Here is a 57,671-nt window from a genome sequence, read left to right as displayed (position 1 = left end):
TCGAAATCACGCGGCGCGCGGGCCACGGCAAAGAGTGCGTAGTCCATCAGCAAATGGCGGAGTTCGATATCGGGATACTCGTCACGCCCGATCCGCTCCACCGTTTCACGCCAAAGCTTACCGCTCTCCATCACGTTGGACTTGTCCAGGGATGTTACATGCCCCCGTCGCCCGCGCGCGGCCTCGAAGGCACATCGGGCGATGCGTTCGATTTCCTGAGTGCGGTATTCGCTGATTTCAAAGGCCCGGACCTGGCCGTCACTCAGCACTTCGCGCCCGCGCGGTTCACCATAGTAGATGCCGCCCGAGTTTTCCCGCACGACCAATAGATCGGCCCCGTCCACGACCTCATGCCGATAGGGCGTCCGCGGCAGGAGCGCCGACCAGGCCCGCGCCGGGCGCAGGGCGTTGTAGACATCCAGCTCGATCCGCAGCCGGGTCAGGCCGTCGGTTTCCGTGATCGGCCCGTCGATCCTGATGCCGTCCCATTCCGGCCCGCCCACTGCCCCGACCAGGATGGCATCCGCAGCCCGCGCCTTGGCGACAACCGCATCCGTACAGAAGGTGCCATGCACATCCCAGGACGCGCCGCCAAGAAGATCTTCGTCTACCTCGACCGCCACACCGAATTGATCAGCGACTTGACGCAGCACGGCCAGCCCGCTCACCACAACCTCAGGACCAATATGGTCACCGCCCAGCGCCAGCACCTTGAATGGGGCACTCATCCCGCCATCCCCTGCTGCAGCACCAGATGCATGGCATCAGGGTCCAGCTCCCGTTGCAGAAGGCGCATAGTGGAATGGAAATCGTCCAGATCGACCGAAGATGTCAGTACGGCACGTGGAGGCGTTTCCGGCGTGAACCCGGTCCGCCCATGCAACAGCCGCTGATTGTCAAAGAGCAGCCCTTCGCCTGCTTTCAGGTCCAATGTCAGCCGCAAGTCGTCATCGTAGAGCAACGAAAACAGGCGCTTTAGGGCACGATAGGCAGGCCCCACCTGATCGGCAGGCACATCCAGCGGCGAAATCTGCCGTTCGTTCATCCGCACACCGCAGACCTCACCCCGGTCATCCAGCCGAATGATCGGCAGCCGGGATTTGTACCAGCGCATGTTGCCATGGCTGTTGTCACCGGGATCGAAGCGCTGGCAGGTCACCGGCATGTTGCACAGCAGGTCGAAATCGTCGGGCCACTGCTCTTTCAGGCGCCGGACGGCTTCGAACCCGTCCACCAGGGTCGAGGCACCCCCGTTCGAGCTGGGCCGCAGAACCTGAAATACGGTGATGCCGATCGCGGCATAGCGGTAGGGCTCGTCCACATGCGGGTCCAGCGGGCCAGTGGTGTCACCCACATTGGTCACAGTCTTCTTCTTTTCCAGTGTGTAGGTGCCGTAATGTGTCTGTCGCTGCGCCCCGACCAGCTGGATCATCCGCTGGCTCTCGGCCTTGTCGGTGGGCGCATTGACGATCTTGCAGAACCCGTAGTCCCGCACCCTTTCAAGAATTTTCAACCGGGCCGCCGGGTCCGCCTCAGCCTCGGTTAGCGATCCAACCGGAATACCTGCGCCAAGCGTTCCGTCCCACAGGACAGGCCGCACACGCCTGCGGGCACGCTCAACATCGGAGTAGCAGTGATTGCGCAGCCAGCGCGCCGCGTATTCGGACCGGTGTCCGTCCGGCCAGATGACCTGAACGCTGTTGCCATCCACATACGCACTCTGAATGGAGACCCCTTCGTCGATATGATGCAGGCGGATGCCACGTACACCGGTCTCTGGCGTGCCACAGTCCGGGCACCAGCATTGGTGCCTCAGCCAGATGGGATGAAACCGGCTTTCGTGGCCGTCCGCCCATCGTACGATCAAAAGGTCATTTTCGGTGGCGACAGACCGGATGTTGTGACGTGTGGATGGCATTGGGCAGTTCCTCGCGGGTTTCCTGCCCGCAGTAAGGTCCCCTTCGAATATATTTGACAAATTCCAATTCAACACATGATGCTTGAGCCAGGCTCATCCATGGAGTGTACATGCTGTCCGACCCCAAAGACCCCTCCTATCTGGGTGCCCTGGTCTATTTTCATCATGCCGCCGAAAGTCTGAGCTTTTCCCGCGCGGCTCAGGCCCTGAACGTGACGCCGTCCGCAGTCAGTCACCGTATTACCGCGCTTGAAAACGCCCTTGGAAAGCGCTTGTTCGAACGGCGCGTGCGCGAAGTCCGGCTCACCCAGGACGGCGCCGAACTGGCGCGCGCCACAGCAGTGATCTGGAATGAACTCAAAGAGATCACCGGGCACTTGACTGCCCAGGAGGTTCTGCGGGTGTCGGTCGGGCCTTATCTGTCGTCACAGTGGCTGCTGCCACGGATCGCCGCGTTCGAAGCGCAGCACCCCGGCCTGCGGCTGGATTTGATCCATGTGATCGGCCAACCGGATACCCGTCTGGCGGAAGTCTCGATCATCTGGGCCGAACTGGATGGCACAGTGGGCAACAACGCAGCACTGCTGTTTGACACCAAAGCCGTTCCGGTCGCCGCACCCGGGGTGCAGATTGGCGACAACTTCTGGGAAGAAACACTACCACCAATTCATTACCGTGATCGTTCGACCTGGCGCCATTGGCTTTCCACCATCGGGGCTCCGGCAGGTTTTGCGGAACGCGGCGAAGTCCTGGAAGAACCCCATATGGTTCTGGAAGCCGCGGCATACAGACGGGGCATTGCGATCGGCTTTCTACCCTTCATCGGCAAGTTCTTTGACCAGCGGCGGCTTGTGCACGTGGGAACGCATTCGATCCGCTCTAATCGAGGCTACTTTCTGCAAGTGAATGCAGGTGCCAAGCCAAAGGCCAGACTGTTTGCGAGCTGGGTCGAAGAACAGGCGAAAGACCTGAGGATCCGCGCTGCAGCAGAAGCATGATCACGTTGCGGAAGTCCGGACTTCCGTAAGCGCCCCGCAGCACTATGGGAACACACCGCAAACCGATGGGGTGTTCGCAGTGCGCGGGGGATCCTTACAAGCGATCAGAAGTCCAGGTTCTCAACCGACAGGGCATTCTGTTGGATGAACTCGCGGCGCGGTTCAACCACGTCGCCCATCAGCTTGGTAAAGATGTCGTCAGCCTGGCCCAGGTCGTCCACCTTGACCTGCAAAAGCGTGCGGGCCTCGTGGTCCAGGGTGGTTTCCCACAGCTGGTCCGGGTTCATCTCGCCCAGCCCCTTGTAGCGTTGCAGGGTCAGACCCTTTTCGCCCTCGGCCAGGATCGCGCTCAGCAGATCGACGGGACCATGCACGATCACCTCACGCTCCTTGCGCGACAGACGGGCGGGATCGGCGTAAATATCGCGGGTCTCCATCGAAACCTCGGACAAGCGCCGCGCCTCGCCGGAGCGCAACACGGCGCCGTCCAGCGTGCGGATCTCTTCGACCCCACGCAGGATGCGCGACAGGCGAATACCGTGGTCCTGGGTGATCCGCCCGGCCCAGCCGCGTTCATATTCCACCGCGACCTGGTCCAGACGGTTGGCCACATCATTGGCCACGGCTTGCAGGTCCGCATCCGCCTTGCCCGGATCGAAAGCGCCCGCCAAGGCGGCCTGCTCCAGGATGTTGCGCGGGTAATGGGTCGGGAAAGCGTCCAGGATGCGCTTGAAGTTGCGCGCGGCCTCGACCACACGGGCCAGGTCGGCGCCCGCGATTTCCTCGCCACCCGCCAGACGCAGCACGGTGCCTTCGATGCCCTGGGCGACCAGGTAATCCTCCAGCGCGGTTTGGTCCTTTACATAAACCTCGGACTTGCCGCGGCTGACTTTGTACAGTGGCGGCTGCGCGATATAGAGATAGCCACCCTCGATCAGCTCCGGCATCTGGCGGAAGAAGAAGGTCAGCAGCAGCGTGCGGATGTGGGCGCCGTCGACGTCCGCATCGGTCATGATGATGACCTTGTGATAGCGCAGTTTCGAGATGTCGAACTCGTCGCGCCCGATACCGGTGCCCAGTGCGGTGATCAGCGTGCCGATCTCCTGACTCGACAGCATGCGGTCGAACCGTGCGCGTTCCACGTTCAGGATCTTGCCGCGCAGGGGCAACACCGCCTGGTCGTGACGCGAACGCCCCTGTTTGGCGGAACCACCGGCCGAGTCACCCTCGACCAGGAACAATTCGCGCTTGGCCGGGTCCTTCTCCTGGCAATCCGCCAGTTTCCCGGGCAGCGAGGCGACATCCAGCGTCGATTTCTTGCGCGTCATTTCCCGCGCCTTGCGGGCAGCCTCACGGGCCAGGGCGGCCTCGATGATCTTGCCGACAATCAGCTTGGCCAGCTGCGGGTTCTCGTCGAACCACTCCTGCAGCTTCTCGTTCATCAGCCCTTCGACCGCCGGGCGCACTTCGGACGACACCAGCTTGTCCTTGGTCTGCGAGCTGAATTTCGGGTCCGGCACTTTCACCGACAGAACGCAGGTCAGCCCCTCGCGTGCATCATCCCCGGTGAAGGAGACCTTCTCCTTCTTCGCCAGGCCAGAGCTGTTGGCATAGAGGTTGATCGTACGCGTCAGCGCGCCGCGAAAGCCGGCCAGGTGGGTGCCGCCATCGCGCTGCGGGATGTTGTTGGTAAAGGGCAGCACCGTTTCGTGATAGCTGTCGTTCCACCACATCGCGACCTCGACGGTGATGCCATCCTTTTCGCCGGTAATGAAGATCGGCTCGTCCACCATCGGGGTCTTGTGCCGGTCCAGGTATTTGACGAACTCCTTCACGCCCCCGTCGTAATGCAGGTCGGTGCTGAGCTTTTCGGCCGGGCGTTCATCTTCGAGGATGATGCGCACACCCGAGTTCAGGAAGGCCAGTTCACGCAGGCGGTTTTCCAGCGTCTTGAATTGGTATTCGAGGTTCGAGAAAGTCTCGGTCGAGGCCAGGAACCGCACTTCGGTCCCGGTGCGATCACCGCAGTCGCCGACCACTTTCAGGTGCTCGACCGTCTCGCCATGGGCAAACTTGGCGTAATGCTCCTTACCATCGCGCCAGATGCGCAGCTCCAGCCAGACGGACAGCGCGTTCACGACCGACACGCCCACGCCGTGCAGACCGCCCGACACCTTGTAGGAATTCGAGTCGAACTTCCCGCCCGCGTGCAGTTGGGTCATGATGACCTCGGCCGCAGACACGCCTTCCTCGGGGTGAATATCCACCGGAATGCCGCGCCCGTTGTCGCTGACGGAGACGGACGAATCCGCATGGATCGTCACCGTCACCGCGTCCGCGTGACCGGCCAGCGCCTCGTCGATGCCGTTATCCACCACCTCATAGACCATGTGATGCAGGCCCGAGCCGTCATCGGTATCACCGATATACATGCCCGGGCGCTTGCGCACCGCTTCCAAACCTTTGAGAACCTTGATGGAATCGGCGCCGTATTCGGCGCCTTTCTGTGCGTCATCCGCCATTCGGGAAGTCCTGTTCTGCCTTCCGGTTTTTATATTGGTTCCAGGGGGGGATGTCACGCAGATGCGGCAAGTTTCTGCGTTACAGGAAAGGGATCGCCAGACCCACGGCGATCAACAGCCCACCGGCGGTCAGGTTCATGCGCTTGACGGCCTTGGGGGAGGCCAACACCCGGCGCACCCGGTCAACGAACCAGGCCAGGCCCAGGTTGCCCACCAGCGGCACGGTGAAGGAGGCCGTGGCGATGGCCGCAATGTCCGGCACCGTCAGTCGCGAAAGGTCAAAGAACCCCGGCAGCACGCCCATGTAGAACAGGATCGCCTTGGGATTTCCCAGGATCACGATCAGCCCGGCGACAAAGCCCGCCCACATGCCGGGACGGGTCAGGCGGCTGTCACGCTCCAGACTGTCGCCCGCGTGGCGCAGGATGGTGATGCCGAGGTACAGGAAGAAGGCACAGGCAACCCAGCGCAGAACCTCCATCGCGCCGCCCCAGGTGGTGGTGACCCAACCCACGCCCAGCACCGCCAGCACTGACCAGAGTACGTCGCCAATCGCCACCCCCATGGTGACCGGCCAGGCCTGGCGAAACCCGCCCGCCAATGCCCGCGCCACCAGCGCCACCCAGACCGGGCCGGGGGTCAGGAAGAGGATGAACAGGCCCGCGATGTAGAAGCCGAGTTCAACTGCGGTGATGGTCACGTCAACAGACCGTCTTCATCCATCTCCCAGAACGGGTTCATGGCATATTCCCACAGGTGGCCATCCGGGTCGGCGATATAGCCGGAATAGCCGCCCCAGAAGACCTTTTCGGGCCGGGCCACCTCGGTCGCGCCGGCGGCAAGCGCCTTGTCGAAGGCGGCGTCCACATCCGCCTCGGTCGGGAAACATTGCGCAAGCGTCATCGCGCCGGTCTTCAGATCCTCGACCTTGCGCCGCGTGTCCTTTGCCAGGCCTTCGAGCGTGTAGAAACCGAACTTCATGCCGTTCATGTCGTAGAAGGCGACCTCGTCCAGCACGTTGGACGGCTCCCACCCCAACGCTTCATAGAAGGCCCGGGCGCGGTCCAGATCCTTGACCCCCAGGGTGATCAACGTGACGCGGTTGGCTTTCATGGGTCTGCCCTTTCAATATGCGAGGTGCCGTCCACCTCGCTCACTTCGAAATACATCGCCCGGTCGCCCAGCGCCTCGAACAGTTCCGGGCCGGTGCCGGTCATGAAGGCCTGCGCGCCCAGAGCGCAGATTTCGTCATAGAGCGCCGCGCGGCGTCCCGCGTCAAGATGGGCGGCAACCTCATCAAGCAACAGGATCGGCGGGGCGCCAAACTCATGCGCCAAGGCGCGGCCGTTCGCCAGGATCAAGCTGACCAGCAGCGCCTTTTGCTCGCCGGTCGAGCAATCCCGCGCGGCCACGCCCTTGGCGGCATAGGTGGCGCCCATGTCGGCACGGTGAGGCCCCACCAGGGTTCGGCCCGCCATTAGGTCGCGCGGACGGCTGTCGGCAAAGGCGTCAGCCAGGTCGTCCGGTTCATGGGGCAGGTCAAACTCATCGGCGTGAAACAGGGTCAGGTCGGCCACCGGAAAGGCGGTTTCAGCCTCCGCCTGGGCCGAGGTCAGCTGACCCAGCGCGGCCAACCGCCCCGCATGGATGCGGGCCCCGGCCTGGGCCATCTGCACTTCCAAAGCATGATACCAATGGGCGTCACGCTGCCCGTCCTTCAGCAGCCGGTTGCGTTCCCGCATCGCCTTTTCATAGGTCAGGACGGCATCCGCATGGGCGGGCTCGAAACTCATCGTCATGCGGTCAAGGAACCGCCGCCGCCCCTCGGCGCTTTCGGTCCAGAGCCGGTCCATCGCGGGCACCAGCCAAAGCACCCGGGCGATGCGCCCCAAGGCCACCTGCGGGGCGGGCTTGTCGTCGATCTTAACCTGCCGCGCCGCGCCTGCGTCGGACCAGGTTTCGACCTCGTGCAGTTGGTGCAGACTTTGCAACACCGCGCGGACCTTCCAGCCCAGCGCCTCGGGCTTGCGGGACATCTCGTCCGGTTTGGCGCCGCGCAGGCCCCGGCCAGGCGACAGCAGGCTGATCGCCTCCAGCACATTGGTCTTGCCCGCGCCGTTGCGCCCATGGATCGCCACCGGGCGCCCATCCAAGGACAGGCGCGCCGCCTTGTGGCTGCGGAAATGGCTGAGGGTCAGATCCTGGACGGCAAGCGCGGTCACACGCGCATCGGCATGACGACGTAGACGGCAGAGGTATCGCCGCCTTCGCGCATCAGGGTCGGGTCGCCCGAGTTGTTGAACAGGAAGACCGCGTTTTCACGGTCGACCTGGCTGGCGATCTCCAGCAGGTACTTGGCGTTGAAGCCGATCTCCAGCCGCTCGTCGCCATAGGCCACAGCCAGCTCTTCCTCGGCGGCGCCCGCGTCGGGGGCGTTCACCGACAGGACCAGACGGTCTTCGTCCAGCGACAGTTTCACGGCGCGCGAGCGTTCCGACGACACGGTCGCCACACGGTCCACGGCCTGGGCGAACTCGGTCGCGTCCACTTCCATCTTGCGCGTGTTGCCCACCGGAATGACGCGGGTGTAGTCGGGGAATGTCCCGTCGATGACCTTGGAGGTCAGGGTGATCTCGGGCGTGGCGAAACGCACCTTGGTTTCGGACACGGACACGGCGATGGTGGTGTCATCATCGTCCAGCAGCTTGCGCAGCTCGCCCACGGTCTTGCGGGGCACGATCACGCCGGGCAGGTCCTCGGCACCCATCGGCAGGTCGGCGTCGATCCGGGCCAGGCGGTGGCCATCGGTCGCCACGCAGCGCAGCACCTTGCCGTCTTCGCCGTCCGACACGTGCATGTAGACACCGTTCAGGTAATACCGGGTTTCTTCGGTCGAGATGGCGAATTTCGACTTGTCGAACAGACGGCGCAGCACCGGCGCGGGGGCCGAGAAATTGGCCGAGTAATCCGACGAGGCCATGACCGGGAAATCTTCCTTGGGCAGGGTGGCGAGCGAGAAGTTGGAACGCCCGGCCTCGACCGTCAGGCGGCCTGCGGCACCATCGTCGGTCAGCTGCACCAGCGCCCCGTCGGGCAGCTTGCGCACAATTTCGTGCAAGGTGACGGCGGACACGGTGGTGGCACCGGCACGTTCGACCATCGCATTGGTCTTGTCCACCACCTCGATATCCAGATCGGTGGCGCGGAAGGACACGGTATCGCCATCGGCTTCGATCAGCACGTTGGCCAGGATCGGGATCGTGTTGCGACGCTCGACAACCGATTGCGCTTGCCCGACAGCCTTCAGCAGCGTGCCGCGTTCGATACTGATCTTCATGTCCCACTCCTGACGACGACCGGGGCGGAGAAAACGTTTCCCCGCCCGGCTATTGGTTTTGTTGGAATGTCCAATGGTTTGACGGGGCCGTCAAGGCCCCGCAGGGTCGCGCGCGCGTTAAGCTTCGAGAGAGCGGCGCAAAAGCTCCAGATCTTCGGCGATCTGGTTGTCCGTGGCCTTCAGCTCGTCGATCCGCTTGACCCCGTGCATGACCGTGGTGTGGTCACGCCCGCCGAAGCGACGCCCGATCTCAGGCAGCGAGCGCGAGGTCATGTGTTTGGCCAGATACATCGCCACCTGACGCGGTCGCGCAATGGTGCGCACGCGCTTCGGGCCGATCATGTCGGACAGGCGGATGTTGTAATGTTCGCTGACCTTGCGCTGGATTTCTTCAACAGTGACCTTGCGGTCCGAGGCGCGCAGGATGTCGGCTAGACAGTCCTGGGTCAGCTCCAGCGTGATCTCACGACCCACCAGCGAGGCGAAGGCAAAGAGACGCATCAGCGCGCCTTCCAGCACCCGCACGTTGGTCGAGATGCGATGGGCAAGAAACTCCAACACGCCCTCGGCGATGACCAGGTCCTTGTACTGCTCGCGGTACTGTTTGACCTTGGTCTGCAGCACGCCCAGGCGCAGTTCGTAATCGGTCGGGTGCAGGTCGACGACCAGGCCACATTGCAGGCGGCTCTTGATGCGGTCTTCCAGGTCCTTGATTTCGCCCGGCGCGCGGTCGGCCGAAATGATGATCTGCTTGTTCTGATCCACCAGCGCGTTGAACGTGTGGAAGAACTCTTCTTGCGTGGAATCCTTGCCGGCAATGAACTGCACGTCGTCCACCATCAGCACGTCGACCGAGCGGAACAGCGATTTGAAATCCATCATCTGCTTGTCGCGCAGAGCCTGCACGAAACGGTACATGAACTGTTCGGCCGACAGATACACAACCTTCAGCTCGGGGCTGCGGGCCTGGATCTCCCAGGCGATGGCGTGCATCAGGTGGGTCTTACCCAAGCCGACGCCACCGTACAGGAACAGCGGATTGAAGGTAACCGGGCCACCTTCGGCAACGCGACGCGCGGCGGCGTGAGCCAGTTCGTTCGGCTTGCCGACGACGAAGCTGTCGAAGGTGAAACGGGCGTCCAGCGCGGCACCGGGCAGGTCGTCCTTGTCCTCGGTCGCCACAGCTGCCGCCGGAGCCGCAGTAGCGGTGCCATTGGTCGCCGCCGTGGTGGCAGCGGGTTTACGCGCGGCAGGCGTCGTGGGCACGACGAATTCGAGCCGCGACACGGCCACACCCGCACCCATCATCTGTTTCAGGATCTTGTCACCGAAATTCCGGTCGACCCAGTTCCCCATGAAATTCGTCGGCACCAGGAAGGTGGCCACGCCATCTTCCAACTGCGCGAATTCCAGAGGTTCGATCCAGTTGGTATAATTGTTCTGCCCCACAGCGTGTTGCAGTTTTCCCCGGACCTGTCCCCATTCTTCGTTAGTCATTGCTCTCCGACCCGCAAAAATATCCCCTCCGGACCCCGCGCATGCGTGGTCCAGTGACACTCACCAAAGTTTCCCGTTTACGACTGCCGCCAGGGCAGCTCTTCGACCTTCCAGCCATTCACGCAGCCGCGGTGCGCGTGTTCGTCGAGGTCCCCTTCAAATCCCCCCAGGACGTTCACGCAATCGGCCTCGTGACCTTGCGCCATCAGCTGCGCCTTGACCGCTCGGGCCCCGGCTGCTGATCGCACCCCGCTGCGGCAGAGGAACAGGAACACCTTGGGCATCTGATCGCCCAACTGCTCCAACACCTCGCCCACGAAACGCGGGTTCTGGGACATGTTCGGCAACTGGGCCCATTCCACCTGCAAAAGGCGGCGGCCCAGAGACGACAGGTCCGGCACCCCCACGAAAGCCCATTCGGACTTCGTGCGGACATCGACCAATACGGCAGTAGGATCCCCCTCAAGGATGTCCCATGCAGCCTTTGGCAAAACCTCACTTATAATCGGCTCTGCCGCTGCGTTCATGCCTTCTGTCCCCAAGTCAACGATGTGAATCGCATGGAGAAGCTAGCGCGGCTCAGGCGGCCCGCGCAACAGAACTTCATCCTTGACTCTGTCTTTGTCGAAACGAATCCCACGGGGGGTGGAATAAGATGTTTTTTCTTAAGCAAAATGCAAAAAAGGGCGCGCCGAGGCGCACCCTTTCCCTGGTCCCGTACGGGGCCGAATCTGGTTAGCCCAGCGCCTTCACACGCGAAGCCAGGCGCGACATTTTGCGCGCAGCGGTGTTCTTGTGCAACACACCCTTGGTGACGCCGCGCATCAGTTCCGGCTGGGCCTCTTTCAGGGCAGCAGCGGCAGCAGCCTGGTCGCCCGAGGCGATGGCTTCTTCGACTTTGCGCAGGTAGGTGCGGATGCGCGAACGGCGGGCTTTGTTGACGGCAAAGCGGGCTTCGTTCTGACGGGCGCGCTTCTTGGCTTGGGGCGAATTGGCCATGGTGTGGTCCTTCGGATCGGGTCGATTACGTTTCTGTAGCGTGAAAGCCCGACCGGGTTCTGAACCGGCTGATTCTGGCCAAGGCGGGCCTCACACGCATGTATGGCGGCGGTCTATAAGGGAAAGCCGCCGCCTTGGAAAGGGCAAATCGCCCTTATTTGTCCCGGAACTGCGCTTCGCGCTTCTCGGCGAAGGCGGACATGCCTTCCTTCTGGTCCTCGGTCGCAAACAACGAATGGAATACACGGCGTTCGAACAGGATGCCCTCGGTCAGCGGCAGCTGCTCGGCACGGTTCACCGATTCCTTGATCGCCATGACGGTGATCATCGACTTTTCGGCAATCTTGCCGGCGGCCGACAGCGCTTCCTTCATCAGGTCCTTGGCGGGCACGACACGGCTGACCAGGCCGGAACGCTCGGCCTCGTCGGCATCCATGAAACGACCGGTGAGGTTCATATCCATCGACTTGGCGCGGCCAATCAGCTTGGTCAGGCGCTGCGTGCCGCCCATGCCGGCCATCACGCCCAGGTTCACCTCGGGCTGGCCGAACTTGGCCGTATCCGAGGCGATGATGAAGTCACACATCATCGCCAGCTCGCACCCACCGCCCAGCGCATAGCCCGACACGGCGGCGATGATCGGCTTGCGGATGCGCATGATCGCATCCTCTTCCGGGGTGAACAGGTCACCGGCAAAGACGTCGACAAAGCTCTGGGTTGCCATCATCTTGATGTCAGCACCTGCGGCAAAGGCCTTCTCCGACCCGGTAATGACGAAGCAGCGCACCTTGTCGTTCTTCTGGCCTTCGGCCAGAGCCTCGCCCAGCTCGCCCAGAAGTTCCAGATTCAACGCGTTCAGCGCCTTGGGCCGGTTCAGCGTGATCGTGGCGACGTGATCTTCGATTTCGACGATGATATTCTTGTAGGCCATGGTTCCCCTGCCTTCTGTCCCTTTAGGTATTGGCGGGGAGTCGTAATTCCGACCGAAAGGTCGATCAAGTTATCTTTGGCATTGCGGGCAGTAGAAAGATGAGCGTCCCCCCTGCACAAGGCGGGCGATTCGCCCCTCGCAGCCCTGGGTGACGCAACGTTCCTTTTCACGGCCATACACACGGAAAGCGTGTTGGAAATAGCCCAACTCCCCGTCTGCCTGTCGATAATCCTTGAGGGAACTACCACCGCTTTCGATCGCCTCAGCCAGAACCGCGCGGATGATCGGCACCAGCCCTGCCACGCGGGCTGCGGCGATACGCCCCGCCTTGCGCGCAGGGTGAATGCCCGCGCGAAACAGCACTTCGCAGACATAGATATTGCCCAGACCCGCGATGATTCCCTGGTCCAGAAGGGCATTCTTGATGGCGGTATTCTTGCCTTTGAACTGAGCCACCAGATAGTCCTCGTGAAAATCATTGCCCAGGGGCTCGGGCCCCAGCGCGGCGATCAGCTTGTGGTTGGCGATGTCTCCGGTCGGCCAAAGGTCCATCGCTCCGAAGCGCCGCGCGTCGTTGAAGGTCACCCGCGCGCCATCCTCCATGTCGATGACCACGTGATCGTGCTTCTCGGGCGCCGGGTGGTCGTGGTGGAACTTGCCCAGTTCCGTGCCCGAAATCAGCATGCGCCCGGACATGCCCAGGTGAATGATCGCCGTCTCACCCGTATCCAGGTCCGCCAGGATGTATTTCGACCGCCGACCCAGCCGGGTCACCGTGGCACCGGTCAACCGCGCAGCCATGCGATCGGGAAAGGGCCAGCGTAGCCCGTCGCGGCGCACATCAGCACGGGCAATGCGCGCCCCCTCCATCACCGGGGCGAGACCCCGACGGACGGTTTCGACTTCAGGCAATTCGGGCATCTTGGGTCCTTGGTCAATCCGCGTATCATGCCACCCTGACCCGGTTCATGCCCACGGGTAAACCCCACAAACGCAAAAGGCCGGGCATGCCGCCCGGCCCTTGTTTGCAAAGTGGTGAGCCGTGTAGGATTCGAACCTACGACCCACTGATTAAAAGTTGTAGGACAGTGATATTCATAGCTTGTCACACTTGAACATCTAGTGTTATTTTTCAGTGATTTAAGCCGTTTTACCCACACATAGCTATTCATTGCAGATCACGTAAACGCACGAGAATTGTGAGCCTAAGATGAGCCTAACTGACGCACAGATAAAACGTCTGAAAGCCCCAGAGAAGGGCCAGAAGACGTACTTCGACGACGCCCTGCCAGGATTTGGCGTGCGCATTTCACAAGGCGGTACGAAGACCTTCATCGCCATATGTGGCCCTAAACGGAAGAGGCATTCGATTGGGCGATACCCTGATATGTCTCTTTCTGAGGCCCGCGCCCGTGCGAAGGGAATTCAAGCTGAGTTCGCTCTGGAGAGCCCAAACAAACCGGCCCGACCAGTTCTCAAATTCGAAGACGCACGACGGATGTTCTTGGCGGATTGTGAAAAACGAAACAAGCCACGCACGGTCGAAGAGTACACCCGTCTTCTGTACAAGCACTTTCTATTGACCGGTCCACTTGAAGATATTGACCGCCATATGTTGGTAAGAATCTTGGACAAGCTGAAATCCACACCTTCAGAACAAAAACATGCATTTGTTGCCATCAGAACTATGATGAACTGGTGCTGGAAGCGGGGATATATCGAAAACTCACCAGTCCCTCCCTTGACCTTCCGGTCGAACCCGAGAAACCGCGTCCTCAATGACAACGAACTGCGTTCTGTCTGGGAGCGTGCAGATGAGATTGGCTACCCATTTGGGACTATCGTCAAACTCCTCATACTTACAGGTCAGCGGCGCGGTGAGATCACCAACCTGCGGCGCAGTTGGATTGACGGTGACACAGTGTCTTTCCCGCCTGAAATCGTGAAAAACAACCGAGTGCATGTTCTTCCTTTAAGTGGCATGACTAAGTCCATCATTGATGAGCTTCCCGAAGGAACAGACCTCCTGTTCCCATCGCGCCTGAGTAACGAGACCCCATTCAACGGGTTCTCTCGTTCGAAACGGACTTTCGACAGCAAGATCAGCATTGAACCGTACACTCTGCATGATCTACGACGAACTTTCAGCAGCACAATGGCGAAGCTAGGCACCCCAATCCACGTGACTGAAAAGATTCTGAATCATGCTTCGGGCACTGTCAGCGGCGTTGCTGCTGTATACAACCGGCATTCGTATCAGGATGAGATGCGAACCGCATTCGGTACGTTCGAGGAGTACCTGAAAGAGATTCTCTAAGGGATTGGGAAGGGTGAGGTTAGAATGTCCGCAGACATTTCAGCGATTGAAGCGCAGCAAAACATCGAAGTGTCTGACGTTAGGGCTTATGGGTCCAAATAGGGCGATTTGATAAGAGAGAGTTTCTGGCTCATCGTAACCACCGAGGAGTGGAAGATGAGAAAGACAAGTAAGAGCCCTGGCGAGAAGATCGTCAAAGATATCAAACGGGCAACGCGCATACAGTATTCCGCAGAAGAGAAGATCCGCATCGTGCTGGACGGCCTGCGTGGTGAGGATAGCATCGCCGAACTGTGCCGCCGTGAGGGCATCTCTCAAGGCATATACTACAAGTGGTCGAAGGACTTCATGGAGGCCGGGAAGCGCCGACTGGCTGGTGATACGGCCCGTGCGGCCACAACCGATGAAGTCAAGAACTTGCGCCGCGAGGCACGTGATCTGAAAGAGGTCGTGGCGGAGCAAACGTTGGAATTGCGCCTTCTCAAAAAAAGCATGATCGACGATGGGGGCGACCAAGAATGAGATATGCCGCATCTGAGAAGCTGGAGATCATCAGGCTGGTTGAGGGATCGCATCTTTCGGCCCGCCAAACGCTAGCCAAACTTGGTATCCCGCGCACCACGTTCTATCGCTGGTATGATCGATACCTGCAGCGTGGCGAGGCAGGGCTGCAAGACCAATCCCCCAAGCCAAAGCATGTCTGGAACCGTATCCCTGATGAGGTTCGGCGCAAAGTTGTGAAGCTGGCGCTGAAGGAGACCGAACTGTCGCCACGAGAGCTGGCGGTGACCTTCACGGACAAAGAAAGCTACTTTGTATCAGAGGCTTCGGCGTATCGGATCCTGAAAGCACACGACCTGATCACCAGCCCCGCCTTCATCGTGCTCAAAGCCGCAAACGAATTCAAAGACAAGACGACGGCCATAAACCAGCTTTGGCAGACCGACTTTACCTATCTCAAAGTCCTTGGCTGGGGCTGGTTCTATCTCAGCACGATCTTGGACGATTACAGCCGCTACATCATCTCCTGGAAGCTTTGCACGACCATGAGGGCAGAGGATGTGACTGAGACACTGGACTTGGCGTTGCAGGCATCAGGTTGCGATCAGGTTCATGTCGTTCATAAGCCACGTCTTCTCAGCGACAACGGCTCAAGTTACGTCTCTACTGATCTGGCTGAATGGTTGCAAAACAAAGGCATGAAGCACACGCGTGGCGCACCGTATCATCCCCAAACGCAGGGCAAAATTGAGCGTTGGCATCAAACCCTCAAGAACCGGATACTGCTGGAAAACTACTTCCTGCCCGGCGATCTTGAAGCCCAGATCGAAGCCTTTGTCCACCACTACAACCACCAACGCTATCACGAGAGCCTGGGCAACGTCACACCCGCAGATGTCTACTTCGGGCGTGGCACAGCCATTCTGGAACAAAGGGAAAGGATCAAACAAAAGACGCTTGAAACGCGACGCTTGCATCACAGTAAACGCGCAGCATAATCACACCAACCAGATGAGCCGAACTCTCTCTTAGTTCAGGACGCCATTGGACCCAAAAACTCTGACGACGGACACTTCAGGTATTAGGTGTTTGTTTGCGATGAACTCGCCTCCCCTTCCGCAAGCGAGCAGTGAGTAGGCTCAAAGAGAGAGGCTCACATGCGGGGGAAGAGTGTTACTTGCCCTTTGGATCCCATCCGAATTCTTGTACATGGCCATTAGGGCATATCACGAAATGATCGAGAGACCTGCTTAGGTCCCAGGTCTCAAAGGACTGGGGGCTTTGGGCCTGGATTAAGCTTCCACAAAAATAGCAGGTGACTTGGCGCTCCTGGATGTTTGAAAGGTGCTTTTTTGCACGTTTTTCAGAGCGGCTGGTCAACATATTTGTTAGTTTGTTCAATGGGTCAACTCTCTCTGCGATCGCGTCACTACGATTTGATAGATTGATTCGCTTAATAATGTCGATAATCGAGGCTTCTGAAGGGCGACCAGGGACTTAATTTGAGCTACTCCCCAATGTTTGGACAGTTTTCCGGCTGAATTAATCTACTCTTTGCTCCTGCTGACCGGTTTGGATTTCGCCGTCTATTAGCCAATAGACCACGGCTAGTGGCTTGCCGCCAAGGGCGGAATGTGGGCGTTAGCGGTTGTAGTGAGCAGCGTCATCTGACCGGTCCAAGTTGATTGTTAGTGCATGATCGGCCTGGATTCCGTTGCGATGATGGTTTCGGGTGCCGACGGGCGGTATCGATCACGTCTGTCGAGTTCAGCTTGCGCTTTGCCTTAGTCGCCAGACATTCGCGGCTGTACTCATCCAGGATATTCAGCGTCCGGAAGACCTTGCCATCATCTGTCCTGCAGTGAACGAAATCATAGGACCAGACGTGGTTGCGATGCTTCGGCCGGAGCCGGATGCATGATCCGTCATTCAGCCAGAGCCGCCCTTTCTTTGGTTGCTTCCGTGGAACCCTAAGCCCCTCTCTCATTCACCAGATGACCCTCGTTGCGCAGATGCCAGGTCATTTGCTGAACGCCAAAGAACGGTGTCTAAAGGAATTGTTCATCAATTTGGCGCATCAGCATCAGGTTCATCGCCGTCTCGCCCTTGGGCTGGTAGTAAAATGACAACCGTGAGATCGACAGCAGCTGGCACTGTTTGCCGATTGACAGGTGGGTGTTGGCGGGCTCAATCACCTTGCGCCTCACTTGCCGTTCCACGGCTTGAGCTTTCGTAACAAAAAAATCGTTGGCCACAGCCAGCTCCCCGATCTTGGCGTGCAACTTCTTGACCTGCTCCTTGTCAATCTCAGGGGCCTTCATGCCACCGCGTTCGAACACGCCGGACGCGCCTTCCAGCAACGCCTTCTTTCAGCTGTGGATCATTGTCGGGTGAACCCTAAACCGGCTGGCCAACTCAGTCACCGTCTACTCACCCTTCAGTGCTTCCAGCGCTACCTTCGCCTTGAACTCAGGCGCATGTTGCTTCCGTTTCGACATCTCTGATCTCCTTCTCGTCGAAGATCAGCAGACAACAAATCGTAGCTTACGTCAGTGTCCGATTTTCGGGAGGCAGCTCATTTTTGGTCGGGAGGCATTACTAAGGCGAACAACAGTTTTTGGCTAAACAAACTGATGCACCCTGTGATGAGAGTGCGAGGATTTCTGCAGAGCAAGTCTCCGATCACAAAGTTGAAAGTCCCCCAGAGTTGTTACCACCTGTATCCACAAAAAAGGGCGGGTCTATCTAGGGTCCCACGATAGGGGCTGATGCCCGTTCCAATAGGCTTCTTTTCAAGAAAACTTAACCTGGTTTTTCCTTGCCGAACCCAAGTCTCGCGCAAAGTAATCGATCTACGAAAAAACCTGGCTGGATCACCCGCTGTATAGTCGATGAAGAATGGTCCTGTACCACCGCAGAAAAACTAGGAGTACATACTCATAACCAGGTCTTCTCCGTCCTGAATGCAAACCTTTCTTGCAGGCCTCACGACTGGTTTTGGCCCCATGAGTGATTTCCTCGTCAGCTTCCTGCATCATGCGAGGAAATCGGGTTCGATTGGCATGAAGCAGTTTTCTCGCGGCCTCAATTTCACCATGCTTGGCTAAGAACTGTGAACACCAGAGAATATGCCCTGGGCCTACGTTGCTTCCCGACAAGGCCCTAGACATATGCTGCGCGGCTGGCGTAGCCCCCTGGTTAAATGCCATGATAACAGAGCGCGCTATGGCAGCTTCGGTCTTATGTCGTCTAGAGTTCTCCAGTTTGCGCAAGACCCGCCTAGCTTGAACCTTCCGTCCATTTTGCATGAGCTGCGTGACCAAAGGGACAGCACCACTCATATCAGGTCCTGATTTCTCGTAGACTTGCCAAAGCAATCCCATCCATTGGTCACCTGACTTTCTGCGCAGAGCGTTTAAAACTGCAGGAGATCGTGTGGACGGGGCAAATACCTTCCGCAACTCTTCTAGGCGCGCTTCGTCTCTGCTACTTAGCGCGAGTTGGATAAGGCCCAAAGACATCCACTCGGGTGCTTCATTTTGCGCTTTGAAAGCGTCATCCAACAATTTGCTTGCGTCACCCAATCTCCCCTCACGTGACAGGGATTTTAAGCGATTGAGGAGCCAAGTCTCTTCCTCGTTATGCTGGGCTGGCAGAATGTGCGTTGGCGGCATGGTTCCCTCGAGAATCCGGTCCAGACACTTGGCAAGCTGCTGCGCCATGGGCGGTTTTGGTAGCAGTGCGTGGTAGGTATCAAACCCATACTCAAAGACCTCCTCTTTGGTGAGGCGTGCCCAACTTGCACCAATGTTCTGAGGAAAAAAAGGAAACCGGCGCTCCGCTGTTATCAGGTGCATGGGCACCTCGATTGGCGTGGCCGGATATAGGCGAAACCAGTCATCAAACAACCCGTCTTGTCGATCGCTGGCTGTGTGTCCTGGCGCAACCCAACCATTGGGACAACCACCATCAATATTGATAAACTGCGTCACTGAAACCCCATGCGCTTGCGCTTGGCCAGCCAAGTAGGCCCCTAAGGCGCCACCGAAGGAGTAACCGCAAATGGCAATCGGCTTGTCCCCTACATAGGTTCGAATATCTTGCAGAAATTTGTCCAAGAGGCCAGAGACCCAATCAACCTTCGGCGCCGCGGTTTCGCTGAGGTTAAAGGCCATGGCCAAGACTGTGTTTGGTGTCCTCATATGCGATACGATGTCCACAGCCCAGGCACTGGCACCGTTGGCGGTGGGCATCAGAACCAGAGGAGGTAAAGCTGGGTCGCCTTGTTTCAGTACACGCAGATGCCGGAGATCTCCCCGGCTTGACTGAGGGCAATTGGCCACGAGGATGCGAAGCTTTTCCAAGGTTGGATCATCCGAGATTTCTGAAAAGTCGATCTCGATTTCGAGTTGCTCTTCGACTTCCAGCAACATGCGCACCAAGGATAGTGACGTACCACCAAGCGCGTAAAAATCCACATTCTCAGGAATCTTGCTCCGATTGAGGACATTCTGCCAGATCGCAGTCAACTGGTCCTGGCTGGTGAGCGTTGAGGGTTCTGCGTCTGCATCTGCCCTCCGCAATTCAACCAAGGCTCGCACATCGGTCTTACCGTTCTTTGTAAGCGGTATGGAAGAAGATTGAATATAGCGGGTAGGGCGGTGTGATCGTGGCAGTCGGGTCGTCAGGAAAGCGCGTAATGCGTATTCGTCCAGCTTTGCATTCCGAGCAGCTTCTACAAAGGCCAAGATTCCAACCGCGTAATCCTGCCCCGGTGCGAAGTCTGGGATGACGCCGACGCGTCCAATGGTAGGAAACTCCATGATTGCGGCCTCAACCTCACTAGGTTCAATCCGGTGACCATGCAACTTGAACTGGGAATCCCGCCTACCAAGGAACTCGATTTCCCGATCGCAGTTCCACCGGGTTCGATCTCCGGTGCGATAAAGCGTTACTGATCCCTCCAACGGCAGGTACAGGCTCTTTGCATCTTTAATAATGAAACGCTCGGCGGACAGCTCAGGCTGATTTTCGTAGCCGCTGGCCAACCCTGCGCCACCAACCAGAAGCTCACCGGCAAACCCGTCGGGAACCGGGGTTAAGTAACGAGATAACACCAGCGCAATGTTGTTTGGCAGCGGACGCCCAATCGGCACCGAGGCCCCGGAATCTTCGGGGTGAACATGGTAGGTCGTTGTAAATCCGGTATTCTCTGTCGGGCCATAGCCATTGGATAGCACCAGATGGCTGTTCCTTTCTAGGGCGCGACGACAATGTGAGGGCGAGGCGGCTTCCCCGCCGATGGCCAGGTATCGTAGTTTAGCCAACAAGCCAGGATTGGTATCGACCATTGTATTGAACAGGCTGGTCGTCATGAAACTGGCGGTCGGCGCAAGCGCTTGGAACTCAGCGGCAAGCCCGCCTTCGGCCAACACTGGCTTTTCACAGAGCACTAATGTTGCTCCTTTTAGCCAGGCTCCCCAAAGCTCGATGAAACTGCCATCGAAACCGGGAGAAGCAAGCTGGATCAAGCGATCGCCCGGTCCGACTGGCAGGTGTGCCCCGCCAAGCGCCAAGCGTATAAGAGCTTGGTGCGAGATTGGGATGCTTTTTGGTGTGCCAGTGGTGCCTGAAGTGAACATGACAAACGCAACACGACGGGGATCTTTGTTTTTGCGGATCGGCGGAGTGACGGGGAGTACGTCTTGCTCGCTCATCGAGGGCGGGGTGAGGAACGTGACCGCTCCGCTTGTTTCGACGCGATGTCCCGCCTTAGGGCTGATCACCCATTGGCAGCGTGCTTCTTGCAGCATGGAACTGAGCCGAGCCTCAGTAAGCTCGATATCCATCGGTATCACCACAAGGCCCGCTTTCAATGCCGCGATCCAGACCTTAAACACCAAAGACCCACGCGGGGCTAACACACCTATTCGGTCGCCTTCGACAAGGCCTTTAGCGTGCAGCCAATGCGCCAAGGCATTGGTCTCTTCCTCAAGGGCAAGATAGCTCTGTTGCTTGACTGGGGTTTCTAGAGCAATGCTCATCGGATGTGACCGCGCGATCGCAGTGAAACAGTCGATCGCATCGCCTTCAGGCAAGGGGCTTAGATTAACGGAACGCTCTGCTTGGGTAAGGGCCTCAGCGCGTGAGGTCAGGGCAATATCAGCCAGATCCATAAATGGGGTTCTTATGACTTGTGTCACAATGCGAACAAAACAATTGAGAAGGCGGTCCAACTGCTGTCTGTTGAAGTATCGGCGTTGTCCCTGAAGCAGGATGCGGACACCTTCCGAGCTGGGTACAAGATCTAAATGCAGGTTGATTGCGGTTACACCTTTCGGGGTGCCTCGATCCTTCACGGTTATCCCGCAATCCGGGAGGGTAAACTCGGGCGCATTATAGTATCCGATGGTTGCACGGCCCAGATTGATTTGTTCATCAGGTGAGGCCTGCGCCGATTGAACTGACGTGCTACAAGCACGCAACAAATCAGAGAAGCTCTTGAGGCCGGAGAGGGACACGCCTAACTGCAGGTCCCGGATGAGTGCGCCAATGCATTGCTGACTAAGGCTCGTGGTGCGATCTGCAACCGAAGAAGACACTCCGAGCTCGAGTTGATCACAATACAGGCTCAGGAGCAGGTGGTAGGAGGCGAGGAAAAAGGTGAACGGTGTACAGTTGTTTACTCGGGCAGCCTGTTTCAGAACATTAAAGTCAGCGGTGACCAAGTTAGTTTCTACGCATTCGAACTCCACCGCTTGCTGTTCGAGCAAGTCGGTGTTGGAAGTAGGCCAGTCGATCTCCGGCCAGATGGTTTCTGTCAAGACTTCAGCGGCGGCGCGATGTTGTGCGAGATAGGATCGAAAGCTGCTCAGATGGGGCAGATCGGGCTCTGTTCCGTTTGTTTCGCTCTGGTAGAAAGTGAAGAGGTCGCGCAACAGAATGCGCCAAGACCAATCATCGCAGATGAGATGGTGCATTGTGACCGCCAAAACATGGTGGTCCTTTGCGATGCGGAATAGACGTGCGGTCCAGAGCCGGTTTGCGCCAATAGGTAGGCTGGTCAGCGCCGCTTGTTCGATCTGCGCATTTACCGACACCAGACGTGCTTCCGTGTCTCGACCATCGATGATCTCGCAGGGTAGCGTGCAATCAAGCCTGTCGGCAAAGAACGCAGCGTAGTGACCCTTGTCACGAGTGATCGACATACGCATTGCGTCGTGTCGCTGCACCAATCGACCAAAGGCACGTTGTAATGCAATGGGGTCAAGCAGCCCATGAAGGTCCCAGGCATGCGAGACATTTGCAACCGCAATGTTCGGGTGCAGATCCTGTGAGGCCAGCAAAGTGTGCTGTGCTAGGGTGAGTGGAAACTCCCCCTCCGTTTCGGCTTCCAAAGGTGTGGAATGACCCTGGCGAAGCGTATCCAAAAGCATTCTGCCGCGAGTTGGTTTGTTTCTGGATACGGTTGTCATTTTTGGGGGGACTTCTCAGATGTGGGCGAATTCGTTTCGATTTGCATAGGATCACACTGGAGCCTATGTCCAGAAGTTTCCCAGAGCTGCTTCCTTCGGGATGAGATTGTCCAGGGTCAGGTCTGACACGGCCTTACGCAGCCGCTCGTTTCCCATCTTGAGCCGTTTGAGCTCTATCAGTTGGTCGGTTCCCATCCCACCTAGGTTGCCGATTTGCCATAAGTTCCGGCAGACCATTTTGAGACGGGGGCACCATTTGGTTGGGTGAAGTGGTCCCACATTTTCGGACAGGTTTGCAGTCTTCTCACGGGGTGCGACTGCCTAGCCAATACTGCTGGCGCCACTATGCGTTTTAGTGTTTCTTGCCGATCACAGAAAGCCAAATCAGCCCAAGAGCGCCCCAATGCAAAGAACAGCCGTGCTACACATCGGAATGCACAAAACGGGTTCAACATCAGTTCAGAACGCCTTGCGCGGCTATGATGACGGAAGTGTCTTCTATGCGACTTTCGAGGAACCCAATCACTCTATTCCGATTTTCACGGCTTTCCGAACGAACTTTGAAGACTACCACGTTTGGAAGTCGCAGGGGCTTTCAAGGGCGGAAATCTCAAAAAAAAGAGATGTTTACCGTCAAAACCTGTCAAGGATGCTTCAGCGTCGCGACCGAGATCGGATAGTGATTAGCGGTGAAGACATTGGAAACCTGACAATCCCGGAGAAGCACGCGCTTCTGGAGTTTTTCGATCGGCATGGCTGGACGGTGAACGTAGTTTGCTACGTTCGAGAGCCCACCCACTACGCTGCCTCAGTGTTCCAGGAGGGGGTGAAGCATCGTGATCGCTCTATCCCTAATCTTTATCGCCCTCACTATAAAAGCCGGCTCTCAGGTTTTCTTTCAGAACTACCCAAACATGCGGTATGCGTTCGACCTTTTGAGCTAAGCCAGCTAAAAGACGGCGATGTTGTGTCAGACTTTTGCGCACGTGCAGGGATATATGGAGCCGTCGCGAAGGAACTGCGAAGCAACCAGAGCATGTCGTTCAATGCAGCGCGTTTGCTATTTAACTTTAATAGGTCAGGCGTACTAACCACGGGAGACGCGAGCGTAACCCAAGCGTTTAAGAAGTTCCAATGGCAAGTGGTGCGGTCCTATGCAGGGCAGGGAAGGGCGCGTCCCGGGCTGTTCCAGGATTTTGCCGACTATTCCGAAGTCGATTGGCTTCGCAGTGAATTCGGGATCAAATTTGAGAGCATGGCGCAAGATCACCAGGAAATTGGCCTTCTTGAGAAGCTTAGTGACCTATCCGATATCGATCTCGCGGGCCTTAACCAGGCTCTTGAGAACTCAGGGCTGCGGCCTCAAAACTACCCTGACGCAGTTCAAAAAATGCAGCGGATCTATTTTGACTACCTTAGTAAGGAGCCGCGAAATGGCGGAGAGCAAACCAAACTGCAACGCGTGGAGGAAGAGCAAAATGTCGCTGTTAAAGATGTGCAAGCCAGGAAGTCACGTGTTGCTTTCTGGATCGACTATTTAGACTTCTGTGTTCACCGCCTTCTCAGCAGAGTCAGTTTTTTTGGTGAAAGGTTTCAGAACCATTTTCTCGCAGCGGCTGAGCGAAAGCATCGTTCCTGCTACGATTCGAGACTATCCTGAAGACCAACAATCCTGACTAGCTACGCTGACAAAAATACAAAAAAATCATAACTGCGGAGGGCCTGGAGGCAACAGGTACAGCGAAGTCCCTATTCTAGCTTCAATGAGCGTGCCAATGCGAGAGCTATGTTGAAGGGCTTGAATTGGCGATAGTGATGTCGACCACCTGAACTCTACAACCTAGGAGGTGCGCGGTTTTTGGAAAGAGGACCAACTTCAAGAGAAATCTGCAGCGTAGTTGCCGCTGTTCAAACTGTTCAAACAAAGGCGTGAACCACCGACTAAGATCAAGCGCTGGCGTAGGGAGCGCATGAAATTGATATCCGCTACGCTCTCAAATTGTGTAAGCCAGCGTCTGATCTTCTGCGAAAAAAGGTCCAAAAAAAATGGGAGCTAGACGCGGTTGCGTGGATTTATCCACTTCAGTACTGATCGCAAGCAAAGCGTCGAGCAGAAATGAGCTTCGACGAAAACTGTAAAGGATGTCAGATGCAAGAAATGGTACCGAACGAAAGGTTCAATCAACGGCTACGAGAGATCAAGGGATTAATCAGCGCCGGTTTTTTCTCGGAAGACGACATCGTTGGCAAGAACGTACTAGACTGGGAGTGTGGAGACGGTGCATTTGCATTAGCATTTCGCGAACTCGGGGCAAAAAGTGTGGTCGGAATAGACAGTTGGGTGAACTTTTCTGAGGAATACGTTCACCAAGCTAAGAAGCGCGGTGTAACTTTAGCAACAAAATCAATCTCCGACATTGGCGATGAAGAATTTGATTTGGTTTTCTGCAACACGGTAACTGAGCATATTCAGTCACTTCATGAAAGCATCTCTGCAGTTTCCTCGGTTTTAGGTCTGGGGGGAGTTTTTTTTACGAACCACGACAATTACTACCACCCTGCCGGTTCGCACGACCACGGCTTTGTCAAAGTCAAAGGCAAGGGAGATGTGGTTTTTTTGGCAGAAGATTGCTGGGATCAAGAAGAGAAATGTGCGGCGTCAAATGAACATAGGGTGCGTCTTTCAAAAAATCGACCTTTTCAGTGGGGTGAAAGATTTGAACGAATGCTGAACCCAGTTGATTGTACCAAATGCCCCTACTTTATTCGGGCGCAACCATGGGCACACATTGCCTATCAAAAGGACTTCAGCCGGGTTTTTCCTAAGACAATGAGAATTGGCGGATCCTTAAACAAGCTGACACCATTCCAGCTAAGGCAGATACTATCTGAGTGCGGGCTTCGTATTGAGCGGGAGGCGAGAACCGAAGTTTCGCTCGCCCCATCTGCAACTATCCTTCAAGCTGATCCTTCACTTAGTGAAGCACTGCTTCGAACCTGGATGGTCAAACTGTCTTCAAGAAAGGTTAAGGTGTAATGAGCCGGACCTATATAGGCCTTCACATTCCGAAGTGCGCGGGAACAAGTCTCCTCCGAATGGCAAAAGAGAATCTTCCAGTTCATCAGTTCTACCAGAACACTAGCATCATAATGAATTGGAGGGATCGTAGGCCTGAGTTCTTGGATATACAGGATTACGAGAGCTTGAAATTGGTTTGGGGGCATAGCGTTCATGAACAGATGCTGCACTACCTTACAAACCCTGTCCTATTTACAGGGATGCGGGATCCGGTCGAAAGGCTGGTCAGCGAGGCGCAGTATCAAGTGGACCTTAGGCAGCGCCAAGGAATCCCATTCGACATGCAAGCTTGGCTCGGGCGACAAAAGAACCCCATGACGTGGTTTATCATCAACCGATTTCCAATGCTCGCGGATAGAAAAAACAACTCGCTCACGCCATTTGAACGTGCGCAGAAAGCTCTGCAAGCGTTTAGTCACGTCTACTTCACAGACAGCTTTGCTGCGAGCGCGAATTCCCTACTCAGTGAGCTTGGAGTATCCTGCGGGGTAAAAGAGGCCAATAAAGGGGCTAGGAAGGACATCAAGGTTGATGTTAATCTCTCCAATCTTAAGTACGATATTGCACTTTACGAGTGGGCTAGAAGTGAGTTCTCTGACAGTGACCCTTGCGCTAAGACAGGCGACAATGATTATCTGAGTGGGTTTCTTGCAAGCAGCCGACAGACGCAAGAATTAGAGAGTTTCTTGTTTAACTCAATGGCCGGAGAGTACCAGGCGTGGGGCACTCTTGAAGAGGTGCTTGGTGATCGGTTGACACAGGCAATGCGAATACTGCGGGAGGTTGACGTTTATGGGAAAAGGCTAGCAGAAAAATAGGGCTTTGGGTAAAATCGGTTGCCATTATGGTCAGTTGGCAGGTGAGAAAATCTCATTGTGCTGGGTGGCCTAGTTTGTAGTGGTTCAGATGTGATCTGACAGTTGGCCGTTTTTCCGGCGGCGTCTGTCAGGCCAAGTTCAGTTCACGAACTTTTCCTTCCAGATCTGCTTGCCTTCAATCATGGTCTGGAACGGCGTTCTGCCGCAACACATTTTGCCCTGATGAGTGCGTTGGTGGTTGTAGTTATGCAGCCATTCGTCGAGGTCCGTTTGCAGCGCACCGATGCTGTCGTAGAGCTTTTTGCGGAACGCGACCTGATAGAACTCCTGCAAAATGGTCTTGTGGAACCGCTCGCAGATGCCGTTGGTCTGGGGCGATTTCACCTTGGTCTTGGTGTGGTCGATGTCATTGATGGCCAGGAAGAGCTGGTAGTCGTGCTTGTCGGCCCGGCCGCAGTATTCCGTGCCCCGGTCCGTCATGATCCGCAGCACCGGCAGGTCGTGTTCATCGTGGAATGGCAGGACGCGATCATTCAGCAGATCAGCGGCAGTGATCGGGGTTTTGGTCGTATAGAGCTTGGCATGGGCGACCTTGCAATAGGTGTCGACATAGGTCTGCTGGTAGACCCGCCCGACGCCCTTCAGCGTGCCGACATAGAACGTATCCTGTGACCCCAGATAACCGGGGTGAGCAGTCTCGATCTCGCCGCAGGCTTCGTCGTCCAGTTTCTTCTTTTCTAAGGCCTGCACCTGAGCCTCGGTCAGGATGCCCCCTTCTTCGGCAACCTTGGCTTCCAGGGCTTTCAGGCGAGCCTTGAAGTTCGCCAGATCATGTCGCAGCCAGATCGACCGGACGCCGGATGGCGAGACAAAGATGCCCAGTTTGCGCAGCTCGTTGGAGGTGCGGGCTTGGCCATAGGCCGGGAAATCGGTGGCGGATTTGATGACCGCCTGTTCGGTCGCCTCGTCAACCCGATTGGCCAAGTTAGGCTTGCGCCGGGTGCGCTCAAACAGGGCTTCGACACCTCCGTCCTCGACTGCTGATTTATAGCGGTAGAACGTGTCACGGCTGTAGCCCATCACCTGGCAGGCTTTGCTGACGTTGCCCAGTTCCTCGGCCAGTTTCAGCAGACCGGTTTTGTGTTTGATGATCTTATCAGTAGAGTTCAGCATTGTGGTTGCCTCGTTTTGCGGTTGGGTTTGCACCACCATCAAAACGATCAACCATCATCTCCTTCAAGAGATGCGCCGCCCCCAGTTCAGCGTGCTGAGAAGGGGGCGGTGTCAGATCACATCGAGACTAATTCACCTAGTTTGACTGGGCCGATCTTTTCCGCATGATTGGCCGCTGGTTCAACAGAAACCTAGCTTTTGGTGGCGGAGAGCGGTAGTCCAATGCGCTGTGTGGTCTTTTCGTGTTGTAGTGCCTCCTCCATTGTTCGATTAGGATTTGTGCCTCTCGCAGACTGAAAAAGATCTCGCCGTTGAGCAGCTTGTCGCGGCAGCGGGCGTTGAAGCTCTCGCAGTAGCCATTCTCCAAAGGCGATCCCGGCTCGATGTAGGTTGTCCTTGTCCCGACAGCCGCAATCCAGTCCCTGACAGCCTGCATCTCGCAGTAGGACGGCAACACGAGGATAGCCGTAGCCACCATACTCCCTAGCCAGTTCGATCATGTCGGCCACAAGCCGCTCTTCATCTTCTCGACCGCGTGGCTGATATCGTTGTGTTGATCGATGCTGCCCCAACACCCGACAGATCCGGCGTTCCGACACCTTCATCTCGCTGCGGATCAGGTCGTTGCAGGCTCGCCGACGGGCGGGGCTCAGAAGTTTCCCCGAGCTGCTTCCTTCAGGATGAGTTTGTCCAGGGTCTGGTCCGACACAGCTCGTCTCAGCCGATCGTTCTCCTTCTGCAGTCGCTTTAATTCCTTCAACTGATCCACGCCCCTCCCACCGTGTTGCTTGCGCCTGCGGTAATAGGTCTGTTCAAAAACGCCAATCTGTCCGATCGCATCCAGACGGGGCATGTCTTGTCCCATCAGACTTCAACCTACCGTGACTTCGACACAATCTCTTCGGGCTTCGGTCGCTTGTTTGCCATTCTCGGTCCTCCGTTTCCTAAACATAGCGGTGGACCAGTTCAGATGTGGAGACTCACCAGGTTCGCAGCTTAGGGCGACCGGCACTCAATGGGATATATAGTGTGTACACAGTTGAAACTGCAAAAACGACAAGTCCCGCGCGGCGTGTTTTTCTTAGTTTGCGTTTGAGGGCGCACATGAGTAGAAAAAATGCGTTTCCTAGATGTGTCACATTGAAGTTGATGACAGTTGCCCCTCCAATGTGCCTAGATCATCGAAGTCTCGTAGCGTCAGAGTGTTTCCGTTCCCAAAATCGAAAACGATATCATTCCCCACAATAGTTGCATACGCTAAGAGTTCCGCTCCTGATTTCTCTCCGCCTCCCCAGAGTGAATCATCAACCAGGACTAGGTCGTTTTCGGCAACGCTGAAGTCGACTACGATATCAGCACCTTTTGTGAAGACGAAGGTGTCTGCACCGGTCCCACCAGAATAAGTGTCGTTTCCGCTGTCGTCCATAAATACGTCGTTCCCAGCCCCCCCTTCCAGGGTGTCATTGCCCCAGGCACCGTTCAAGACGTTGTCGCCGTCGTTCCCTTGAATGGTGTTATCCAAACTGTTGCCGGTACCATCAATATTATTTGCTCCGGTGAGGGTGAGGGTCTCAATATGTTGGCTATGATTTCGCAGCGAGAAGGAAATCGTTGAGTTTACGTGATCCGTACCCTCTCCGCTTGTCTCGACGACCCGGTCACCCGCACTATCAACGTAGTAAGTATCGTTGCCTTCTCCACCGATCATCTGGTCGGCGCCGCTGTCGTCCATAAATACATCGTTCCCAGCCCCCCCTTCCAGGGTGTCATTGCCCCAGGCACCGTTCAGGACGTTGTCGCCGTCGTTCCCTTGAATGGTGTTATCCAAACTGTTGCCGGTACCATCAATATTATTTGCTCCGGTGAGGGTGAGGGTCTCAATATGTTGGCTATGATTTCGCAGCGAGAAGGAAATCGTTGAGTTTACGTGATCCGTACCCTCTCCGCTTGTCTCGACGACCCGGTCACCCGCACTATCAACGTAGTAAGTATCGTTGCCTTCTCCACCGATCATCTGGTCGGCGCCGCTGTCGTCCATAAATACGTCGTTCCCAGCCCCCCCTTCCAGGGTGTCATTGCCCCAGGCACCGTTCAAGACGTTGTCGCCGTCGTTCCCTTGAATGGTGTTATCCAAACCGTTGCCGGTACCATCAATATTATTTGCTCCGGTGAGGGTGAGGGTCTCAATATGTTGGCTATGATTTCGCAGCGAGAAGGAAATCGTTGAGTTTACGTGATCCGTACCCTCTCCGCTTGTCTCGACGACCCGGTCACCCGCACTATCAACGTAGTAAGTATCGTTGCCTTCTCCACCGATCATCTGGTCGGCGCCGCTGTCGTCCATAAATACATCGTTCCCAGCCCCCCCTTCCAGGGTGTCATTGCCCCAGGCACCGTTCAGGACGTTGTCGCCGTCGTTCCCTTGAATGGTGTTATCCAAACTGTTGCCGGTACCATCAATATTATTTGCTCCGGTGAGGGTGAGGGTCTCAATATGTTGGCTATGATTTCGCAGCGAGAAGGAAATCGTTGAGTTTACGTGATCCGTACCCTCTCCGCTTGTCTCGACGACCCGGTCACCCGCACTATCAACGTAGTAAGTATCGTTGCCTTCTCCACCGATCATCTGGTCGGCGCCGCTGCCACCGGACAGCTCGTTGTTCAGGTCATTGCCGGTCAGCGTGTCATTGCCCGACCCGCCGATCACATTCTCGATTTCGACACCCCGGGCAATGAAGAGGTTGCCAATGCCACCCGCCACGTCCGAGGCCTGCTCGGCCACCAGCGTGATATTCTGGTTTGCGCCCGAGAAGCTCATGTCGAGCGTGTCGATCCCGCCATTGTCGTAGATCGTCATGGCAACCGAGTTGGTCGAATCCTTCAGGTCGTCCAGATACCCGCCCGCGTTCGAGTTGTTCCCGTAGGTCGTATCGCCGGTGCGTATCGTGGTCGGCGTGCCATAGATGTCATGCACCGCCAGGATATCGGCGATCATCGGCGTCACGACATAGGAATAACTGCCTGTCACATAGGTGTTTTCCGTCTGGCTGAAGTAGGACATCACGGTCGCTTGCCAGCTGTCATTCAGGTAGTGGTTGGAGCCGGAGCCATCCGTCGCGTAGGTCGCGGTGCCATTGTAGATACCCGCATGTCCCAGGCCCAGCGCGTGGCCGACCTCGTGGATGTAGGTCTGGAAGGAATAGCTGTCGAGCTCATAGTGATCGCCGGAAATCCACCAGGAGGGAATGTTCACCGTCGCCTTGTGGATGGTGCCGCCCGAATAGGAATCCCAGGTGCAATAGGCCCCGGCGCCGTCGTCGTTCACAAAGACGATGTCCGCGCTGGCCGAGGTCGTCTCGACCATGTTGATTCCGGTGACGTTGGCCCAGGCTTCCATCGCCGCGCGGGCGAAGTAGCGTTCTGCCTCGGGCAGGTCGTTCACATTGAAATACAGCGTTCCGCCGACCGATACGTCAAACTTGCCGCCGGAAATTCCCTGCGGCTGCCAGTAACCGGTTCGCAGGAAGTCCGCGATCTGGTCGTGGGTATAGGTCGGCAAAATGGCCCCTTCGCCCAGCGACACACTGCCGCCCAGGGCGTCCGGATTAAAATTCGTATCTGCAACACAAAACTGGCACATGTCTGTTTGTCCTACTCGGTCCTGTTTTGCGGAAGTTTACCCGCGTTTTCGGCAACTCTATGGCGGCACTGTGCAAAGCCTGGAAAGTTTGAAACACCCTTGCCGATCCGCCACAGCGAACCGGAACGCGCGTCCTATGCCTGTCCTATGAACCTAGGTCTTTGCACAGAGAAATGAACAACCCGCCAACAATTGGGGGGACTCTACTCAAACTGGTGAGGGCGGCAAGCCGGATTCGCGGCGCTGATGTCGCATCGGCAGGCAATCGCCACTTGGAAGTGCCGCTGTGGTATCTCATTCTGGTAAGTTGGCTACCCTGTAAGTCAACTAGCGAACCATATCCAGAAAATTGAGCAAGGCTGAGCTTTAGAGATCGAAACCTTTAGCATTTGAGCATTGAGGACATCACCCAATTAACAGTGAGTTTAGGCGCATTCTTGATTGACTTTCTGCAGACCATTCGAAAAAACACCCCGAAAAGGAAGCTGCATACGCGGTGGCAAGTACTCGGAGCTACTGAATGAACCCTTCGTTCAACAACTATGAGATGACTCGCTTATCTCATAATGATGCCACCTTCGACAGAGTGTTGCACATAGCGCATTTCGAGTGGCACGGCATCAGAAATGCAACTGCCTATTGCCCCGGGCAGAAGCTTCTAATTCCGGCCGAACAACCTCTCGAAACTCGTGACGGAGGCCCGGATGAGATCAAAGGTGCCATTTTGAACGAGATTCAGCGGATGGGGATTACCCATGTTGTTGCGCAGGGATACTCTCACAACATGGACCAACTCCTTGTCCACATTCGTGCGGGGCTAGGGCGTGAAGTGCGGATATTTGTGGTTAACCATGTAACTACGAGTCAGTTCGACCACGCGTTTGAAATGGAAATGCTCTCACTGTTGTTTTTGCGCAGGCAGAACCGAACTCTAGATGGGATCGCTTCGGTTAAACCGAACTTTGGTGATGTTTTCCCACAAATCTGGAATGGGTTGATCTTCAATTTTGCACCCAATATTCCGGAAGGCGCATTCTCCACGCGGTCCGAAATCTGCAGCGCCTACTCTCCACTTGATGTTGGTTGGCGAAAGAACATGTACACCAATGTAATGGGTGCCCTGCTGGCCAAGAACGTTGATGAAGTAAGGTGTGCTAATTTCCCTTCGGGTCTAGAGAATGTCACCGGCTTGGAAAAGCTGAGGCTTGTAGGCTATTTGCGAGGCAATAAGCTTTTTGAGAAAATGGCAAACAGCCAGATTGTCCTTTTGGCGACATTTGCCGAATGCCAGCCGATGACACAGTTGGAAGCCTTTGCGGTTGGGACTCCTGCAATGACCAAACACTTGGGGATAAAAGAGTTTGAAAAAGATGAACTCACTCAACTTTGTTCAACACATGCCCTCGATGATCCCGCCTTGCTGGCGCTTGATATTACTAGACTTGTTGACGCAACAAAGGATGAGAGTGCGGCCTCACAAATGATAATCGATCATCTGCACGCCCGACACAAGCTGGCGACTGATCGGTATTGTGAGTTCTTGGGAGTTTGAAGGGTCATCATGCGTAAAAGATCTATCTGTTTTGTAACCAATGAGTTTTACCCGCTAGGGCCAGGCGGGATCGGACGGCTCATGTACAATTTTGCAAAGCACAATGCAGCCTGTGGTTTTCCTGCTGACATTCATTTTCTTGTACCTTCCGAATTGGTTGAGGACCCACTTGACCAATTGAGATTGTCGGAAGCTGTTGAAGGTATCGCGGAAGTCCATGTGGCTCCTTCGCTTGACAGCCAGATCGACAAAGAAAGCCAATTGATAGATCTTGCCGCATCTGAGCCTTGGTCGATTGGGGCGTTGTGGGGAGAGAGCTTCCGGTACTATCGTGAGCTCTTGGCAATTGAGGAACGCCGGGGGAAGCCGTTTGATGTTGTTGAGTTTCCCGACTTCGGTGGCTGGGGAGTAGCTGCAGTTGAAGCAAAGCGTTGCGGAATGGCTTTGCAAGAAACGATGCTGGCTGCGCGGCTGCATTCCACCCAAGGGGTAATTGCTCGAGCAGAGCGGTTTTCAGATCCGAGCCCTTGGGCCGGGGTGTTGATGGACGCGGAAGCACACTTGCTCCGCCATGCCGACATTATCGTCGGGCACACCCAGTCGATCATTGATCACAATTCTGAGCACTATGATCTGGAGGACCGTTGGAGAGGCCGAACTGTACTCGAGTTTCCGCCTATTATCCTGGATACTTCAGTGTTCCCAAAACCAATCTCTCACGGCGCTGCCAACGGAGATCGCACAGACTTTATCTTCTCTTCTCGCCTGCAGCGCTTCAAACGGCCGGATTTGTTTGTTCGAGCTTCAATTCGATTCTTGGAGAGGAACCCTGGGCACAAAGGTGTATTTCGGCTTGTTTCGTATGGCTGGGAGCAGGGCTATATTGCCTGGGTAAAGTCCTTAGTTCCCGAAAGCCTTCGAGAGAAGATAGTTTTTATTGAGGGGGCAGAGCAAACAGAAAGAGACAATTGGCTAGCGCATTCCGTTGTAATCATTCCCTCAGATTACGAGAGCCTTTGCCTGTTTGCGTATGAAGCTTCTTGTATGGGGACATCGGTCATTCTGAACCGGGAATGCTCCGCGTTTGGCCGCGGAGAGAGATGGGTCGAGGGCGAAAACTGCCTCATGTTCGACGGCTCAGTTGAAGGCCTTGTCTTGGAAATGGAACGGTCAACACGTTGGTCGCCAAATTCGAAAGTGTCAGTTCAGCCGGATCAACCTTACTGGATCAACGCAACAAATGCTGTGCTGAAAAAAAATGAAGATACGCCGAGAGTTTGTTTGGTCGGTCTGGGCTACAAATCGGCCTCTGAACTTGAAGAGCACTTTTCAGAGCTTGTAATACTGCTTGCCAATACTGAGCTTCAAAGTGTGCCCGTTAGCAAGTACCTAATGGTTCCGCACCAAATCGCTGAGCATTCAGCGGCTCTATCGGCGAGAGCTGAGAAGGCAGGCTGGGAAGTCATTTCCACATCAGGGGTTGAGGAGTGCCCGACTTCTCTCAGACGGCGACTTGTCGCGATGTCTGGTGACGCAGTTATTATGGCGGGCCCGGGCGTCATCCCCTCGCCTGGGTTCATACGGGTAGCTGCAAATGCGATAGCATTGAATCCAAATCTCTCTGTAGTTGGTGGATTTGCTGAAAATCTTGACTTTGAAACAGGCCAACGCACAGGAGCTTCAGCTTTTGCAGGGGAAATGCCGAGTGTGGCGATGCTGTCAAACCAGGTTGCACCGTTCGCATGTTTGATCACGAAGAGCTTGCTGGAGAAGTATGAGTTTGACAGCAAAGCCATGTGTCAGTGGTTTGAAGTCTTTATTCGTGAATGCGCGATAAATGGTGAAGAAATCGCGATTTTGCCGATACCCTCTGTTCGTGTAAGCCGGATTGAGCAAAGGCATGCTGACTTGGGTTCGAAGCTCTCAGCAGGGATTATCGATAGAGTTGGAATAGAGGCAGGTCTTGCCGGGCGTCTTCTTGCTATCGCCCCTCGGGGAGGCTCAGATGGAACTAACACTGGGCAGAAAGGCCAGCCTTGGACCGGGGACAAGCCATTACAGGATATAGATGAAATGGAGCGGATGATGGCGGTTGCACATGCCAACTTCCTTGCTGCCCGCTTAAGAGGAATACCCTGGAGGCGCAAAGTTGCTCTTCCAACTATGGCTAGCTGGGATGAAATCCTCGTTGCCTATGATCGATTGAAGTCTGAAATCCCTGTTCCGGATAGTTTTAACGAGCGCGAGTATCTTTTCCGGAATAACGATGTTGCAAACGCTGTTACTAATGGTGATTTGCCATCGGGCTTCGAACACTTTGTGCGATATGGGCGTGCAGAAGGTCGTCCCCGACCCTGAAGTAGCTGCGTTAAGCAGAACAGGGACTTAAGTAGCTATGTTTCAGGTTTGCAGAAGGGTAGGACCAGATTGAGTCTGATCAGGCTCTACTAGTTGGTAAATCACCGGGATGGCTTGGCTTGGTCGTCAAGATAAATGGTAGGTGCGACAGTGCAAAGGGTTTGGTTAGTTCGGACACTTGACCATCCCCCCCCTGCCGCAATCAATAGATCACGTAGGAACCATTTCGGTATGTCAGTGGCCGGGATGGGCGAGCGGTTGAAAACTGGCTGAAGCAATGGACAGAGGTACAAAATTTTTGCGTAGAACTCGCGTTGCAATTCGCCCCTGTTTTGAAACGCCATTAGCGCAACGTTGAGAATAGTATCTGGATTAAAGTGCTGCATCGTGAGCATTGCCAATGAGATGTCAGCTGTTTCGAAAGCAGGATGCTGCGCGCGCCTTCTTTAACTGGACACCTGTCCAATCGTACATGCGTAAACGTGCGCGTGGAAGGAGCATTAATAGTGATAACTTGAGATGAAATACGGAGGAATGCGTGTGGAGGCGTTAACGGATTGGTAACCAGTTTGACCAAATAGCCATAACTACTCCCAATTCCTGACTGTTTCGTTGAGCAAGGTCATCTCAATTGACATCGAGCACGAGGAGGCAATTGGGATGCCCAGCGAGCGTAAGCCATCAACTGTGCAGTTCGAGTATTTCGAGCGCGTGTTCGCGCAGCGCAAAAAAGACCGGTTTCCGGAGCTGCGAAACCAAGAGACACCTGGTCGGGCCTATCCGATTTCAGTTTCCGAAAACGTGGTGTCTTTGCTCAGAGCGAGAATCGAACGGGCGTTGAGGCGCAAGTAACTGGCATTCGATTCGGGGAAGGGCTCCCGTATGTGGTTTCAGACTAGCGAGTTACAAGTACCTCGCAGACTGTTGGTGTAGTCGAGTTGTCTCAATGCGCTACATGTCGTGGATGCGGCATACTGCCCTAACGTCAATTGGCGCTCTTTGCACCTCCGTTAGCATATCGTTAACCAAGCTGCGGTCTGGTTCATACTCGTAAGGGGTGTTTCGAAAACTATTAGGAAGCAATGGGATGAAGAAAGATTGGTTCAAACGCGCCCTAGAGTGTGCGGATCAAAGGTCGACTGAAGGCACTGGGAAACGCCGTTGTGACATCGTGGCGGAAACCATTGTTCGTGCGGCCCTGGACGAGGTTGGATACAAGCCGGGAGAGGTTGTAGACATCCGAACCGGCAAGCCAATCACAGACTAGAGGCACGCAGGCGACGCCCGGCCAACACAGGGGGCTTCGTGTTTTGGTGAAAAAGTCTTTAGCCACCGTGATCGAACTATGTCTTCCAACCTTTTTTATAAGATTGGATGGGGTGTTACTAGGATCAGGTATTGAAAGAGCCTCTGCGTCAGGTTGTGCCGTTTTGCAAATGCCGTTTTTGAGAAGACTGGGTTGCTCGACTAAGGGGGCTGCAAAAGCACTTTTAATGCCAGTAGTTGGTTGCCCTTCTTTTTGAACACATGCGCCATCTTCTCCGAGGAACTCGGTCAGTTCACTCCGGTCTGAAGCGCGATGGATTTTCGTTTATATCGATACCCACTCAAATCTCCCCGCGCAGCTCGACAAAGCTCAGAAAGCTCACAAAATACTGCACCAAACACGGCACAGGGCGCCAACAGCAGCTCCCTTTTCAGCTTCGTCCCCCTTCGTTTCGGTTGAGACGTTACGCTTTAATGTGGAATAGGCGAAACATAAAACATCAAGCTCGCTTCATGGGCTACTATGAATTATCCTAAAGACGAGGAAGGGATGGGGCTGGAAGCTATGAAGTATCTTCCAGTACAGCCGCAATAAGCTAATCGATGGACAGTTCGAGTTTTTAACTCCATGTTGCGGGATAGTCTTAACCTCCGTGGAGAACTCCGATTGAAGCTTGAAGATCCGAAACACACGGTGACGATGCTGGTCCTGATTGCTTTTGGGATTGGACTTTGGGTGGCGATCATCTGGGGCGCATTGGTGCTGTTTTCTTAGGCCGTACTTGCACGTGAAGCGACTCGGTATGCTGGCCTTTTCTTCCTTCGATTCGGCTTCTTGATAATGAGAATTTCTGGTCCTACCTAAGTCTGCTAATGTGCCCTTAGGGCTTCTACTGTGAGAAGCGGTGGGTGACATTTTGGCACGCGAAACACCGATCGATGAGATGATCGAGTGCGCGCTGGAAGAGCTGCTGTCTGGCAGCAAAGAGCAACGGCGAACACTCGTGCGCCGGATGTGCCTGAGATGGCCATCCGAGCCAGCCCTTTCGATCATTTTTTCCCTGACCTCAGCTGCAGCAATCATTGAGGACAACCTTTCCCAAGACAGCGAAGATGATAGCGGCGGCGTCGCTGATCGGGCCTATCGGCTGGCAGCGGTGCTTGCGGCCGATATCTATGCTGTCGAATGTATGCACCGGAAGCCACCTCTTGCACGAGATCTCCTGCACTTCTGGCGTCGAGTGGATGGATACTTCTCAGGCTTGTGACGCTTACGCCGTGGCAAATAAACATGCAGCTTAACTGTGCCGCCCCGAACACGGTTGTTGCCGCTGGAACATGGTTAACCGGCTGTTAACTTCTGTCTCCTAAGCATTGGTTAAGGGCGCCTAACTGTTAACGGTGTTTGCTTCACAAGCTTTTTCCCGAATGATCACGGTCCAGCTCACCTGCATGTTTCCGGCGGTGGGCCGTCAACCCGAGTAACTCCTGGAGGTGGTTCGGTGGATGGAACGGACGCGCCGGCATCGGTGAAGCAACGGCGTGCCTGTCGGGATCCCAGGGTGAGACGGCTGTTCAGAAATGCTGCAAAATGGGTTAGGTACCTGAGCAACCAGTAGGAGGTTTCCATGTCGACAGGACAACAAGTGCAAGATGAAGGAGTTTCCTTCGTCTGGGTGTTCATGTCGGAATTTTCGGCGAAGGGAATGCTTGGTGCGCCGAGCGCCATTTTCAGCTCGCAGGACCAGGCAGAGGTCTGGGTTGCCCAGTCCGGCTTGAGCGGGATTTTGTATCGCTTCCCGTTGGATGTCAGTCTGAGCGAGTATTCGGAGCCGATCAATGGCAACCAGCCTTTCATCACGAAGCATCAGGACAAATCGAGCCTCAAATACAAAGCCGGCAACGCATATCTGGGCTTTCTGCCTCACACTCATTTCGATGGTTCTTGAACTGCGCGAGAGCTGCATTCTTCTGATCGGCAGTCGGTAGGTGAAATGAGAAAGAAGACAATCGAGTTGATGCCATGGACGAGGTCAGCGCTTGGCAGAACCGGCCGCTGGAACCATGCTACCCTGTGGTGTTCATGGACGCGATCCGGGTCAATATCCGCAGCGATGGTGCGGTTAGCAACAAGGCGGTCTTCGTGGCCCTGGCGATCCTGCCAGGCGGCACGCGGGACGTTCTGGGCCTATGGTTCCAGGCCAATGAGGGCGCCAAGTTCTGGGCCAAGGTGTTGAACGATCTCCGCAATCGCGGTGTTCAGGACATCCTCATCGCGGTGGTCGACGGGCTGAAAGGCTTTCCTCAGGCTATCGAAGCGGCTTTCCCCCAGGCCCAAGTCCAGACTTGCATTGTACATCTCCTGCGCCATTCCATGAGCTTTGCCAGCTACAAGGACCGCAAGGCCGTGGCAGCGGCGCTAAAGGCCGTCTACACCGCCGTGGACGCCACCGCTGCAGAGGCCGCACTGACCGAATTTGCAGACAGCGATCTGGCCGCGAAATACCCGGCAATTGCCCCGAGCTGGCGACGGGCATGGAATGAGGTGATCCCCTTCCTCGATTACCCGCCCGAGGTGCGCAGGCTGATCTACACAACGAACGCGATTGAAGCTTTGAACTCGAAGATCCGACGCGCCGTCCGGACACGGGGCCATTTCCCCAGTGATGATGCAGCGGCGAAATTGATCTATCTCGCGCTAAATGCTACCTCTCAGGAGTGGAAGCGCTCGGTGCGCGAATGGCACGCAGTGAAAAGCCAGTTCGCAATCATGTTCGAAGAACGCTTCCCAATGGCGTAATCAAAGCGCCAGGGCACAGAATTCTGGATAGTTCCCCCTTTTTTTGTCGGTTACCCCGCCCCCCCCGCGCGCGGCACCCTAGACTGGCGAGGTCGGCATTTCCACCGTCACGCGCCAGAGTTTGACCGCAAGCTTGCGGGCAACGGCGACAATGGCCTTCTGCCCGATCCCATGCTTCGCGAAATGGTGATTGTAGATGGCCTTGGCCTCCGGATCGCGCCAGATCTCATCCTCCGTTTCCTAACTATAGAGGCGGACCACTTCAGTGGGGGAGGATCAGGGCCACCGCCAGCTTGCGTAAAGCCGATTGTCACGTTGGAGATAAACAAACACTGAACTTTGTCAATCTGGTCGAAGTTGATGAGGCCTTCCAGATATGGGTCAGCGAATGGTACCCTCACTAACGTTGACATAGACGTCAGCCACTGTGGCACCTGGAGTGCCGCGCAGCACGGCTATCACTTCGCCATTCACGGTCACGACCCCATCAGCACCATCGGCCGAAGGCTGCACATCAAGTACTACTTCCCGACCCATAAAATCTGGGTTCAACTGAACGCTCAGGAGATCTTCGCCTGGGTTAAAATCGGTCACCTGCGCAAAGCTGCCATCGCCGCTGGAATAAAGGAGAAACTCATCGGCACCTTCGCCGCCGGTTGCCACGTCGGCACTGTCAAATATCAACGTGTCATTACCAGCCCCGCCGTTCAAGATGTCAGCTTCGCCATCAATGTGCCAGCTGAAACTGTCCCCCTCAATGCCTGCGTTTTCGGCCGCCACACCTTTGTGATTGATCACGTCATTACCATCCCCGCCCGACAGAAAATCAGCACCCAGACCACCCCTGATGTCGTCATCACCTCCGCCACCGTCAATCACATCGTCATCATTTTCACCGGTGCCTTCAACATGGACACCGCCCATGATCACCTCATCTGCGTCACCACCTTGGAGAAAATCGTTGCCGGCGCCACCGTCGATATATGTTTCATTGCCGTCACAACCGTAGATCTGGTCAGCTCCATCATCGCCAAAGACCGCGGCAGCTCCTTCGCCAAGCTGAATGGTGTCATCGCCCTTGCCTCCAAAGACATAGCTATCACCTCCAACGACAAAGACCGTGCCATCGCCAGTCGCAATCGCATCATCCACGCCACCTTCGCCGCCGACCTGGTCATCCCCCTTATCAGGGTCATCAGGCGAGGTCGGATCGTCCGGTGGCTGACTGTCGTCGCCGTTTGTGCCAACAAGATCAAGGAAATCATCACCAGCGCCAGTGTGGCCATCATCCGGGCCAGCAGTAGAATCGGCGGGCACGCCACCATCCTCACCACTATCCTCGCTCGAGAACAGCCCAACCGCGTCCCCCAAGAGGGCCAGCGGCAATAGACCCAGCAGCAACAATCCTGACAACATAGAAATCACCCTACAACGCTAGTTACTCAGTTCTAGTTGATATCAGCACACGCAAAAACAGCATAGAAAAAACTGAGAAAAAATCGTTCCAAACTATATACTTCACGAGAAAATGCCGTGAACTACCTCCCAAAAATCGGATGCTGACTTAAGCTACGAAATGATGTCTGCTGGTCTTCAACCCGAAGGAAATCAGAGATGTCGAAACTGAAGCAACATGCGTCTGAACTCTAGGCGAAGGTGGCGCCTGAGGCGCTGAAAGGTGAGCAGACGGTGACCGAGTTGGCCAGCCAACTCGCACTTCAACCGACAGCTCTCCGCCTACTGGTCCACACCAGCTGTCTTTGGAGTGGGAGCGGCGAATACCTTCATCCGCAGGTAAACAGAGTGCATGATCACTCCCAAGTCAGAAACCCTCCCGAACCGGATGCCCGCACACCGTGATCTGGTGTACTGCGTCCCTGCTTGAACCTATTGCTGTAGTTACTTGTACTCATGACGACCAAGCGCCACAAAATTGGGGGGCGAAGTTCTAACAAGGCTAGGCGGCACTTCATTTGGGCAGTCAAACCATAGCGTAAGCGAGTGAGACAAATGGCCGAAAAGATGAAACTGTCTTCACGCACTTCTGGGTATATCCGGCGGAAGCTTTTGATCAGATTGAAGAAATATTCGACCAAATGGCGCTCATTGTAGAGCGTTCAGTCGTTCATTGCTTTGCTGTCCGTGACGGGGTTCTGTTTGATTTGGGCGGCTGCGCCAAGATCATCGGCGATAAACCGGCAATGCCCTCACGCCAGTTGCCAAGCTCGGGAGGAAGATCACGCCACAGCGACGCGGTCTGCGCCAACCAAAGGATAGCATTAACGAAAAGCCGGTTGTCTGTTCCGCCGCGCCCTCGGTCACCCTTCTGTCCGGGAAGCAGGTACTCAAGCCGCGCCCATTGCGAGTCGGTCAGGGTTCGTCTGCTCAAGATCGGCTCCGCTTTCGATCTTGAATCAAATCTCAAGGACTTTGGGGGGCCTCTAAATGAAGACGCCGCCTAGGGCACCTCACCCTTTTCTAATTCTCCGCTCCCTAACAACAGGGCGGACCACTCTAGTGGGGAACAACACAATCTGTAATGCATTGCCTAGTCTTTCCGCAGACTAATCACTAACGCCTCAGTGAACTTTTTCAGGGGAGTAGGTCAGAACCTACAAAAGAGAAGCTGTTGACAACCTTTGGATCCAAGGAAAGTTTGTTCTTGTTGAACTGAGACAACGCAACTGGACACTATGAGATCACACGCAATCTGCATCGGTGCACAAAAAGCTGGCACGACTTGGTTACACCAAGTTCTGAGCAAAAATCCAAGAATTTGGGTTCCTCCATTCAAAGAGGTTCACTTCTTTGACCACCTGTATATCCCCGAGAATAGAAGGTGGACGAAATGGCATATTGGGCGAGGGGTGGAAAACGCAAAGAGATGGAACCAAATGTCCGCAAGACCAAAAGGTCCGCGCTACGTAGACTATTTGGACAGTTTAATGAATGACGACATGTTTTCAGACCCGTGGTACCGGCGAGTATTCTCGATTGCGCCACCTACATCAACAACACTTGACGTTACTCCAGCATACCTTTCAATTGGAGAAGGTGGCGTGGAACACGTCAAAAAGAGATATACCGGTGTTAAGATAATCTGTTTGGTTCGGGACCCCGTAGATAGGGCTATTTCTCAGGTTAGAATGACGGCCAGTCGATTAGGTGGCAATGACTGGTCTCTTGAGGATTGGCTTGAACACGCAGACTCGAAAGAAGTAGAGATTCGCTCAGACTACCGAAAGTTTCTTCCGATTTGGAGAAACGCTTTTGGTGAGGACCTCCTTATCCTACCTTTCAAAAGCATAAAAAACGAGCCTCATGAGATGCTTCTTGAGTTGGAGAGATTTCTGGGCCTGCCGGGTGCCATCTATGAGCAGGCGAACATAAAGGTCCATGAAGCCAAAGGAGCCACTTTACCTGATCCTGTGGTAGAATTCTTGGAGAGGAAATTCTCTAGTCAAAGAGACTTTTTAGGGGAATTTTGGGGTAAGTCATGCTGGGGGCGCTTCTAGTTAAGCAGCCTCATTTGACTTGTAGTGGTTCAGATGTGATCTGACAGTTGGCCGTTTTTCCGGCGGCGTCTGTCAGGCCAAGTTCAGTTCACGAACTTTTCCTTCCAGATCTGCTTGCCTTCAATCATGGTCTGGAACGGCGTTCTGCCGCAACACATTTTGCCCTGATGAGTGCGTTGGTGGTTGTAGTTATGCAGCCATTCGTCGAGGTCCGTTTGCAGCGCACCGATGCTGTCGTAGAGCTTTTTGCGGAACGCGACCTGATAGAACTCCTGCAAAATGGTCTTGTGGAACCGCTCGCAGATGCCGTTGGTCTGGGGCGATTTCACCTTGGTCTTGGTGTGGTCGATGTCATTGATGGCCAGGAAGAGCTGGTAGTCGTGCTTGTCGGCCCGGCCGCAGTATTCCGTGCCCCGGTCCGTCATGATCCGCAGCACCGGCAGGTCGTGTTCATCGTGGAATGGCAGGACGCGATCATTCAGCAGATCAGCGGCAGTGATCGGGGTTTTGGTCGTATAGAGCTTGGCATGGGCGACCTTGCAATAGGTGTCGACATAGGTCTGCTGGTAGACCCGCCCGACGCCCTTCAGCGTGCCGACATAGAACGTATCCTGTGACCCCAGATAACCGGGGTGAGCAGTCTCGATCTCGCCGCAGGCTTCGTCGTCCAGTTTCTTCTTTTCTAAGGCCTGCACCTGAGCCTCGGTCAGGATGCCCCCTTCTTCGGCAACCTTGGCTTCCAGGGCTTTCAGGCGAGCCTTGAAGTTCGCCAGATCATGTCGCAGCCAGATCGACCGGACGCCGGATGGCGAGACAAAGATGCCCAGTTTGCGCAGCTCGTTGGAGGTGCGGGCTTGGCCATAGGCCGGGAAATCGGTGGCGGATTTGATGACCGCCTGTTCGGTCGCCTCGTCAACCCGATTGGCCAAGTTAGGCTTGCGCCGGGTGCGCTCAAACAGGGCTTCGACACCTCCGTCCTCGACTGCTGATTTATAGCGGTAGAACGTGTCACGGCTGTAGCCCATCACCTGGCAGGCTTTGCTGACGTTGCCCAGTTCCTCGGCCAGTTTCAGCAGACCGGTTTTGTGTTTGATGATCTTATCAGTAGAGTTCAGCATTGTGGTTGCCTCGTTTTGCGGTTGGGTTTGCACCACCATCAAAACGATCAACCATCATCTCCTTCAAGAGATGCGCCGCCCCCAGTTCAGCGTGCTGAGAAGGGGGCGGTGTCAGATCACATCGAGACTAATTCATTTGACTTGTCTAAGTCGTGAGCTACCCGATAGATCGGCACCAGCCGCATCTTGCGCATCAGACGCCGCACCCGGTGGCGGCCCACTTGCGCCCCTGCTGCTGCAAAAACCGCGCCATCTGCCGCGATCCGTACCACGGCGCTCCCAGGAACTGCTTGTCGATGAGTTCCATGAACCGCAGATTAACGGCGCTTTCGCCGACTGGCCGGTAATACAGGCCCGACCGCGTCACCCGCAGCAGCGCGCATTGCCGCCTCTGGCTCAGCTCATGATCCGCGCTCACCATTTTTTGCCTCGCGTCCCGAGCAACTGATGCGAGGCGCTCGCCAAAAAATCTCGTTCCACGACCAACTGCCCGATCTTCGAGTGCGGCTTCTCGATCTCGGCCTCAGATGCGCGGGCCTCATCGGATTTGCCGCGCTCAAAAGCCTGCGCCATGTTCGCAATCGCCGCGCGCTTCCAACCGCTGATCATGTTCGGATGTACGCCGTATTTGAGAGACAGCTCGGCCAGCGTCAGCTCCTCGCGGATCGCTTCAAGCGCTACCTTGGCTTTGAACTCCGGCGAATGGTTCTTTCTCTTCGTCATTGCAGATCGTCTTTCTCATCACGCGATCCACCTTAAACACTGGTTCGAACTCTCGCGACCACCTCTTTCAACTGGCAGTCGAGGAACCGTTGCCTACGTTAACATAGGACTTCCGGGGGCACTTACGCACGATCCTCCAAACACCGAATTTATCACCTCTGGAGCAACTGAAACGATGGTTCCAGCCTCAAATACCAAACTTCGGAAACGAGCGAAACTAAAAGCAGCCAAATACTGTGAGACAGCTGGTTGTGAGAAAAAAAATTCGACGTCAGTCGGCATAAAGTACATTTCGACGCTCGCCAAACGTAAGCCCAACTCAGTCTCAGCGGCTTGCCACTCCAGGATTTCCTCCTCAACCATCTCAATTACTTCTGCGAATACTCTGCAAAGATGGACTACTATTTCAACAGACGGCACTCCACTCACTGCTTCTTCACCCAGAGAGAGAAGAAGATCAGCTTCGAGGAGATCGAAAATGTTAGAGAAGAGGAAACCTTCTTGTTGACGTCCGGAGAGCGAGATTGACTGGGGCAGCCGCATAGCAATTAGCGTGGGACTTATCTGTGGATGCGCTTTTGATAGGATAAGTAGTGCTTCACTGCTCTCAAAAGGCGTCTCAACAAACGAAAACCCGAGCATCTTTGTTTCCACAACCGCTGACATCTCAACAAATTCGTATAGTTAAAAAACCTTAATGGCTCCTTTACGAGCCGTTCTGATTGACCTGAGCCCCAAGTTTCCTCCACCTTGCGGAGAGTCCTTGGGGTTGGTTTGATGGCCTTACGCGGCCAGTTTGTCCATCGTTCTTTTCTCAGCAAATTCTCTGGGCGTCAGGTTTCCGAGCGCCGAATGTGGTCTGTGGGTGTTGTAGTCCTCCTGCCATTCTTCCAACATTGATCTGGCTTCTGCTAGTGATCCGAAGAGCGTTTCGTTCAGGCATTCATCTCGAAGCTTGCCGTTGAAGCTTTCGACGAAGACGTTCTGCTGTGGTTTGCCGGGCGCGATATAGTGCCAGTCGATCCCGGTCTCTTGCACCCATCGCAGTATGGCCATGCTGGTGAATTCAGTGCCGTTGTCCGAAACGATTGTTCCCGGCACCCCTCGTTCGGAAATGACCCGGTCCAGTTCCCGCGTGACCCGCAGCCCCGACAGCGACGTGTCGGCCACCAACGCGAGGTTCTCGCGGGTGAAGTCATCCACCACGGCCAGGATGCGAAAGCGGCGACCGTCCGTCAGAGCGTCAGATACGAAGTCCAAGCTCCATCGCTGGTTCGGACCATCCGGAACGACCATTGGCCTTCGTGTGCCCAAAGCACGCTTCCGGCCGCCCCTACGGCGCACTTGCAGCTTCTCTTCGCGGTAGATCCGCCGAAACTTCTTGTGGTTCACATGCCAGCCCTGCCGTTCGACCATCACATGCAGCCGTCGATAGCCAAACCGGCGGCGTTCCTTGGCGATCGCCTTCATGGCATCACGCAGGTTCGTGTCATCAGCGCGGCGAGATTGATACCGCACCGTTGACCGATCCACATTCAAAGCAGAGCACGCCCGACGCTGGCTCACCTGATGCTCCTCCACCAGATGCGCCACCGCCTTCCGCTTGGCATCGGGCGTCACCACTTTTTTGAGTTCACATCCCGCAGCATTGCGTTGTCCAGCATCTGTTCGGCCAACAGCTTCTTCAGCTTAGCGTTCTCGGCTTCCAGCGCCCGGAGCTTCTTCGCATCCGACGGTTCCATCCCGCCATACTTGCTCTAGTATTTGTAGAACGTGCCTTGGCTGATCCCATAACGCCTGCACACGTCAGCTGTCTTCTCGCCAGCTTCCTGTTCCTTGATCATCTGAATGATCTGTTCGTCGGTGAATCTCGTCTTCATTTGTCCGTCCTTTGGTTGGGCGGACTCTACACAAAGCCGGAGGAGATTCAGGGGCTCAGGTCATGATCAACATGACCTGGATCAGTCCTGAGTGAAGCGGTCCCAAGTTTTCGAACAGGTTCGCGGCGTTCCCAAGGTGAAGGTTTCACGCTGCTTTCTGCTGCTCCAAGCCTGACCTTTATGAATCAATCGGCACTCCCGCAATGACTTTCCGTCTCCACAAACAGACCTGGCTCGGGGGCAATTTTTGCTTTGCGGCAATCTCCTGGATCATCCTTTCGCCATGCAGAGCCTCCAACGCCTCCTTCACCATCTGTCCGGATTTCTGGCACTACTTCAGACGAATAGAAAATCATTCATCTCTAGTGATGCTAAATCTACATCTTCCAGTACCACTATCGGTTCTAGGGCTTCGACCGTAGTTGCGTCACTTACGCCGGAAACGTAGATTTCGACATCGTCACCTATCTGACGAGCGGTCAATTTTTTGATGTCGTTAGCGTTTGAGGCGTAACATGTGGTACGCAATAAAAAGCTATCGCCCAACGAAACACTGCGCAAATCCAGACCTTCAAAAAGTCCAGAGAAGTCTAGGGTGTCTTTCCCTGGCTCGAAATCGGTGACCACGTTTTTCGAGCTCCATGACGAAAAAACAAAGACGTCACTTCCCCCGCCTCCGGTCAAAGTGTTTTGGCCGTCTCCACCATTCAGAGTATCGTTTCCGCCTTCTCCGAATAGTATATCGTCTCCATCCGAACCAAAGAGGTCGTCATTGTGTTGGCCTCCCCAAAGAAGGTCATTTCCTGCCCCACCAATGATTGTGTCAGTTCCCCAACCACCATGGATCTCATCATCCCCAGTGCCGCCTCTGATTATGTCTGAACCACTTCCTCCGATGAGTAGATCACTTCCAGCAAAGCCATCGATTACGTCGGCACCTTCATGTCCGTTAATTACATCGTTACCGCCACTACCAAAAATAGTGTCGGCGGAACTGCTTCCTTCTTTATCCACGCCAATTGGGTTACGCGAGTACTCGACTAGTTCGGAATAGCTTAGAGTTGCATCAGCAAAGGTGAACTCCTCAACATTCTCGACCAAATCAACGCCCTGCGCGGAAGTGATCCTCACTGTGCCTTGCTCAATCTCTTCAATGTAAACGTCTTGCAGGCCTACATCGAACACAGCGATATCGTGACCGTCTCCTCCATCTAGGGTGTCGTTGCCGTTACCTCCATTTAGTGTGTCGTCACCACCATCACCCACAAGCGAATCGTTTCCGCCTAGACCAGACAAGTTGTCATCCCACAGGGAACCCGCCAAAGTGTCGTTGCCCTCATAGCCGATCATTTTGACCCCTTGGTGTGACGTGAAGACCAGTTGAGCAACTTCATGCGCATCTAGTTTGAGCTCTATATTCCAGCTTGGATCGCTGCCGGCCAGATCATCAGAGTTCAAAACGTCTAGGGTCGGTAAGGATCCATACCCGTAAGGATCTCCCTCAACTCCAAGAATCGACGCCCAAAAATGAAGGTTTTCGCTATCCTGCAGGTTGCTAACCTCCTCAAATCCATCAAGGCTCAAGAGGAATTTAAGAACCTGTTTTAGTGTTATGGTCTGGGCGCTGGCCTCCAAGTTTCCGATATACAGTACAACCTGTCCATCCTTCTCGAACGCACGAAAAACGACGTCAGTAGTATCGGTATTGTTTTGGAAGACCGTGGGATCCTCGGCGAACTCCACTGCTTTGAGACCCACTAGGTTCTCTTTCATCAACCGGAACATTTCGCCGCCAGCTCGCGGTGTATCATCGAATAGCATTGGGCTAGCGCTTCCCCAGCCCGTGGCCATCCAAGATGTCGCGTAGGTGATACCTGCTGCCGACATCTCAAAAAACTGCATAAACCCGAGCGCTGCGTTGGAGAGAGAGGCTCCTCCATGATCCACCACGCCTCCGCTCCCGCTTGGGCCGTCGATGTCACGCATCCACGGGTATTGCCAAGCAAGGCACTGAAGTTCAACGTCGCTAAAGGTGCTATCCCAGAACCCATCTAAGCTATCATAGACAGCTTTCATGGTCGCATCCGAATATGGCCCTTCTCCAAAGTAGTCGTCAAACGTTGACAAAAAAAGGTTCATACTATGAACATCAACGGCGTCGACGTACTGGGCCTCGTAAGAATCGAATGACTCCATGATTTCTATGGCGTCGGGGATTCCATTTTTGTCAGAGTCTCCAAAAAATTGTCCAGTTTGACCGTACTCTTGAAACCAGATACGCCCTGCTTCAACGACCAAGTCAGGCTTTTGCCATTCTTCATAGAGGTTTGCGTAGTCAACGAGAGTGCTACCAACAATTGCGGCCATGGCGCTGGAAATTGCCCCATACTCGCTGGCGGTAAGGCCATTAACATCGTATTCGTTGCCGAGCTTAATTGCATCAATTGTCACGTTCTTTGACGCCGCGTAGGCAATCAAGTCATCCAAAAAAAACGCAACAATCTGATCCTTCATTGCGATGATTTCATTCTCTGTCAGACCTTTGAAGCTTGACGTCGGAAAAGTGAAGTTGAAGTTCAAGTTGTTCTGTGCGCAATAATCTATTGCGTTCTTCATGTCAGATACATCAAGAGGATGAGTGTCTGAGTTTTTAGTTTTCCAGTCAAAGCTACGTTCCGCTTCGGTTCCTCCTGGCCAGCGAATGGCCGTTACACCAAGATAAGAAACTGCTTCTGTATAGCTGACTTCTTCATCGCTGCCGATCGTGATGGCACCCGGGTTCCCGACCGCAACCGAGGCGAAATAGTTGTCATCAATCTGGTAGGCCTCGCTGTTGCTACCCGTTGTGCTACCTAGAAAAAACGTTGCCATCTCGCTCCCCCAAACTCCCGGATCTCGGGCACGCAACGTGAGATTTCGTTCCGTGCTTCGGAGCATGAGTGAAGCAAAAGACCGGTCAGCACTTCGGACGCAAAAGTGTCCAAAGTGAGGATCGTGATCAGAGCTTTATACAAGTTTGTTTTGAGTTCGACCTATTCCTAGTAAGTCCTCTTTGTGAAGTTGGCCGGTTCTCCAACCCAAAAGACAGTCGATGAATAGAAGTCGGTTCCATAAAGAGCCGAGTTTTGACATCCCGAGATTGCAACAGCGAGGCCGAGCACCTAATTTGCCTATTGGCTTCGCCGATAATCACTCTACCCACGCGTGCAACGTGCTGCTACGCTCTTTCCTGCCTTGGTATTGTCGTAACCTAGGGCATCGCGATGCTCTTCAGCTATGGAGAGATCGTGATGAGGATCTTGTCGAAACGCCAGTTGAAGGAGCTGGTTCTTTACTCGCCGCAACATGTCGCACGCCTGGAAAAGGCAGGCCAATTCCCCAAGAGGGTAAAGCTGGGCCCGAACAGGGTGGGATGGGTAGAAAGCGAAGTGCTGGAGTGGCTCAAAGTGCGGCTGGCAGAACGCAAAAACCCGACCGACACTCCTGACTAGGAGTATGGGTGACCGGAGGTGCACACTTCGGTCACCCTTTTTCGATGGACACCGGCGGGGCACCGGCGCGGTTCCAAGGGTCTTCAAAGAGATGCGTCCATAGCTCGGGCGGGCGCCAGTCATCCTGAAACCCCTCAACACTCTGGGTCAGGAAGGCCCGCGCCGTGCCGCCAGCGTGATCCGCGACCAGGTCCAGAAAGCGCTCTTCATTGGCTCTGCTGGAGAAGACCCAAAGGATGAGCAGGTTTGCCTTGAGCCCATAATGGTCTCGGTGGAGGCCTCGCTCCAGAAGGTGACGGTAAAGCCTGATGGAGCTCACATAGCTCTTGCGGGGCGTCTTTGAGCGCTTGGGCTCTGTGCCGCGATCAACCTCCATAGCAAAGGCCCGATAACTTCCTCCATAATCCAGGGCGAAGAGCTGATCCGGGATGAGTTTGCGCCCCCCAATCGGAACAGCCAGGGGAGCCTGTTTTATCTCCAGGATCTTGTGCCCGGGGATGAAGCGCACATTGTGTCGTTGCGCGGTCATGTCGATGGAGGCACTGGCGCAGGCGGTCATGAACCCATGCACCCAATGGCCGTGCGGCTGAAGTGTTGGCTCAGCCATACCCCGATCATGGAGCGCGTCCTTGCCCCGCTCTGTCAGCGCGTAGATGAACGGGTTGAAGCCCGCCCTGTAGGTGGCGCGCTGTTGCTTGGGGAGATGCAGATGGCCGGAGTTGCGCAGCTTCTGCAACTGTCGCAGCGCCGTATCCTTGCTTCGATGCGTGTCTTTGCTAAGCGCATGCAGATAGCTGGAGCTCTGTGGTCCGTGACGCTCAATATGTTTGAGCCAGCGAATGTCGCGCCCGGTCAAACGGATGATGCCCGCGGACCCGTCACTGTTTGAAAGATCGGAAGTTTGGCGATTTTGAAACCCGTAGCGCATGGTCTCAGGCTAGGGCGGATCAAAGCTCCGGCGAAGGTTTGACGGGATCATCTTGGTCGTTTTCCGGGGGCAGTCCGGACGGTGGATCCTCGGAGGTATGCTCATGGCGATCCATGGGCTGCCAGGGTTCCGCATAGGCCTCACGGCTGTGTTGCCGGATCGCCTCACGACCTGATTTTGTCGCCCGCTCCGATCGCTCCAGAACAAAGAAGGGAAAGCTGACGGGCACGGCCGCCTGGGTCAGGCCCCGCACAAAAGTGGCGAATGTGCCCTTGGGCTGTTTCTGGACGATCTCATGGCTGGTGGCCATCTGACCGGCCAGAGCGCGGGCATCGCGGGCAGAGACACCGCCTGCCAGTTTGATCGAGGTATTGGCCTCGAAGGCTTCTTGGAGGCCGCTGGAGAGCTGTCCCAGGTATTGATGCGCCATGATCATTCCGACCTTGTATTTGCGCGCCTGGCTGAGAATGACACCGATGTTCTGGTCGAAGTAGTCCTGGGCCTCATCCACATAGACCATCACCGGCAGGCGGTCGTGGCCTGGCAGGGTGGCGCGTTCCTGGGCGGCCTGGGCAATGAGCGCAATGAAGAAACGGCCGAAGATCTCCGTGCCCTGTTCCTTCAGCAGGCTCTTTGAGGTGTTGATCAGGATGAGCTTGCCCGCATTCATCTCGGTGAACATGTCGAGCTTCGATTGCGGGTGGGAGAACATGCGCTCGAAGGTCTGGTTCTCCAGCACGCCGTAGAGACGGCGCAAGACCTGGGTCTTGGTATTGGTGAACTCTTTGCTGTCGAACTCAGTCTCAAAGAAACGCCGGGGCGTGCCGTCGAGCTTTGCGATATGCTCCTGGTAGGCGTCCGTTCCGCCGGGTTCCATCAGCTCGCGCAGAGTATGGATGGTGGCATCCGGGATATGGAACATCAGCCGGGTCACATAGCGGAAGACCACGCTCTGTTTGGCGGTCATGCCCGCCGACAGAAGCGAGCCCAGCACAAAGTCGTAAAGCTCAATGATCGAGTTGGTGAGCCGCTCGCGTTCCAGGGCGTCATAGCGTTCCAGCCGGTCCTGCCCCACGGAGAAGAGGTTGAGGCTCACCGGATAGGCGATGTCTTCCGGATCGATCAATACGATCTGTTCCGGTGGCAGGTGTTTGGCCTTCAGGATCGTATTGATGAGATCGCCCTGGCTGTCGATCACGACGATGGACTTATCCCCTCTGGCAACATCCTCAAGGTCTCTGGCGATGAAATACTGCAGCGTCTGGGTTTTGCCATGTCCCGAGCCTGCCACGATATGGCTGTGCTCAAAGCGGCTCTTCTCGGGAATGGCAAAGGGGGTGCGCAGCTTGAAGAGCTCCTTCAGAAGCGTGCCGGACAGGTAGGTCTCCACCACCTCCTCACCCTTGTAGTCGCGCGGGAAGATCGGCTGGCTACGATGGGTTGTGGCGAGGTTGGCATCAAGCCGCTCGCGCAGCCGATTGAAGTGATTGTAGTCATTGTCCTGGAAGAAGGGCGCAATGACGTTCTGCACGGCATTTCCAAGCGGGTGGACGAACTGGGTGACCTCAACCAGCACATCGCCGTCTATCGGCGGCACCGCCGCGGCGATCGTGGCCAAGCTGTCTGAAATCACCTCAAGCGCCGAGAGCACCATCACCCGGTCGCTGCGGGCCTGTCCCGCCCGGGCCAGCATGTCGCGATAGCGCGCCCCTTCCACCGTGTTGCACAGCGCGGGCGGCGGCGGGATATCCGGCAGCAGGCCTTCCGCCGCGAAGAGCGCCCGGCCGATCTCCAGAAGCTGAACCTTCAAGTGGTCCGGTGTGTCTGCGGGCCAATGCTGGGCCAGGGCGCGGTCGATCTCCGTATCAGACAGCTGCGCCGTGCCAGCCTGGGCGTGGCGGTACAAAAGCTCGGTTTCTTCCCGGGCGAGCCGCTCCAGGCGGGCGGGGCTTTGCAGGTAGAGACGGGTCACCACATAGGTCGGCACACCGATCAGGATGAGAGGCGACAGGATCACGGCCAGAAGCAGGAATGTGCCAATGAGAAACGCCCCCACCACCGAGGAGACGTAGAGTTCTGTAAACCCGCGTCCCATCAGAGCTCGACCACTGTCCGACTGCCGGTCTCGGCATTGTCATCAAGCCAGAGCTTCATCTGAGCGAGCATTGCCAGCAGATCGTCCTCATAGATCTTGGCTTGGGACGGCGTGGCGCAGAGAAAGCGATCCACGCGCCCATCCATCAGGTGTTCGACCCGCAGCTCGAATCTCTCATCGCGGTCATCCACCCGCGCATTGGCCGGGCGACGATCCACCAGCTTGGTCTGGAGCAGTCCCCTTTGCCGGATGATCTGTTTCTCTTCATGGGTAAAGGCAACGCTCAAACGGACCTCGTAGAAGGTCGTCTTGAAGAGCCAGCCTTTGCGTAGGATGTGATGGTCTATTGAAATACGCATGAGAAAATTCCTGTCTTCAGACAACGAAAGACTAGAGCACCTGTCAACTCTTGTGAGAATCTTCTTTGGCGCAGGTGACTTCCCGGGGAGCGGCGAGCTGGTTGATGTCTATACTTTTGGATAGGTGGGATTTCTTAGTGGTTTTTGCATATTGCGCAGTGGAAAGCACTTTTGCGATGTGCGGAGTGTCATTTCGCTGATTCCCCAAGAGGTTGAAGGAAAGACAATTTCATGAAGACCAAACTCGTCATTTCGGCCTGCGCAGGTATCGCACTTACAGGCTGTGTCGCACAGGAAACCTTTGTCAAAAACAACATGCGCTATTCGGATTTTGAGCAAGACCGTGCAGCGTGTGAAACGAAGGCAGCCCAAGAAGTCGAGGTAAACCGGAGCCCAGGCGCCGAGATTGTTGTCGCCGTCCTGACGGGGTACTACGAGGCCCAAGACGCTAACGCCGACGCACGCAAGCGGAACTATGAGGCCTGCATGATTTCGAAAGGCTATCAGCGCATCGAACTGCCTCCCTGCAAGAACGCTACAGAGGCAAGGGACAATGGAATTGGTCCCCTGACGGCCACCAAGCGGGTTGTGATTGGTCCAGGCTCCTGCGCAACCAATGACCAGGCGGGCAGGATCATCTTCTATCGTCAAGGTGTGGCTGCGGATGCAGAAAGCTAACGGCTCAACAACAAAGCTTTTGTGTGTGTGGCGTTGGTTGCATGCCTCACCGGCTTCTCTGCCTCTGCCATGCCGAAGTGTGGAAGCGGTGAGCGATACACCTGCGTGGTGGACGGTGATACGATCTGGCTGCGCGGAGAAAAGATCCGCCTCATGGGGTTTGATACCCCTGAGCCCCAAACGAACATTTGTGGAGGCGAGAGGGAGAGGAGGCTTGCTCGAAAGGCCTCGGCTCGCTTGGTGGAACTTTTATCCGAAAATCAGTTCTCCGTGGAGCGGCATGGGGCTGACAAGTATGGCCGGACGCTCGCCGTAATCCGCGTCCGAGGCCGAAATGTCGGAGAGATCCTCATTGAGGAGGGGCTTGCCAGGAGATACCCAGACGGTCCTGAGTTCTGGTGCAGGTAAGGCATTCGGCCGATCAATGCCAACCCAACATTTAGACAGGGTGTAGGCGCTTCGGGATTTGGGTAACCAGTCGGGCGGATGGAGCAGACCCACAATCGCCCCGTGGCTGTTTCAACCAGCACCCCCGACTTCGGTTGGGGGTGCTCCTAAATTGCTGGGGCGTATTAATTCGCCGGAACTTTCGGTTTCTGCTATTGTTTCCTTCGGGGCTTCTATTGTGGGAAGCGGTGGGTGACATTTTGGCACGCGAAACACCGATCGATGAGATGATCGAGTGCGCGCTGGAGGAACTGCTGTCTGGCAGTAATGAACAACGGCGCTCGCTCGTACGCCGGATGTGCCTGAGGTGGCCGTCCGAGCCCGCGCTTTCGATCATTTTTTCTCTCACCTCCGCTGCTTCAATCATTGAGGACAACCTTTCCCAAAACGACGAAGATGAGAAAGAAAGCGTGGCTGCAATGACCTATCGGCTAGCTGCGGTGCTCGCAGCAGATGTCTATGCCATCGACTGTATGCGCCGAGAGTTACCCCTTGCACGGGATCTCCTGCATTTCTGGCGACGCGTGGACAAGTTCTTCGTTGGAATTTGATGTCGCTCACAGCCCCAATAAAAAGGTGGATGAGTTGTGCCTAATTGAACACAGGATCTACAGCGCGCGTATGGTTAACTGGCTGTTAACCTTTGTTACTTAGACCATGAGCAAGGGCGTCAAATCATGTTCCGTTCGCCCTGGTTTCTGTGCCCCGGCTCAACACTCCACCCCACCCCTCGAAGCCGGGGCACACAATCCCTCCCACCTAACCTTTCGAAGTATTGATCGCTCGCCGTGTTTGCGCTTTATCGCCGCCGGAGGAGAGGATTTCGAATGCCTACTAGGTGTCCATTCTATAAAGTGGGGCAGGTTGTATTGCGCGACAAAGATGGAAACGCCGTTCGACGCGAGGTTCCTAGCTGCACCCACGCAAGCTATCTTTCTGCAATGCAGATACTGTCCGGTGTGCCGCGCTGTGGAGGCGATAAGTCAAGATGCGGAGTTGTCAGTGAGACGCCCGGCGAATGACAACTGTCGCCCTTTGAGGCGCCGAAGGGTAGGCCGTGCATTGATCTTGGGCGCGGGGTTGGCCCTGCTGTTAGTTTACGGTCGATCAGTCTGGCATTTGGCCGAAGCTATTTTGTGGTACTCGGCAGCTATCGCGCGTCTCTGACGCGCTCTGCGCGGCACACGCCGCATCTTCACCGACACGACCCACGCATCCGGCCCGACACGGGCTTCCGCTTGTGTCAGCAGGGCAATGGCCTGTATGCATTGGTGAAAGAAAACAGGTTTGGCGATGGTAAAGAGCAGCACAGCAGAAAAAGTACGATATTCCGACGTAACGGAAACAAAAGCAGGCGGTGTGACCTATACCCCGAAAGAGTTCGCCGAGTTTGTTGCCGACCGCATCGTCGGCGAATCCGCGCCAATATCGCAGCGTGCTGTTCGTGTCCTTGACCCTGCTGTTGGGCACGGAGAATTGCTTCTTGCCCTTCTGGACCGGCTTGACGGACCTGTGGCGGTCTATGGGTTTGAAACGGACCCCGAGGCCTTGGCGGAAGCACGTGAGCGTCTGTCCCGCACCCATCCTGGCGTAGAAGTTAATTTGCAACTAGGCAGCTTCCTTGACCACGTTCTTGACGATTTTTCGGGTGGCCTCTTTGGGTCGTCTGACCCCTACGACATGATCATTGCCAATCCGCCATATGTGAGAACCCAGATAATCGGGGCAGACCGTGCCCGCCAACTGTCGCAGCAATTCGGATTGACCGGGCGCGTAGACCTGTATCATGCCTTCCTACTTGGAATGGCGAGAGTGCTGTCACCGGAAGGCACAGCAGGCATCATCGTTTCGAACCGGTTTATGACAACCAAAGGCGGTGCATCCGTCCGGGCCAGCCTTATGACTGACCTGCGGCTGCGCGAAGTCTTTGACTTGGGCGACACTAAGCTATTTGATGCTGCTGTTTTGCCCGCTGTCTTGATCGCGCGCGGGATTGGTGCAGAGACTGTATCTCCATCGTTCTGTTCGATCTACCAGACAAAAGCAAAGCCTTCGCACACCGCCGCTGACCCACTTGCAGCCCTTTCACATGAGGGCACCGTGGCCGTTCCTGATGGCCGAGTCTTTGTTGTTCAACAGGGCAAATTGGATACCGGTGGCGACACAACCGGTGTTTGGCGGCTTGCCTCCGATAGTGTTGAAAGCTGGCTGGCGACCGTCAGCGACAACACTTGGGGCACATTCCGTGACATTGGGAAGATCAGGGTTGGGATCAAGACATGTGCCGACAAGGTGTTTTTACCCAAGAAATGGGACCGTGACCTTGAGTTGCATCGCGCCCTCACGACGCATCACACGGCGCGACGCTTTCGACCTGAGCCGCCTAACCGAAAGGTGCTTTACCCGCATCATACGGTCGACGGGAAGAAACGGGCAGTTGACTTGGAGGAGTACCCGGCCAGCAGGGCCTATCTTGAGGAGCATCGTCAGACCTTAGAAGGGCGCAGCTATGTGATCGAAGCGGGGCGGCAGTGGTATGAGATTTGGGTGCCGCAGAACCCGTCAGATTGGCCCGCGCCCAAATTGGTGTTCCGCGATATTTCGGAGCAGCCAACCTTCTGGATGGACCTTGAAGGAACCGTTGTGAATGGGGACTGTTATTGGCTGACCGGTAACGAAGACCTGCTTTGGCTTGCCTTGGGCGTCGCCAATTCAACTTTCATTGAAAAGTTCTATGACTGCCGCTTCAACAACAAGCTCTATGCCGGGCGTAGGCGCTTTATCACTCAGTATGTCGAGCAATTCCCCTTGCCGGACCCGGCGAGCGAAGTCGGTATGGAGATTGTAGCCGCTTGCCGCGACCTCTACGGCCGAATGGCCGATAGTCCGGACAACGGGCTTGAACGTCGGATAGACGAAATGGTCTGGGCAGCTTTTGGCCTACCTTTCGAAGAAGTCTGATGGCAATGGGATCTGGAGTTTCTTGTTGAGCACCTTCCCGCCGAATTGCGGAAAACGGGTGAAAAAGTCCGCGCCTGTGGTCAGGTAGAAATGCGTTAGTGTCACTTCCGCACCGTCTGTCTGGGCGTAGAACAAGGCGTACCGAACATCGCAGTGGCGGACTTGCGTCCCGGCGATCTGGGGCACGTCTAGCGGCTCTTCGCTCGCCGGTAAGACCAAACCCAGGTCGATGGTCGGGGAGGTCTGTAGCTTTACCTCAAGCAGTTGGTTTCGAACGTCTGGAAATTGCCCGTCG

At 55.6% G+C, this 57,671-nt stretch carries 43 protein-coding genes and 6 pseudogenes (2 of these 49 running past the window's edge); 18 read left to right on the top strand and 31 right to left on the bottom strand.

Annotation, left to right across the window (positions count from 1 at the left end):
* Positions 1-728, bottom strand: the 5' portion of a protein-coding gene (gene leuB, locus ACO07D_RS08030) for a 3-isopropylmalate dehydrogenase (protein WP_421702431.1). 385 nt of this gene lie to the left of the window's left edge; the window shows 728 of its 1,113 coding nt (coding positions 1-728); the start codon lies at positions 726-728; its stop codon lies beyond the left edge, outside the window.
* Positions 725-1,918, bottom strand: a complete 1,194-nt coding sequence (locus tag ACO07D_RS08025) for a TauD/TfdA family dioxygenase (protein ID WP_421702430.1) — start codon at positions 1,916-1,918, stop codon at positions 725-727. The genes leuB and ACO07D_RS08025 overlap by 4 nt, the downstream gene beginning before the upstream one ends.
* A gap of 110 nt (positions 1,919-2,028) precedes the next feature.
* Between ACO07D_RS08025 and ACO07D_RS08020 the strand changes: the two genes are divergently transcribed.
* Positions 2,029-2,916, top strand: a complete 888-nt coding sequence (locus ACO07D_RS08020) for a LysR family transcriptional regulator (RefSeq protein WP_421702429.1) — start codon at positions 2,029-2,031, stop codon at positions 2,914-2,916.
* Between the two features lie 104 nt (positions 2,917-3,020).
* Here the strand turns inward: ACO07D_RS08020 and gyrB are convergent, their stop codons facing one another.
* The 10 genes from gyrB to mutM all read right to left on the bottom strand — a co-directional run bounded on the left by gyrB (position 3,021) and on the right by mutM (position 13,123).
* Entirely contained in the window at positions 3,021-5,438 is a 2,418-nt protein-coding gene (gene gyrB / locus ACO07D_RS08015) for a DNA topoisomerase (ATP-hydrolyzing) subunit B (protein ID WP_421702428.1), read from the bottom strand.
* 79 nt (positions 5,439-5,517) lie between these two features.
* On the bottom strand, positions 5,518-6,138 hold the full coding sequence (locus ACO07D_RS08010; RefSeq protein WP_421702427.1) for a LysE family translocator: 621 nt from the start codon (positions 6,136-6,138) through the stop codon (positions 5,518-5,520).
* Positions 6,135-6,551 (bottom strand): VOC family protein, encoded by a 417-nt coding sequence (locus tag ACO07D_RS08005; RefSeq protein ID WP_421702426.1) that lies wholly within the window; start codon positions 6,549-6,551, stop codon positions 6,135-6,137. The genes ACO07D_RS08010 and ACO07D_RS08005 overlap by 4 nt, the downstream gene beginning before the upstream one ends.
* The gene (recF, locus tag ACO07D_RS08000) at positions 6,548-7,660 is read right to left on the bottom strand and encodes a DNA replication/repair protein RecF (protein ID WP_421702425.1); all 1,113 of its coding nucleotides are present in this window, start codon (positions 7,658-7,660) and stop codon (positions 6,548-6,550) included. Before recF ends, ACO07D_RS08005 begins: the two co-directional genes overlap by 4 nt.
* Complete coding sequence (dnaN, locus tag ACO07D_RS07995; protein ID WP_421702424.1) at positions 7,657-8,775, bottom strand: DNA polymerase III subunit beta; 1,119 nt, start codon at positions 8,773-8,775, stop codon at positions 7,657-7,659. Before dnaN ends, recF begins: the two co-directional genes overlap by 4 nt.
* 117 nt (positions 8,776-8,892) lie before the next feature.
* Positions 8,893-10,272 carry a chromosomal replication initiator protein DnaA gene (gene dnaA / locus ACO07D_RS07990; protein WP_421702423.1) on the bottom strand — a complete coding sequence of 460 codons (1,380 nt, stop codon included), beginning with the start codon at positions 10,270-10,272 and terminating at the stop codon, positions 8,893-8,895.
* 77 nt (positions 10,273-10,349) lie between these two features.
* Positions 10,350-10,799, bottom strand: coding sequence for a rhodanese-like domain-containing protein (locus ACO07D_RS07985; protein WP_421702422.1), 450 nt, complete (start codon positions 10,797-10,799; stop codon positions 10,350-10,352).
* A 208-nt stretch (positions 10,800-11,007) separates the two neighbouring features.
* Positions 11,008-11,271, bottom strand: coding sequence for a 30S ribosomal protein S20 (gene rpsT, locus ACO07D_RS07980; RefSeq protein WP_421702421.1), 264 nt, complete (start codon positions 11,269-11,271; stop codon positions 11,008-11,010).
* A gap of 154 nt (positions 11,272-11,425) precedes the next feature.
* On the bottom strand, positions 11,426-12,202 hold the full coding sequence (locus ACO07D_RS07975; RefSeq protein ID WP_421702420.1) for an enoyl-CoA hydratase: 777 nt from the start codon (positions 12,200-12,202) through the stop codon (positions 11,426-11,428).
* A gap of 69 nt (positions 12,203-12,271) precedes the next feature.
* Entirely contained in the window at positions 12,272-13,123 is an 852-nt protein-coding gene (mutM, locus tag ACO07D_RS07970) for a bifunctional DNA-formamidopyrimidine glycosylase/DNA-(apurinic or apyrimidinic site) lyase (protein WP_421702419.1), read from the bottom strand.
* Positions 13,124-13,412: 289 nt separating this feature from the next.
* On the opposite strand from mutM, the gene ACO07D_RS07965 reads away from it, so the two are divergent.
* Positions 13,413-14,519, top strand: coding sequence for a tyrosine-type recombinase/integrase (locus ACO07D_RS07965; RefSeq protein WP_421702418.1), 1,107 nt, complete (start codon positions 13,413-13,415; stop codon positions 14,517-14,519).
* Positions 14,520-14,675: 156 nt separating this feature from the next.
* Positions 14,676-16,018 (top strand): IS3 family transposase gene (locus ACO07D_RS07960; RefSeq protein WP_421702417.1). Its coding sequence is split into 2 segments (ribosomal slippage): positions 14,676-15,003 and positions 15,003-16,018, totalling 1,344 coding nucleotides; the frame shifts between segments, so codons are not numbered across the junction.
* Between the two features lie 749 nt (positions 16,019-16,767).
* Here ACO07D_RS07960 and ACO07D_RS07955 read toward each other — a convergent pair.
* The 4 genes and pseudogenes from ACO07D_RS07955 to ACO07D_RS07940 all read right to left on the bottom strand — a co-directional run.
* A pseudogene (locus ACO07D_RS07955) lies at positions 16,768-17,004 on the bottom strand (IS3 family transposase); the annotation flags it as partial.
* A 64-nt stretch (positions 17,005-17,068) separates the two neighbouring features.
* Positions 17,069-17,380: a hypothetical protein gene (locus tag ACO07D_RS07950; protein WP_421702416.1), complete on the bottom strand. Its 312-nt coding sequence runs from the start codon at positions 17,378-17,380 to the stop codon at positions 17,069-17,071.
* A 513-nt stretch (positions 17,381-17,893) separates the two neighbouring features.
* Positions 17,894-22,495 carry a non-ribosomal peptide synthetase gene (locus ACO07D_RS07945; protein WP_421702415.1) on the bottom strand — a complete coding sequence of 1,534 codons (4,602 nt, stop codon included), beginning with the start codon at positions 22,493-22,495 and terminating at the stop codon, positions 17,894-17,896.
* A 78-nt stretch (positions 22,496-22,573) separates the two neighbouring features.
* Positions 22,574-22,696: pseudogene (locus tag ACO07D_RS07940) on the bottom strand (IS3 family transposase); the annotation flags it as partial.
* Positions 22,697-22,898: 202 nt separating this feature from the next.
* Between ACO07D_RS07940 and ACO07D_RS07935 the strand changes: the two are divergent.
* The 3 genes from ACO07D_RS07935 to ACO07D_RS07925 all read left to right on the top strand — a co-directional run bounded on the left by ACO07D_RS07935 (position 22,899) and on the right by ACO07D_RS07925 (position 26,392).
* On the top strand, positions 22,899-24,155 hold the full coding sequence (locus ACO07D_RS07935) for a hypothetical protein (RefSeq protein WP_421702414.1): 1,257 nt from the start codon (positions 22,899-22,901) through the stop codon (positions 24,153-24,155).
* A 456-nt stretch (positions 24,156-24,611) separates the two neighbouring features.
* On the top strand, positions 24,612-25,532 hold the full coding sequence (locus ACO07D_RS07930) for a class I SAM-dependent methyltransferase (RefSeq protein WP_421702413.1): 921 nt from the start codon (positions 24,612-24,614) through the stop codon (positions 25,530-25,532).
* The gene (locus tag ACO07D_RS07925; RefSeq protein WP_421702412.1) at positions 25,532-26,392 is read left to right on the top strand and encodes a sulfotransferase family 2 domain-containing protein; all 861 of its coding nucleotides are present in this window, start codon (positions 25,532-25,534) and stop codon (positions 26,390-26,392) included. Before ACO07D_RS07930 ends, ACO07D_RS07925 begins: the two co-directional genes overlap by 1 nt.
* Positions 26,393-26,530: 138 nt before the next feature.
* Here the strand turns inward: ACO07D_RS07925 and ACO07D_RS07920 are convergent, their stop codons facing one another.
* From ACO07D_RS07920 to ACO07D_RS07910, 3 genes and pseudogenes are all read right to left on the bottom strand, one after another.
* On the bottom strand, positions 26,531-27,565 hold the full coding sequence (locus ACO07D_RS07920; protein ID WP_421705010.1) for an IS481 family transposase: 1,035 nt from the start codon (positions 27,563-27,565) through the stop codon (positions 26,531-26,533).
* 136 nt (positions 27,566-27,701) lie between these two features.
* Positions 27,702-28,492 (bottom strand): annotated as a pseudogene (locus tag ACO07D_RS07915) (integrase core domain-containing protein).
* A 208-nt stretch (positions 28,493-28,700) separates the two neighbouring features.
* The gene (locus ACO07D_RS07910; RefSeq protein ID WP_421702411.1) at positions 28,701-31,205 is read right to left on the bottom strand and encodes a M10 family metallopeptidase; all 2,505 of its coding nucleotides are present in this window, start codon (positions 31,203-31,205) and stop codon (positions 28,701-28,703) included.
* Positions 31,206-31,725: 520 nt separating this feature from the next.
* Between ACO07D_RS07910 and ACO07D_RS07905 the strand changes: the two genes are divergently transcribed.
* The 6 genes and pseudogenes from ACO07D_RS07905 to ACO07D_RS07880 form a co-directional block, all read left to right on the top strand.
* Complete coding sequence (locus tag ACO07D_RS07905; RefSeq protein ID WP_421702410.1) at positions 31,726-32,757, top strand: hypothetical protein; 1,032 nt, start codon at positions 31,726-31,728, stop codon at positions 32,755-32,757.
* An 81-nt stretch (positions 32,758-32,838) separates the two neighbouring features.
* On the top strand, positions 32,839-35,115 hold the full coding sequence (locus tag ACO07D_RS07900; protein ID WP_421702409.1) for a hypothetical protein: 2,277 nt from the start codon (positions 32,839-32,841) through the stop codon (positions 35,113-35,115).
* A gap of 612 nt (positions 35,116-35,727) precedes the next feature.
* Entirely contained in the window at positions 35,728-35,967 is a 240-nt protein-coding gene (locus ACO07D_RS07895; RefSeq protein ID WP_421702408.1) for a hypothetical protein, read from the top strand.
* 1,319 nt (positions 35,968-37,286) lie between these two features.
* Complete coding sequence (locus ACO07D_RS07890) at positions 37,287-37,649, top strand: hypothetical protein (RefSeq protein ID WP_421702407.1); 363 nt, start codon at positions 37,287-37,289, stop codon at positions 37,647-37,649.
* Between the two features lie 360 nt (positions 37,650-38,009).
* On the top strand, positions 38,010-38,330 hold the full coding sequence (locus ACO07D_RS07885) for a DUF7710 domain-containing protein (RefSeq protein WP_421702406.1): 321 nt from the start codon (positions 38,010-38,012) through the stop codon (positions 38,328-38,330).
* 74 nt (positions 38,331-38,404) lie between these two features.
* A pseudogene (locus ACO07D_RS07880) lies at positions 38,405-39,181 on the top strand (IS256 family transposase); the annotation flags it as partial.
* 381 nt (positions 39,182-39,562) lie between these two features.
* On the opposite strand, the gene ACO07D_RS07875 reads toward ACO07D_RS07880, so the two are convergent.
* Together ACO07D_RS07875 and ACO07D_RS07870 are read right to left on the bottom strand one after the other, a co-directional pair.
* Positions 39,563-40,597 carry a calcium-binding protein gene (locus tag ACO07D_RS07875; protein WP_421702405.1) on the bottom strand — a complete coding sequence of 345 codons (1,035 nt, stop codon included), beginning with the start codon at positions 40,595-40,597 and terminating at the stop codon, positions 39,563-39,565.
* Positions 40,598-41,393: 796 nt separating this feature from the next.
* Positions 41,394-41,570 (bottom strand): annotated as a pseudogene (locus ACO07D_RS07870) (transposase); the annotation flags it as partial.
* 304 nt (positions 41,571-41,874) lie between these two features.
* Here ACO07D_RS07870 and ACO07D_RS07865 point away from each other — a divergent pair.
* Positions 41,875-42,696: a sulfotransferase family protein gene (locus tag ACO07D_RS07865; protein ID WP_421702404.1), complete on the top strand. Its 822-nt coding sequence runs from the start codon at positions 41,875-41,877 to the stop codon at positions 42,694-42,696.
* 83 nt (positions 42,697-42,779) lie between these two features.
* Here the strand turns inward: ACO07D_RS07865 and ACO07D_RS07860 are convergent, their stop codons facing one another.
* The 6 genes and pseudogenes from ACO07D_RS07860 to ACO07D_RS07835 form a co-directional block, all read right to left on the bottom strand.
* A complete protein-coding gene (locus tag ACO07D_RS07860; protein WP_421705010.1) occupies positions 42,780-43,814 on the bottom strand; it encodes an IS481 family transposase in 1,035 nt (344 codons plus the stop codon).
* Between the two features lie 193 nt (positions 43,815-44,007).
* Positions 44,008-44,235 carry a hypothetical protein gene (locus tag ACO07D_RS07855; RefSeq protein WP_421702403.1) on the bottom strand — a complete coding sequence of 76 codons (228 nt, stop codon included), beginning with the start codon at positions 44,233-44,235 and terminating at the stop codon, positions 44,008-44,010.
* Positions 44,229-44,537: a transposase gene (locus ACO07D_RS07850; RefSeq protein WP_421702402.1), complete on the bottom strand. Its 309-nt coding sequence runs from the start codon at positions 44,535-44,537 to the stop codon at positions 44,229-44,231. Before ACO07D_RS07850 ends, ACO07D_RS07855 begins: the two co-directional genes overlap by 7 nt.
* Positions 44,538-44,630: 93 nt before the next feature.
* Positions 44,631-45,191: a hypothetical protein gene (locus ACO07D_RS07845; protein ID WP_421702401.1), complete on the bottom strand. Its 561-nt coding sequence runs from the start codon at positions 45,189-45,191 to the stop codon at positions 44,631-44,633.
* Between the two features lie 156 nt (positions 45,192-45,347).
* A pseudogene (locus ACO07D_RS07840) lies at positions 45,348-46,417 on the bottom strand (IS3 family transposase); the annotation flags it as partial.
* Between the two features lie 336 nt (positions 46,418-46,753).
* Positions 46,754-49,288 carry a calcium-binding protein gene (locus ACO07D_RS07835; protein ID WP_421702400.1) on the bottom strand — a complete coding sequence of 845 codons (2,535 nt, stop codon included), beginning with the start codon at positions 49,286-49,288 and terminating at the stop codon, positions 46,754-46,756.
* Positions 49,289-49,680: 392 nt separating this feature from the next.
* Between ACO07D_RS07835 and ACO07D_RS07830 the strand changes: the two genes are divergently transcribed.
* Entirely contained in the window at positions 49,681-49,908 is a 228-nt protein-coding gene (locus tag ACO07D_RS07830) for a helix-turn-helix transcriptional regulator (protein WP_421702399.1), read from the top strand.
* A gap of 31 nt (positions 49,909-49,939) precedes the next feature.
* On the opposite strand, the gene ACO07D_RS07825 is transcribed toward ACO07D_RS07830, so the two are convergent.
* Genes ACO07D_RS07825 through ACO07D_RS07815 form a run of 3 tightly spaced genes read right to left on the bottom strand, consistent with a single transcriptional unit; the run spans position 49,940 to position 53,290 of the window.
* A complete protein-coding gene (locus tag ACO07D_RS07825) occupies positions 49,940-50,836 on the bottom strand; it encodes a replication-relaxation family protein (protein WP_421702398.1) in 897 nt (298 codons plus the stop codon).
* A gap of 19 nt (positions 50,837-50,855) precedes the next feature.
* A complete protein-coding gene (locus ACO07D_RS07820; RefSeq protein WP_421702397.1) occupies positions 50,856-52,931 on the bottom strand; it encodes a type IV secretory system conjugative DNA transfer family protein in 2,076 nt (691 codons plus the stop codon).
* A complete protein-coding gene (locus ACO07D_RS07815; RefSeq protein WP_421702396.1) occupies positions 52,931-53,290 on the bottom strand; it encodes a hypothetical protein in 360 nt (119 codons plus the stop codon). The genes ACO07D_RS07820 and ACO07D_RS07815 overlap by 1 nt, the downstream gene beginning before the upstream one ends.
* Positions 53,291-53,521: 231 nt before the next feature.
* On the opposite strand from ACO07D_RS07815, the gene ACO07D_RS07810 reads away from it, so the two are divergent.
* The 4 genes from ACO07D_RS07810 to ACO07D_RS07795 all read left to right on the top strand — a co-directional run bounded on the left by ACO07D_RS07810 (position 53,522) and on the right by ACO07D_RS07795 (position 57,376).
* The gene (locus ACO07D_RS07810; protein ID WP_421702395.1) at positions 53,522-53,968 is read left to right on the top strand and encodes a hypothetical protein; all 447 of its coding nucleotides are present in this window, start codon (positions 53,522-53,524) and stop codon (positions 53,966-53,968) included.
* A 69-nt stretch (positions 53,969-54,037) separates the two neighbouring features.
* Complete coding sequence (locus ACO07D_RS07805; RefSeq protein WP_421702394.1) at positions 54,038-54,376, top strand: thermonuclease family protein; 339 nt, start codon at positions 54,038-54,040, stop codon at positions 54,374-54,376.
* 227 nt (positions 54,377-54,603) lie between these two features.
* Positions 54,604-54,966, top strand: coding sequence for a hypothetical protein (locus ACO07D_RS07800; protein ID WP_421702393.1), 363 nt, complete (start codon positions 54,604-54,606; stop codon positions 54,964-54,966).
* 742 nt (positions 54,967-55,708) lie between these two features.
* Positions 55,709-57,376, top strand: a complete 1,668-nt coding sequence (locus tag ACO07D_RS07795) for an Eco57I restriction-modification methylase domain-containing protein (RefSeq protein ID WP_421702392.1) — start codon at positions 55,709-55,711, stop codon at positions 57,374-57,376.
* Here ACO07D_RS07795 and ACO07D_RS07790 read toward each other — a convergent pair.
* A protein-coding gene (locus tag ACO07D_RS07790; protein WP_421702391.1) for a hypothetical protein crosses the window boundary here: on the bottom strand, positions 57,356-57,671 show its final stretch. Its footprint extends 719 nt past the window's final position; 316 of the gene's 1,035 nt are visible here — the last part of the coding sequence; its start codon lies off the right edge, out of view; its stop codon occupies positions 57,356-57,358. The genes ACO07D_RS07795 and ACO07D_RS07790 overlap by 21 nt on opposite strands.

Source organism: Aliiroseovarius sp. (genome assembly GCF_965228805.1).
Taxonomy (GTDB): Bacteria; Pseudomonadota; Alphaproteobacteria; order Rhodobacterales; family Rhodobacteraceae; genus JASBTN01.
This window is presented reverse-complemented; position numbering and strand designations above follow the sequence as displayed.

Coding starts and splice junctions, on each gene's coding strand:
- ACO07D_RS07965 (WP_421702418.1), top strand. CDS start 13,413: ATGAGCCTAACTGACGCACAGATAAAACGTCTGAAAGCCCCAGAGAAG.
- dnaA (WP_421702423.1), bottom strand. CDS start 10,272: ATGACTAACGAAGAATGGGGACAGGTCCGGGGAAAACTGCAACACGCT.
- ACO07D_RS07905 (WP_421702410.1), top strand. CDS start 31,726: ATGAACCCTTCGTTCAACAACTATGAGATGACTCGCTTATCTCATAAT.
- ACO07D_RS07885 (WP_421702406.1), top strand. CDS start 38,010: ATGTCGACAGGACAACAAGTGCAAGATGAAGGAGTTTCCTTCGTCTGG.
- dnaN (WP_421702424.1), bottom strand. CDS start 8,775: ATGAAGATCAGTATCGAACGCGGCACGCTGCTGAAGGCTGTCGGGCAA.
- ACO07D_RS08025 (WP_421702430.1), bottom strand. CDS start 1,918: ATGCCATCCACACGTCACAACATCCGGTCTGTCGCCACCGAAAATGAC.
- ACO07D_RS07820 (WP_421702397.1), bottom strand. CDS start 52,931: ATGGGACGCGGGTTTACAGAACTCTACGTCTCCTCGGTGGTGGGGGCG.
- ACO07D_RS07875 (WP_421702405.1), bottom strand. CDS start 40,597: ATGTTGTCAGGATTGTTGCTGCTGGGTCTATTGCCGCTGGCCCTCTTG.
- ACO07D_RS07975 (WP_421702420.1), bottom strand. CDS start 12,202: ATGGCCTACAAGAATATCATCGTCGAAATCGAAGATCACGTCGCCACG.
- ACO07D_RS07805 (WP_421702394.1), top strand. CDS start 54,038: ATGCCGAAGTGTGGAAGCGGTGAGCGATACACCTGCGTGGTGGACGGT.
- ACO07D_RS07830 (WP_421702399.1), top strand. CDS start 49,681: ATGCTCTTCAGCTATGGAGAGATCGTGATGAGGATCTTGTCGAAACGC.
- ACO07D_RS07860 (WP_421705010.1), bottom strand. CDS start 43,814: ATGCTGAACTCTACTGATAAGATCATCAAACACAAAACCGGTCTGCTG.
- ACO07D_RS08020 (WP_421702429.1), top strand. CDS start 2,029: ATGCTGTCCGACCCCAAAGACCCCTCCTATCTGGGTGCCCTGGTCTAT.
- ACO07D_RS07910 (WP_421702411.1), bottom strand. CDS start 31,205: ATGTGCCAGTTTTGTGTTGCAGATACGAATTTTAATCCGGACGCCCTG.
- rpsT (WP_421702421.1), bottom strand. CDS start 11,271: ATGGCCAATTCGCCCCAAGCCAAGAAGCGCGCCCGTCAGAACGAAGCC.
- ACO07D_RS07810 (WP_421702395.1), top strand. CDS start 53,522: ATGAAGACCAAACTCGTCATTTCGGCCTGCGCAGGTATCGCACTTACA.
- ACO07D_RS07930 (WP_421702413.1), top strand. CDS start 24,612: ATGAGCTTCGACGAAAACTGTAAAGGATGTCAGATGCAAGAAATGGTA.
- ACO07D_RS07815 (WP_421702396.1), bottom strand. CDS start 53,290: ATGCGTATTTCAATAGACCATCACATCCTACGCAAAGGCTGGCTCTTC.
- ACO07D_RS07935 (WP_421702414.1), top strand. CDS start 22,899: ATGCAAAGAACAGCCGTGCTACACATCGGAATGCACAAAACGGGTTCA.
- ACO07D_RS07925 (WP_421702412.1), top strand. CDS start 25,532: ATGAGCCGGACCTATATAGGCCTTCACATTCCGAAGTGCGCGGGAACA.
- ACO07D_RS07920 (WP_421705010.1), bottom strand. CDS start 27,565: ATGCTGAACTCTACTGATAAGATCATCAAACACAAAACCGGTCTGCTG.
- ACO07D_RS08005 (WP_421702426.1), bottom strand. CDS start 6,551: ATGAAAGCCAACCGCGTCACGTTGATCACCCTGGGGGTCAAGGATCTG.
- ACO07D_RS07900 (WP_421702409.1), top strand. CDS start 32,839: ATGTACAATTTTGCAAAGCACAATGCAGCCTGTGGTTTTCCTGCTGAC.
- ACO07D_RS07865 (WP_421702404.1), top strand. CDS start 41,875: ATGAGATCACACGCAATCTGCATCGGTGCACAAAAAGCTGGCACGACT.
- ACO07D_RS07985 (WP_421702422.1), bottom strand. CDS start 10,799: ATGAACGCAGCGGCAGAGCCGATTATAAGTGAGGTTTTGCCAAAGGCT.
- gyrB (WP_421702428.1), bottom strand. CDS start 5,438: ATGGCGGATGACGCACAGAAAGGCGCCGAATACGGCGCCGATTCCATC.
- ACO07D_RS07855 (WP_421702403.1), bottom strand. CDS start 44,235: ATGGTGAGCGCGGATCATGAGCTGAGCCAGAGGCGGCAATGCGCGCTG.
- ACO07D_RS07835 (WP_421702400.1), bottom strand. CDS start 49,288: ATGGCAACGTTTTTTCTAGGTAGCACAACGGGTAGCAACAGCGAGGCC.
- mutM (WP_421702419.1), bottom strand. CDS start 13,123: ATGCCCGAATTGCCTGAAGTCGAAACCGTCCGTCGGGGTCTCGCCCCG.
- ACO07D_RS07825 (WP_421702398.1), bottom strand. CDS start 50,836: ATGCGCTACGGGTTTCAAAATCGCCAAACTTCCGATCTTTCAAACAGT.
- ACO07D_RS07850 (WP_421702402.1), bottom strand. CDS start 44,537: ATGACGAAGAGAAAGAACCATTCGCCGGAGTTCAAAGCCAAGGTAGCG.
- ACO07D_RS07945 (WP_421702415.1), bottom strand. CDS start 22,495: ATGACAACCGTATCCAGAAACAAACCAACTCGCGGCAGAATGCTTTTG.
- ACO07D_RS07795 (WP_421702392.1), top strand. CDS start 55,709: ATGGTAAAGAGCAGCACAGCAGAAAAAGTACGATATTCCGACGTAACG.